The organism is Bartonella sp. AP20NXHL (genome assembly GCF_042196165.1).
Taxonomy (GTDB): domain Bacteria; phylum Pseudomonadota; class Alphaproteobacteria; order Rhizobiales; family Rhizobiaceae; genus Bartonella.
Map to the genome: position 1 here is coordinate 57,672 of NZ_JBHIPV010000007.1, position 56,425 is coordinate 114,096.

At 35.7% G+C, this 56,425-nt stretch carries 51 protein-coding genes, 2 tRNA genes and 3 pseudogenes (1 of these 56 running past the window's edge); 30 read left to right on the top strand and 26 right to left on the bottom strand.

Annotation, left to right across the window (positions count from 1 at the left end):
* The 3 genes in view from pcsA to ACFILL_RS05440 are tightly spaced (at most 26 nt apart) and all read left to right on the top strand, a layout consistent with a single transcriptional unit that may run on beyond the window.
* A protein-coding gene (gene pcsA / locus ACFILL_RS05430; RefSeq protein ID WP_375637627.1) for a phosphatidylcholine synthase crosses the window boundary here: on the top strand, positions 1–228 show its end. Its footprint begins 585 nt before the window's first position; 228 of the gene's 813 nt are visible here — the last part of the coding sequence; its start codon lies beyond the left edge, outside the window; it ends in the stop codon at positions 226–228.
* Positions 229–254: 26 nt separating this feature from the next.
* Positions 255–1,301 (top strand): enoyl-CoA hydratase/isomerase family protein, encoded by a 1,047-nt coding sequence (locus tag ACFILL_RS05435; protein ID WP_375643429.1) that lies wholly within the window; start codon positions 255–257, stop codon positions 1,299–1,301.
* Positions 1,298–1,711 (top strand): DUF6163 family protein, encoded by a 414-nt coding sequence (locus ACFILL_RS05440; protein ID WP_375631134.1) that lies wholly within the window; start codon positions 1,298–1,300, stop codon positions 1,709–1,711. The genes ACFILL_RS05435 and ACFILL_RS05440 overlap by 4 nt, the downstream gene beginning before the upstream one ends.
* A gap of 301 nt (positions 1,712–2,012) precedes the next feature.
* On the opposite strand, the gene ACFILL_RS05445 is transcribed toward ACFILL_RS05440, so the two are convergent.
* From ACFILL_RS05445 to ACFILL_RS05490, 10 genes and pseudogenes are all read right to left on the bottom strand, one after another.
* Positions 2,013–2,375, bottom strand: a complete 363-nt coding sequence (locus tag ACFILL_RS05445) for a hypothetical protein (RefSeq protein ID WP_375637625.1) — start codon at positions 2,373–2,375, stop codon at positions 2,013–2,015.
* Positions 2,376–2,458: 83 nt separating this feature from the next.
* Positions 2,459–2,755: pseudogene (locus ACFILL_RS05450) on the bottom strand (MBL fold metallo-hydrolase); the annotation flags it as partial.
* Positions 2,756–2,829: 74 nt separating this feature from the next.
* Entirely contained in the window at positions 2,830–3,189 is a 360-nt protein-coding gene (locus ACFILL_RS05455; protein WP_375613428.1) for a hypothetical protein, read from the bottom strand.
* 110 nt (positions 3,190–3,299) lie between these two features.
* Positions 3,300–4,109 (bottom strand): MBL fold metallo-hydrolase, encoded by an 810-nt coding sequence (locus ACFILL_RS05460; RefSeq protein ID WP_375631133.1) that lies wholly within the window; start codon positions 4,107–4,109, stop codon positions 3,300–3,302.
* Between the two features lie 10 nt (positions 4,110–4,119).
* Positions 4,120–4,893 (bottom strand): TatD family hydrolase, encoded by a 774-nt coding sequence (locus tag ACFILL_RS05465; protein WP_273791049.1) that lies wholly within the window; start codon positions 4,891–4,893, stop codon positions 4,120–4,122.
* Positions 4,883–6,442, bottom strand: a complete 1,560-nt coding sequence (gene metG / locus ACFILL_RS05470; protein WP_375637624.1) for a methionine--tRNA ligase — start codon at positions 6,440–6,442, stop codon at positions 4,883–4,885. The genes ACFILL_RS05465 and metG overlap by 11 nt, the downstream gene beginning before the upstream one ends.
* Positions 6,443–6,518: 76 nt before the next feature.
* Complete coding sequence (locus ACFILL_RS05475; RefSeq protein ID WP_375611915.1) at positions 6,519–7,562, bottom strand: DNA polymerase III subunit delta'; 1,044 nt, start codon at positions 7,560–7,562, stop codon at positions 6,519–6,521.
* Positions 7,559–8,203, bottom strand: a complete 645-nt coding sequence (gene tmk / locus ACFILL_RS05480; protein ID WP_375643427.1) for a dTMP kinase — start codon at positions 8,201–8,203, stop codon at positions 7,559–7,561. The genes ACFILL_RS05475 and tmk overlap by 4 nt, the downstream gene beginning before the upstream one ends.
* A 28-nt stretch (positions 8,204–8,231) precedes the next feature.
* On the bottom strand, positions 8,232–9,395 hold the full coding sequence (locus ACFILL_RS05485) for a D-alanyl-D-alanine carboxypeptidase family protein (protein ID WP_375643426.1): 1,164 nt from the start codon (positions 9,393–9,395) through the stop codon (positions 8,232–8,234).
* A gap of 1,094 nt (positions 9,396–10,489) precedes the next feature.
* The gene (locus tag ACFILL_RS05490; protein WP_375631127.1) at positions 10,490–11,389 is read right to left on the bottom strand and encodes a septal ring lytic transglycosylase RlpA family protein; all 900 of its coding nucleotides are present in this window, start codon (positions 11,387–11,389) and stop codon (positions 10,490–10,492) included.
* A gap of 277 nt (positions 11,390–11,666) precedes the next feature.
* Between ACFILL_RS05490 and ACFILL_RS05495 the strand changes: the two are divergent.
* A pseudogene (locus ACFILL_RS05495) lies at positions 11,667–11,853 on the top strand (hypothetical protein); the annotation flags it as partial.
* Between the two features lie 90 nt (positions 11,854–11,943).
* Here ACFILL_RS05495 and ACFILL_RS05500 read toward each other — a convergent pair.
* Positions 11,944–12,019 (bottom strand) — tRNA-Lys (locus ACFILL_RS05500).
* Positions 12,020–13,236: 1,217 nt separating this feature from the next.
* Between ACFILL_RS05500 and lexA the strand changes: the two genes are divergently transcribed.
* Complete coding sequence (gene lexA / locus ACFILL_RS05505; protein ID WP_273791042.1) at positions 13,237–13,941, top strand: transcriptional repressor LexA; 705 nt, start codon at positions 13,237–13,239, stop codon at positions 13,939–13,941.
* Between the two features lie 460 nt (positions 13,942–14,401).
* Entirely contained in the window at positions 14,402–15,715 is a 1,314-nt protein-coding gene (gene rimO, locus ACFILL_RS05510; protein WP_375643425.1) for a 30S ribosomal protein S12 methylthiotransferase RimO, read from the top strand.
* A gap of 532 nt (positions 15,716–16,247) precedes the next feature.
* Here the strand turns inward: rimO and ttcA are convergent.
* The 4 genes and pseudogenes from ttcA to ACFILL_RS05530 all read right to left on the bottom strand — a co-directional run bounded on the left by ttcA (position 16,248) and on the right by ACFILL_RS05530 (position 19,836).
* Positions 16,248–17,123: a tRNA 2-thiocytidine(32) synthetase TtcA gene (gene ttcA, locus ACFILL_RS05515; protein WP_273791040.1), complete on the bottom strand. Its 876-nt coding sequence runs from the start codon at positions 17,121–17,123 to the stop codon at positions 16,248–16,250.
* Positions 17,124–17,388: 265 nt separating this feature from the next.
* Positions 17,389–18,006: a 30S ribosomal protein S4 gene (gene rpsD / locus ACFILL_RS05520; protein WP_273722651.1), complete on the bottom strand. Its 618-nt coding sequence runs from the start codon at positions 18,004–18,006 to the stop codon at positions 17,389–17,391.
* A gap of 172 nt (positions 18,007–18,178) precedes the next feature.
* A complete protein-coding gene (gene murI / locus ACFILL_RS05525; protein ID WP_273791039.1) occupies positions 18,179–19,006 on the bottom strand; it encodes a glutamate racemase in 828 nt (275 codons plus the stop codon).
* A pseudogene (locus tag ACFILL_RS05530) lies at positions 18,999–19,836 on the bottom strand (RNA methyltransferase). The gene murI and the pseudogene ACFILL_RS05530 overlap by 8 nt, the downstream one beginning before the upstream one ends.
* A gap of 278 nt (positions 19,837–20,114) precedes the next feature.
* Here ACFILL_RS05530 and sfsA point away from each other — a divergent pair.
* The 3 genes from sfsA to radC are packed head-to-tail and all read left to right on the top strand — an operon-like array spanning position 20,115 to position 22,466.
* Positions 20,115–20,831, top strand: a complete 717-nt coding sequence (gene sfsA / locus ACFILL_RS05535; RefSeq protein ID WP_375643423.1) for a DNA/RNA nuclease SfsA — start codon at positions 20,115–20,117, stop codon at positions 20,829–20,831.
* The gene (gene map, locus ACFILL_RS05540) at positions 20,824–21,654 is read left to right on the top strand and encodes a type I methionyl aminopeptidase (RefSeq protein ID WP_375643422.1); all 831 of its coding nucleotides are present in this window, start codon (positions 20,824–20,826) and stop codon (positions 21,652–21,654) included. The genes sfsA and map overlap by 8 nt, the downstream gene beginning before the upstream one ends.
* A gap of 17 nt (positions 21,655–21,671) precedes the next feature.
* Complete coding sequence (radC, locus tag ACFILL_RS05545) at positions 21,672–22,466, top strand: DNA repair protein RadC (RefSeq protein WP_273791035.1); 795 nt, start codon at positions 21,672–21,674, stop codon at positions 22,464–22,466.
* Positions 22,467–22,510: 44 nt separating this feature from the next.
* Here radC and ACFILL_RS05550 read toward each other — a convergent pair whose 3' ends face one another.
* The 4 genes from ACFILL_RS05550 to ACFILL_RS05565 form a co-directional block, all read right to left on the bottom strand.
* Positions 22,511–22,723 carry a DUF3126 family protein gene (locus ACFILL_RS05550; protein ID WP_375643421.1) on the bottom strand — a complete coding sequence of 71 codons (213 nt, stop codon included), beginning with the start codon at positions 22,721–22,723 and terminating at the stop codon, positions 22,511–22,513.
* Between the two features lie 616 nt (positions 22,724–23,339).
* Complete coding sequence (locus ACFILL_RS05555; RefSeq protein WP_273791033.1) at positions 23,340–24,113, bottom strand: alpha/beta fold hydrolase; 774 nt, start codon at positions 24,111–24,113, stop codon at positions 23,340–23,342.
* Complete coding sequence (locus tag ACFILL_RS05560) at positions 24,110–24,622, bottom strand: DUF192 domain-containing protein (RefSeq protein ID WP_375643419.1); 513 nt, start codon at positions 24,620–24,622, stop codon at positions 24,110–24,112. Before ACFILL_RS05560 ends, ACFILL_RS05555 begins: the two co-directional genes overlap by 4 nt.
* Positions 24,623–24,873: 251 nt before the next feature.
* A complete protein-coding gene (locus ACFILL_RS05565) occupies positions 24,874–25,449 on the bottom strand; it encodes a cold-shock protein (protein WP_273791031.1) in 576 nt (191 codons plus the stop codon).
* 323 nt (positions 25,450–25,772) lie between these two features.
* Between ACFILL_RS05565 and ACFILL_RS05570 the strand changes: the two genes are divergently transcribed.
* From ACFILL_RS05570 to ACFILL_RS05590, 5 genes are all read left to right on the top strand, one after another.
* The gene (locus ACFILL_RS05570) at positions 25,773–26,906 is read left to right on the top strand and encodes an ABC transporter substrate-binding protein (protein ID WP_273791030.1); all 1,134 of its coding nucleotides are present in this window, start codon (positions 25,773–25,775) and stop codon (positions 26,904–26,906) included.
* A gap of 114 nt (positions 26,907–27,020) precedes the next feature.
* Positions 27,021–28,097, top strand: coding sequence for a branched-chain amino acid ABC transporter permease (locus tag ACFILL_RS05575; RefSeq protein WP_273791029.1), 1,077 nt, complete (start codon positions 27,021–27,023; stop codon positions 28,095–28,097).
* Positions 28,097–29,155 (top strand): branched-chain amino acid ABC transporter permease, encoded by a 1,059-nt coding sequence (locus ACFILL_RS05580; protein WP_375643418.1) that lies wholly within the window; start codon positions 28,097–28,099, stop codon positions 29,153–29,155. Before ACFILL_RS05575 ends, ACFILL_RS05580 begins: the two co-directional genes overlap by 1 nt.
* The gene (locus ACFILL_RS05585; RefSeq protein WP_375643417.1) at positions 29,152–29,934 is read left to right on the top strand and encodes an ABC transporter ATP-binding protein; all 783 of its coding nucleotides are present in this window, start codon (positions 29,152–29,154) and stop codon (positions 29,932–29,934) included. The genes ACFILL_RS05580 and ACFILL_RS05585 overlap by 4 nt, the downstream gene beginning before the upstream one ends.
* Entirely contained in the window at positions 29,921–30,631 is a 711-nt protein-coding gene (locus ACFILL_RS05590; protein WP_273791026.1) for an ABC transporter ATP-binding protein, read from the top strand. The genes ACFILL_RS05585 and ACFILL_RS05590 overlap by 14 nt, the downstream gene beginning before the upstream one ends.
* Positions 30,632–30,726: 95 nt before the next feature.
* On the opposite strand, the gene gatA is transcribed toward ACFILL_RS05590, so the two are convergent.
* Positions 30,727–32,211 carry an Asp-tRNA(Asn)/Glu-tRNA(Gln) amidotransferase subunit GatA gene (gene gatA, locus ACFILL_RS05595; RefSeq protein ID WP_375631121.1) on the bottom strand — a complete coding sequence of 495 codons (1,485 nt, stop codon included), beginning with the start codon at positions 32,209–32,211 and terminating at the stop codon, positions 30,727–30,729.
* Positions 32,212–32,242: 31 nt separating this feature from the next.
* Entirely contained in the window at positions 32,243–32,530 is a 288-nt protein-coding gene (gene gatC, locus ACFILL_RS05600) for an Asp-tRNA(Asn)/Glu-tRNA(Gln) amidotransferase subunit GatC (RefSeq protein ID WP_273791024.1), read from the bottom strand.
* A gap of 147 nt (positions 32,531–32,677) precedes the next feature.
* Here gatC and ruvX point away from each other — a divergent pair, with 147 nt between their 5' ends.
* Positions 32,678–33,157, top strand: a complete 480-nt coding sequence (gene ruvX, locus ACFILL_RS05605) for a Holliday junction resolvase RuvX (RefSeq protein ID WP_375625758.1) — start codon at positions 32,678–32,680, stop codon at positions 33,155–33,157.
* On the opposite strand, the gene ACFILL_RS05610 is transcribed toward ruvX, so the two are convergent.
* Complete coding sequence (locus ACFILL_RS05610; protein ID WP_273791022.1) at positions 33,142–34,761, bottom strand: acyl-CoA dehydrogenase family protein; 1,620 nt, start codon at positions 34,759–34,761, stop codon at positions 33,142–33,144. The two genes, ruvX and ACFILL_RS05610, sit on opposite strands and share 16 nt — an antisense overlap.
* A 125-nt stretch (positions 34,762–34,886) precedes the next feature.
* On the opposite strand from ACFILL_RS05610, the gene ACFILL_RS05615 reads away from it, so the two are divergent.
* The 4 genes from ACFILL_RS05615 to dprA are packed head-to-tail and all read left to right on the top strand — an operon-like array spanning position 34,887 to position 38,983.
* The gene (locus ACFILL_RS05615) at positions 34,887–35,852 is read left to right on the top strand and encodes an aspartate carbamoyltransferase catalytic subunit (protein WP_375631119.1); all 966 of its coding nucleotides are present in this window, start codon (positions 34,887–34,889) and stop codon (positions 35,850–35,852) included.
* The gene (locus tag ACFILL_RS05620) at positions 35,849–37,150 is read left to right on the top strand and encodes a dihydroorotase (protein ID WP_375643415.1); all 1,302 of its coding nucleotides are present in this window, start codon (positions 35,849–35,851) and stop codon (positions 37,148–37,150) included. The genes ACFILL_RS05615 and ACFILL_RS05620 overlap by 4 nt, the downstream gene beginning before the upstream one ends.
* An 11-nt stretch (positions 37,151–37,161) precedes the next feature.
* Positions 37,162–37,794: a glycerol-3-phosphate 1-O-acyltransferase PlsY gene (plsY, locus tag ACFILL_RS05625; protein ID WP_375643414.1), complete on the top strand. Its 633-nt coding sequence runs from the start codon at positions 37,162–37,164 to the stop codon at positions 37,792–37,794.
* Positions 37,751–38,983, top strand: a complete 1,233-nt coding sequence (gene dprA / locus ACFILL_RS05630; RefSeq protein ID WP_375643413.1) for a DNA-processing protein DprA — start codon at positions 37,751–37,753, stop codon at positions 38,981–38,983. The genes plsY and dprA overlap by 44 nt, the downstream gene beginning before the upstream one ends.
* Here the strand turns inward: dprA and ACFILL_RS05635 are convergent.
* Positions 38,913–39,119, bottom strand: coding sequence for a hypothetical protein (locus ACFILL_RS05635; protein ID WP_005773510.1), 207 nt, complete (start codon positions 39,117–39,119; stop codon positions 38,913–38,915). The genes dprA and ACFILL_RS05635 overlap by 71 nt on opposite strands.
* 261 nt (positions 39,120–39,380) lie before the next feature.
* On the opposite strand from ACFILL_RS05635, the gene topA reads away from it, so the two are divergent.
* The 7 genes from topA to ACFILL_RS05670 all read left to right on the top strand — a co-directional run bounded on the left by topA (position 39,381) and on the right by ACFILL_RS05670 (position 48,069).
* Positions 39,381–41,954: a type I DNA topoisomerase gene (topA, locus tag ACFILL_RS05640; RefSeq protein WP_273791017.1), complete on the top strand. Its 2,574-nt coding sequence runs from the start codon at positions 39,381–39,383 to the stop codon at positions 41,952–41,954.
* A gap of 3 nt (positions 41,955–41,957) precedes the next feature.
* Positions 41,958–44,234, top strand: a complete 2,277-nt coding sequence (gene rnr, locus ACFILL_RS05645; protein WP_375643411.1) for a ribonuclease R — start codon at positions 41,958–41,960, stop codon at positions 44,232–44,234.
* A 326-nt stretch (positions 44,235–44,560) separates the two neighbouring features.
* Entirely contained in the window at positions 44,561–45,733 is a 1,173-nt protein-coding gene (locus tag ACFILL_RS05650) for an MFS transporter (protein WP_273791015.1), read from the top strand.
* A gap of 102 nt (positions 45,734–45,835) precedes the next feature.
* Complete coding sequence (gene rpmG, locus ACFILL_RS05655) at positions 45,836–46,003, top strand: 50S ribosomal protein L33 (protein WP_004864083.1); 168 nt, start codon at positions 45,836–45,838, stop codon at positions 46,001–46,003.
* A 331-nt stretch (positions 46,004–46,334) separates the two neighbouring features.
* Entirely contained in the window at positions 46,335–46,898 is a 564-nt protein-coding gene (locus ACFILL_RS05660) for a thermonuclease family protein (RefSeq protein ID WP_375643410.1), read from the top strand.
* Positions 46,899–46,926: 28 nt separating this feature from the next.
* Positions 46,927–47,556, top strand: coding sequence for a uracil-DNA glycosylase family protein (locus tag ACFILL_RS05665; RefSeq protein WP_375637613.1), 630 nt, complete (start codon positions 46,927–46,929; stop codon positions 47,554–47,556).
* A gap of 21 nt (positions 47,557–47,577) precedes the next feature.
* Positions 47,578–48,069: an Lrp/AsnC family transcriptional regulator gene (locus tag ACFILL_RS05670; RefSeq protein ID WP_015856433.1), complete on the top strand. Its 492-nt coding sequence runs from the start codon at positions 47,578–47,580 to the stop codon at positions 48,067–48,069.
* Positions 48,070–48,095: 26 nt separating this feature from the next.
* Here ACFILL_RS05670 and cobT read toward each other — a convergent pair whose 3' ends face one another.
* From cobT to glpD, 3 genes are all read right to left on the bottom strand, one after another.
* Positions 48,096–49,103, bottom strand: a complete 1,008-nt coding sequence (gene cobT, locus ACFILL_RS05675; RefSeq protein ID WP_375637612.1) for a nicotinate-nucleotide--dimethylbenzimidazole phosphoribosyltransferase — start codon at positions 49,101–49,103, stop codon at positions 48,096–48,098.
* Between the two features lie 393 nt (positions 49,104–49,496).
* Positions 49,497–50,477, bottom strand: coding sequence for a tRNA dihydrouridine(20/20a) synthase DusA (gene dusA, locus ACFILL_RS05680; protein ID WP_375643409.1), 981 nt, complete (start codon positions 50,475–50,477; stop codon positions 49,497–49,499).
* A gap of 700 nt (positions 50,478–51,177) precedes the next feature.
* On the bottom strand, positions 51,178–52,707 hold the full coding sequence (glpD, locus tag ACFILL_RS05685; protein WP_375631110.1) for a glycerol-3-phosphate dehydrogenase: 1,530 nt from the start codon (positions 52,705–52,707) through the stop codon (positions 51,178–51,180).
* A gap of 344 nt (positions 52,708–53,051) precedes the next feature.
* Here glpD and ACFILL_RS05690 point away from each other — a divergent pair, with 344 nt between their 5' ends.
* The 4 genes from ACFILL_RS05690 to ACFILL_RS05705 all read left to right on the top strand — a co-directional run bounded on the left by ACFILL_RS05690 (position 53,052) and on the right by ACFILL_RS05705 (position 56,316).
* On the top strand, positions 53,052–53,924 hold the full coding sequence (locus ACFILL_RS05690) for a DsbA family protein (RefSeq protein ID WP_273791009.1): 873 nt from the start codon (positions 53,052–53,054) through the stop codon (positions 53,922–53,924).
* 242 nt (positions 53,925–54,166) lie between these two features.
* Entirely contained in the window at positions 54,167–54,664 is a 498-nt protein-coding gene (accB, locus tag ACFILL_RS05695) for an acetyl-CoA carboxylase biotin carboxyl carrier protein (protein WP_375643407.1), read from the top strand.
* 14 nt (positions 54,665–54,678) lie between these two features.
* On the top strand, positions 54,679–56,037 hold the full coding sequence (gene accC, locus ACFILL_RS05700) for an acetyl-CoA carboxylase biotin carboxylase subunit (protein ID WP_273791007.1): 1,359 nt from the start codon (positions 54,679–54,681) through the stop codon (positions 56,035–56,037).
* A gap of 203 nt (positions 56,038–56,240) precedes the next feature.
* A tRNA-Thr gene (locus tag ACFILL_RS05705) sits at positions 56,241–56,316 on the top strand.
* Positions 56,317–56,425 lie beyond the last annotated feature (109 nt).

Here is a 56,425-nt window from a genome sequence, read left to right on the forward strand (position 1 = left end):
TTGCCAATTTATTTTATTCATCCAGTAAGAGTCCTTCGTTTACGTAGGGTTAATTTTCCCATTTTTCTCTTATGGTGTTTTTTTGGTATTTCTGCCTTCTTTTATCAACTAGAGGCTCCCTATTGGGTTAAAATAGGAATTTCGGTAACAGGAATTTATATATATTGTATTGGTGCAATCATGCAAATATTTCCTCAACTTGGGGCAAAAAATATAAAAAAACAATGAAATAGTTGTTTTAAGAAGGGTGTGAGATGCAAATTAATTTTGGAGCAGATGATGATATTTCTTTTACGAAAGAAGGGCGGGCTGGTATTATAAAGCTCACACGTCCTTCAGCATTAAATGCTCTTAATCAACGAATGGTTTCAGCTTTAAAAAAAGCTCTCAGAACATGGGAAACAGATGATAATGTTTCTTGTGTCTTAATTGAAGGGGAGGGGCGTGCTTTTTGTGCTGGTGGAGATGTTGTAGAAATCTATCATATGGGGAAAAGTGTTGCTTCTTGTCAATACTTTAGGGATGAATATAGCTTAAATGCTTATATCAAACATTTTTCAAAGCCCTACATTGCTTTCTTAAACGGTATTTGGATGGGAGGAGGGGTCGGTATTTCTCTCTATGGTTCGCATCGAATTGTTACAGAAAATACAGTTTTTGCTATGCCAGAAGGTGCGATTGGATTTTTCCCAGATGTAGGTGCAAGTTTTTTCTTACCATCTCTTCCCAATCATTTTGGCATCTATCTTGCATTAACGGGCGCACGCATAAAGTGGGGAGATTGCTTAAATTTAGGATTAGCAACACACGCCGTTGCTGAAACTGAATTCGATATGATTAGAAAAGCTGTTATTGAGCAAGGAGATCCCACTTTAGCTTTAAACGAGCGAGCAATTACAAAAGACTATGAAACAAGTTATGAAATACGTTGTATTATTAACAGTTGTTTTAGTGCCCATAGCTTAGAAGAATGTCTTGAGTTACTACATAAAAAAAGCAATGAAGATGTTTTATTTGCTAAAGAATGTTATGATATTTTGCAGTCACGTTCTCCGACAAGTTTAAAAGTTATCTGGAAACAAATGAAACAAAATTCATCTCAAACGTTGGAAGATTGTATGAAAATTGAAAACCGCATAGCGCATCATATGATTCATTCACATGATTTTTATGAAGGTATACGTGCTATGTTAATCGATAAGGATAAAAGACCTCAATGGCAGCCAGATAAACTTTCAAATGTGACAGATGAAATGGTAGATTCTTACTTCCAACCTGTTGAACAAGAGTTATTATTGTGAAAAATAATTCTCACAAACAGATTTCAAAAATCAATTTAATCTATAACTGTTACTTACGGTTTTTGGCACTTATTTGCTTAGTTCTAGGTATTTGTTATTGGATACGCCTTGTTGGTGTTTTTCCAGGTATTCTATGGCGTTTTGATCTTATGCCTTGGCAGTGGCAATTTGCATCAGTTATATTGGCTATTCTCTATCCTATTGCCTTAGTTGGACTTTGGATGTATTCACTATGGGGCATCATTGTGTGGTGTATTGCAGCATTGATTGAAGCAATAACAATGTATTATTCCGATTTTATTTATCAGCCATTTGTACCATTATTTCATGGAATATTGTTTTTAGCTTTTATAGCACTACAAATTGTGATGATTTTTTTTAAAAGAGTAAAAAATAAAAAAACATTGTGATTGAAATTTTCGAGCCAGAATAACAGGCTCGATTTTCAATCTTAGCTAATTTAAGTAGCTCATTTTAAAGATTCATTCTTCAAAGCGCTGATGCTAGATATACTATTTCTATAAAGTTCCATAATATATATTATGCGATAACATGATACAGAAGATAAATCCTTTATCCCAAAAGAAAACCCTCCTTTAAAACATCATCATATTTATATCATACAATTTACTTTTAAAATAAAATTTGGTCTTTAAAGTACATTCCTTAAAGACCAAAAAATGAAATTACGTATAATAAAACTAAGAAAAATTATTGTGCTATTTGACAACGTTTCGTACGTGCAAGATCATTCAAAACAGCATTACGGTTATTTAAAGCTGAAATTTCATTACTTTCACTGGATTTAGGATCTATAAAAAACAAAGCAGGAAGAAATACAAGACTTGTTGCTGCTAAAGCCGCATTTTTATTTCTTGCTTTATAACGCTCTCTAATTGTAGCATCGATTTGGCGCTTATTAGCAAAAAATTCCCGTTGAATATCAGAACAACTCATTGTTCCATCATGTAATGTGGTAACTGGAATATTTTTTTCTAAACGCCCCCCACATGCTGTCAAAAAAAACGCTAAAACGACAATACATACACCCCATTTAAAATTTTCTTTATACATAAAAACCTCACTTTTAACACAAAATGTTTTTAATGAGATTTAAATAGAGCAAAAGTAAGATTAAAATTTTAACAAATATACTATCAACAAAAATATATTTCGTTAATAAGTTCACGCATCTGTTTAAAAAGTAAGACCTTGACTTGATATGCAGGTTTTACATAGGATGGGACGTAATTTGCGACCACATTGTAATCCAGCGATCTATCCATATGTGTGAGTATTGCTTGTTTTGGCTTTAAATATTCTATCCATTGTAATGCTTGATCAACAGAAAAATGACTTGGGTGAGATTTAAATTGAAGAGCTTCAATGATGAGAACATCCAAACCCATTAATTTGGATAACGTTTTTTCAGGAAACTCACTAACATCTGTGCAATTGGTCTTTAAAGTACATTCCTTAAAGACCAAAAATAGTGATAGTGAAATTACGTATAATAAAATAAGGAAAATTATTGCATTATTTTACAACGTTTCATACGTGCAAGATCACTCAAAACAGCATTACGATTGTTTAAAGCCGAAATTTCATTACTTTCACTGGATTTAGTATCCATAAAAAACAAAGCAGGTACAAATACAACACTTGCCGCTGCTAAAGCCACGTTTTTATTTCTTGCTTTAGAACGCTCTGCAATTGTATCATTAATCTGACGTTTATTAGCAAAAAACTCCCGTTGAATATCGGCACAACTCATTGATCCGTCATGTAATGTTGTCGTTGCAATATTTTTTTCTAAACGCCCCCCACATGCTGTTAAGGAAACCGCTAAAACCACAATACATACACCCCGCTTAAAATTCTTATACATAAAAGCCTCATTTTTGACATAAAAAAGTACTAAATATGTCAAAAATGAAATAAAATAAAGGATAAATTTAAAAGTATTTTATTTAACTTAAAATATTGCGCATAATAAGCTTATGCATCTGTTTCAAAAGTAAGACCTTGATATGCAGGTTTTACATAGGATGGAACGTAATTTATAACCTTATTGTAATCCAGCGATCTGTCCATATGTGTGAGTATTGCTTGTTTTGGCTTTAAATATTCTATCCACTGTAATGCTTGATCAACAGAAAAGTGACTCGGATGGGATTTAAATTGAAGAGCTTCAATGATGAGAACATCCAAATCCATTAATTTGGATAAAGTTTTTTCAGGAAATTTACTAACATCCGTACAATAGGCAACATTCCCAATCCGAAAACCTAAGGAATGAATGTTTCCGTGGTGTTGTAAATGTGTATTGACGCTTATTTCTCCGCCCTGCCCCTGAATAATAAATTGGCTATCTTCATTGATAAGATGCTCTTTTAAAATGGGAGAATAAGATGAATCTTTTGGAGTTTGAAAACAATATCCGAAAGCACTTTTGAGATGCTCTAGTGTAAATCTGTCGGCATAGATATCTATTAAACATTTTTGTGCAAGTGCATAGCTGCGTAAATCATCAATACCGTGGATATGGTCTGCATGAGAATGCGTGTAAAGAGCAGCATCAAGATGGCTTACACGCGCATCGATCATTTGTGAGCGAAAATCTGGACCTGTATCAATAACGATCGTTGTTTTGCCTCCTGAAGGTTTAATACGTTCAACTAATAAAGAACTTCTGTAGCGTTTATTTTTAGGGTTATTCGGATCACATGTTCCCCAATCACCATTAGGTCTTGGCACTCCTGGAGAAGGACCACAACCTAATATTGTAAATCGGTATTGATCACACATATCTTTTGCCTTATTTCATTTTGCTAAATAAACGAAAAGCATTACGCGTTGTTATTTGAGCTGTTTCTTCAATGCTTAAGCCAATTGTTTCAGCCAAAACAGCTGCTGTATAACATACAAAAGATGGTTCATTTGTTTTGCCCCGATGGGGACTAGGGGCTAAAAATGGAGCATCTGTTTCCACTAACAAATGCTCATGGGGCACAATTTTTGCTATTTCACGGATTTCAAATGCGTTTTTAAAAGTAAGAATACCTGAAAAAGAAATATAACCACCAAGTTCAATTCCAGCACGAGCAAGTTGCATTCCAGACGAATAACAATGAAGGATAAAGGGAAAAGCTCCTTCTTTTGTCTGTTCACGTAATATTTTCTCCATATCGATATCGGCATTGCGTGAATGTATAACAAGAGGAATCTGTGTTTCTCGAGAAGCAATGATATGTTCATGAAAAACTTTCTTTTGCTCTTCTGGAGTAGAATAATCATAATGATAATCAAGCCCCCCTTCCCCAAACGCAACAATTTTAGGGTGATTCGAGAGCTGTATAAGCTCTTCCGCTGTAATATTTTGTTCTTCATGCGCATGATTGGGGTGTGTTCCAACGGAACAAAAGACTTGATCATAGCTTTGCGCAATGGCTAACAGCTTATCTAACTTATAAACATGGGTTGAAATTGTTATCATACGTTTAACGTCAGCATCTAAAGCCCGTTGGATAACATTATCCAAATCTTGTGAAAAATCTTCAAAATCAAGATGACAATGTGTATCAATCAACATGATGAGTATCTTCTTTCTTCAAGATATAACGAGGAAAAATTGGTTCTGGTGGTGGAAGATCAAGCCCTTCTTGAATTTTTGAATGACTTATATGATACAATAACCGATCATCTTCAGCAACCGCAAGGCTATCAAGAAGTTTCGCTGCTGATTGGGGTATGAAAGGCAAAAGCATAATTCCTATTCTCCGCAAGATTTCTACAGTTATATAAAGAACTGTAGAAAATCGCTCTCGATCATTTTTACGTAAACTCCAAGGTTGTTCGTTGGCAAAATAGCGATTGGCATCTGCTACAATTGAAAAAATAGCTGAAAGTGCTAAATGCATACTATAAGAAGACATAGCTTGGTGTACAGTTTCAAGTACTTGAAGAGATTGTTCTAAAAGCTGTTTATCTTGAGCTGAAAATGAAGCTGGTTTCGGGACTTGTGCATTACAATTTTTGGCAATCATAGACAAACAGCGCTGTGCTAAATTACCAAGATCATTAGCAAGATCAGCATTAATACGGTTCACAAGGCTTTCATGACTATAACTACCATCTTGTCCGAATGGCACTTCACGGAGAAGGAAATAACGGACCTGATCAAGACCATAGTGTTCAACCATTTCAAAAGGATCAACGACATTTCCAATAGATTTTGACATTTTTGCACCACGATTAAGTAAAAAACCATGTGCAAAAATATTTTTAGGCAATTCAATTCCAGCAGACATTAAAAATGCCGGCCAATAGACTGCATGAAAACGAATAATATCCTTACCAATAATATGCGTATTTGCAGGCCAAAAATCACGTTTTTTTGAATTTTCATTGAAAAAACCTATTGCTGATAGATAATTTGTAAGCGCATCAACCCAGACATACATCACGTGCTTTGGATTCTCAGGAACAGCAATTCCCCAGTTAAAACTTGCACGTGAAATAGAGATATCTTTTAAACCTGATTTGATAAAACTTATAATTTCATTACGCCGCTCAAATGGAGCAATAAAATCAGGATGTTTTTCATAATATTCAAGAAGAGCCTTTTCATAATGAGAAAGTCTAAAAAAATAACTTTCTTCTTCATTCCATTCAACTGGAGAGCCTAATTCCTTCTCACGACGGATGTTGTCTGGTCCAACTTCCGTATCTTTTTCTTCATAATAGGCTTCTTGGCGAACCGAATACCACCCCGTATAACGACCGAGATAAATATCGCCATTTGCTTCCATCTTTTTCCAAATTTCTTGACAAGCTTGATAATGGCGTTCTTCTGTCGTACGGATAAAATCATCGTTAGAACAATTTAATACTGCAAGCATTTTTTGAAACACCGCACTATTACGATCTGCAAGCTGCTGAGGTGTCATGCCTAATGCAGCTGCGGTTTGTTGCATCTTGAGACCATGCTCATCTGTACCAGAAAGAAAAAATACATTTTTTCCGTTTAACCGTTGAAAGCGGGCTAAAACATCGCTTGCAATTGCACTATAAGCATGTCCAATATGTGGAGCACCATTAGGATAAAAAATGGGAGTTGTTATGTAATATGTGTCACGCATGTCATACTCGTTGTAAAACGCTATAAATAAAAGATATTATGACATAACGTTTGTTTATCGCATTGTCACGGAAAAACTAATCCTCATGAATGATCTTATGAACTTTAAAAAGCAAGTTAATAACAAACTGCTTTTTATCGAGATTAAACAGTTGTATTTCCTCTATTTCTTGATGAATCTCCCGCCATTTTTCCGCATATTTTTTTGAGAGAAATAAGTCTCCCTTTTCAACGAGCATGATAGCTTTTTTTTGAATTTTATTAAGAATTTCATCACAAAATTGTTGAAATTGGAATGTAGAAGAAACAGATGAAAATGTTTGTGCAAGAGTATGTACAATCATTGCGTTACAAACAGGTTTCTCTAGGAGAGCATCAATTGTTTTAATAATTTCAAAACCGCCATGGCAAACAAGTAAAGCAGCTTTTCGAGGACTTCCTTTAGATTTTTCAATAATCATTTCAATTGTTTTCTCATCAGGTAAATCCTGATTGGCGAAAATATGTGTAATGACTTTTTTCATTTCATCGTTATTCAAGGGACGAAAAGAGATTTTTTGACACCGTGAATGGATTGTTGGAAGCAATTTGCCAGAAGAATGCGCGATAATAACAAATAACGTTTTTGTAGGTGGTTCTTCAAGTATTTTAAGAATTGCATTTGCTGCATTTCTATTCATATCATCTGCAGAATCAACAATAACTATACGCCATCCATTTTCTTGTGATGTTCGGCTTAAAAAATGCATAATATCACGGATATCATCAACGAGTATTCCTGTTTTAAACTTTTGCGTTTTCACATCAAATCGACGTGAAATATACAAAAGACCAGGGTGACTTCCTTGTGTAATTTGGCGCCATGGGGTAGAATAAGGATCGGGTTTCAAGAAAGCACTCTGTTGAAAACTTAAAATGTTCCAAGCAAGATGAAAGGCTAATGTAGCCTTTCCAATCCCATATTCTCCTTCAAATAATAATGCATGATGTAAACGCTCTTCTTTAAGCATTTGTGTCAAAAAATGACGCACATCCTCATGACCAAAGATAACATTGTTCTGGGATGGTGATAAAATTGTATCAATATCATCATATTGGCGTAAGGTATTTACATTACTCATGAAAGCTGATCCAACAATACCTGATGACAAATATTTTTTATTTGATGAGCAATGGCTTCCACTGAGCCAGTGGCATCAATAACTCGAAATCTATGGGGTTCCTGTTTGGCCAATTGAAGAAAAGCCTGACGCCTTTGTTCTTGAATTTCCAACAGATCTTTTTCAAAATAATCAATTTCTTCTGTTTTTTTTCTTCGCAAATTTGCACGCTTCATACCACACATTGCAGGCATATCTAATAAAAATGTTAAATGAGGCAAAATACCATTGAGCGCAATACACTCTAAAACAGAAAGAAGAGAAGAACTGACGGTATCATTGAGTCCTTGATAAACGCGTGTAGAATCAATAAAGCGGTCACATAAAACGATTTTATCTTTTTGCAAAGAAGGTGCGATAACCTCAGTAACATGGTCGACACGTGCAGCTGTAAACAAAACAGCTTCAATCAACGGTCCATACTGTCGCGCCTGCCCCGACAACAAAATATGCCGGATTGCTTCTGCTCCTGGTGTTCCTCCTGGTTCTCGTGTTGTGACAACATCATAACCTTGGTGTGAGAGAGACTCAGCAAGTAAAGAAATCTGCACCGTTTTCCCTACCCCGTCCCCTCCTTCAAATGTAATAAAATAACCTGACACGTATGATCTTAACCTTATTAGCGCGTAACTACAAATATTTTCGTAACCATCCAATTGTTATTTCATAGAATGCATTTTTTACTTTTGCAAAGAAACTTCCTTCCTGAACATTCATTCCGGCAAAAACTGGTTTTTCCAGAAGAACCTTTTTATCTTCTAAAATTTGAATAACGCCAACTGATTGCCCAGAAACGATGGGAGCTTTCAATGGACCATGATATTTAATTTTTGCTTTAACATTTACTTTTTTTTCATTCGAAAGCATAAAACTTATTGGTGTTTTAACAATGAGTGGAACAAAATTTTGTTTACCACCATAAACAGAAGCACGACCAACCGTTTCTTCTTTTGTAAAAATCGTTTTGAGATCAAAAGCCGTCATTCCCCATTGAAGAATGCGTTCTATTTCTTTTGTATATTTTTTACCATCTTGCAAACCATTGATTGCTAAAAAAAGACGTCGATGATTTTTAGAAATGGTGGCAACCATTGAAAAACCTTCTTTTTCACTGTAGCCAAAACCAAATCCTTCTACACCAATTTCCTTAGAAATAAGAGGATTTTTATTACGTTGAAAAATATTATTCCATGTAAAATGAGGCTCACAATAAAGTGCATAATAGTCCGGATATTCCTGAACAATATGACGTGCTAATATAATCATATCACGCACAGTTACAAATTGTCCCTCTTCGGGTAACCCTGTTGCATTAACAAAATGACTCTGAGATAATCCGATTATTTTTGCGCGCTGATTCATCAACTTTGTGAAATGAGCTTCATCTCCCGATATTCCTTCAGCAAGAATAATAGCAGCATCATTTCCATTCACAATAATTAAACCACGCAACAGATCAGAAACACTGATTTCTGTTTTTATCTTTGCAAACATAGTGGTTGTACCGGAAGGTGCTCCACCCTTGCGCCAAGCATTTTCACTGACCTTGAATTTCTGCGTACTCTTTAACAGTCCCTCCTTTAAGTGATGAAATACGACTTCCACTGTCATCAATTTTGCTAATGAAGCAGGAAAAAAAGGAATATCACTTTGTTTTTCATAAAGTATTGTCTCTGTATCATCATCGAGTAATAACAATTGTGAAGCAGAAATTTGAAAATCTTCTGCTTTCCCCCACGTGACAAATACCAATACCCCCCATAAGGTCAATAAGATCCTTAATATTGTGTACATAGCTGCTCCTCCCATCCCAAAGATCAACATAAAGAATCTTATATAGGAAAAAACTTTTTTATTTCCGCAAATTGAGGAATTATTGATGCCTCAAGAAAAGATTTTATTTTTATTCAGCGTTATTAAAAGTAAAATGATGCACTTCTTATCTTCCACCTAGATTCAATTTTATGTTTTAAAGCATGAGAGACAAAAAATTTTTTTTATTTGTTGTTTTATATTGATAGTATATTGATTTATTATGATAAATTATAATCTTTTAACGTGGATCTGATTCAAAATACTGTAAGATTCTTTCGTTATATTTCCTCTCATATTGAATTCAATAAAATCGCTTGCTTACGCATCATAAGTAGGGTTCGTATATAGATAAAAATTATTAAAAAAGAGAGTAAAAATACTTCTTATCAACCTCTCAAGTGTTAAGAATTATCGCATAAAACATTGGGGCTTGCAAAGTGTATGACGGTGTCGGTTTATATCTTCATAAGTGTGAAGATGGTGATATCTAAAGGCGTTACAGTTATGCCATTCACAGGCGCTGTCGTAAAATAGACCTGTAGCGTGTTGAAGTATGTCTCTTTTAAATAAGTCCGTGAATTGGCAATGTAAGCGTATTTTGTTTGAGACGCTCTGTTTTTCGTGAGGGAACTTACTCCATTAAAGAACATGATAAACAAAAGCATGAGGTAATATATAATCTCTTCATAAGATATTACCGTGGATACTTTGGAAAGATGCAAGGCCGAATCAAAATAAAATATTTTTTTACTTGTTAAGCTTTTTGTTCCTCTCAAATTGATTGTACAGTTGTTTTGGAGATTACACAAACAGACTGATACAATAATCTACCTTCGTCTAGCAAAAGCTATTACAGTAAGAAAAGTACGCGCTTTATTAAGCAAGCAATATCATAAAACGACGAATAGACCAGCAATGGAGTAGAAAGGCCGTACTGAATTTATAATAATAGCACCCCACCACGCTTTTTGAAAAGGACAACGCGCTTTAAGATGAAAATCTTACACTAAATCCGTAAGTTCTTACCTTTTTTACTAGAAAATTATATAGATAAAAAATCAATGCATTTTTTCTTAAAACAGTTGTAGCCAATTGACCTTTGTTTTTTTGTTTAGCTTATTTATAGAAGCAACTTGATCAAATGGTATCGGCTTATCAACCATGATAGGACCAATTTCTGGCAATTTAACTGCAACAGTTTTATTACGTTGTTCTTGTTCAACAGCAGCTGCTTTAGCTAATTCTTTTTTGTTTCCTGTATTGCGCTGCTCTTTTAACAAAACAGTTTCTCTTTTTTTCGCAATATTTTCCGACGCTAATGAATATGGGGCAGCATTTCCAGGAGTATAAGAGGACATTAAATATGCACCATCATAATAGCCAACAGGTGCTTCAGCAATATATTCTACTTTAACATCTGCAACCCCCCTATCTACATACCCCAGTATTGTCGCAGCTTGCCTTGATAAATCAATGATTCTGTCTTTCATAAAAGGTCCGCGATCATTCACTCTAACAACGATTGAAGATCCATTTTTCAAATTAGTAACACGAGCATAGCTAGGTAAAGGCATTGTAGGATGAGCAGCAGTCAAAAGATTCATGTCATAAATTTCACCGTTGGCAGTTAAACGTCCATGAAAATCTGAACCATACCATGATGCTTCGCCAACACGTTTATAAGTTGGATCACTTTGAGGATAATACCACTTTCCTTTTATTTGATAAGGTTTACCAACAATCGCTCGTCCACGCTTTTTTTCTTCCGATTGATTCTTCTTATTAGATACTTGTTGAGGTAGTACAGAAGTGTTTACGTTAATTGGTTTATTATGATAGGAATCTTTTATTGAAAAATTCATAGTTTGGCTTGCGCAACAAGATACCAGTGACTGAGAAATGACGATCATAGAAAACAATTGAAGTGTTGGTTTAATCATAAAAGTAAATTTCTTTTTTCTATTTGAAGGCATCTATTCAGTCCACTTATTTCTGTTAAGTACTACTGTAAAAACCACGTCACGCTTTTTGTACGCAACGGAAGAATTTACGTTTTTAAATGATTCCCCTCGCGCATATACCACTCTTGAATTGGCCCCTTCTATCAAGAAATTAACGTATTGTTAACCTTTTTATGATCTTCATAAGAAATAAATGTACTATAGTAGATGTTAAAAAGAGTAAAAATTAAATAAATCAACATCTTATAGAAAAGTCATTTCATAATATAAAGTGTGAATAAGTGGTGATTTTAGCAACTTGTTTTGCGAATCATGTAATGCAGTGGGTATTAAAAAATCAACCTATAGATTGAGAAAATTAGAAACCACATGTGCTGCCAACGCAGGTACAATCCTATCGTAATCTTAAAGCTCTTTTTTGTTGGACAGGAGACAGCATAGCATCGCTCTATTTCAAAACAGCTGATAGAAAATGACAGGTTATAGAATCAACAAAAAACTTCAAAAAGAATAAAAACAAGAAAGATTCTTAAATTTTTTATAGCCTATTGATATTAATTTAAATTTGGTGAGCGCGCAGGGATTCGAACCCTGGACCTACTGATTAAAAGTCAGTTGCTCTACCAGCTGAGCTACGCGCTCTCATACAAGCTATCTAGTTTGCACACTATCTAATTTGTAGAAAGTGAAGGGAACATACGGTTGACTTTCCATTTGGTCAACACCTTTTGGAGAAAAATATTATTATTTTCTTCAATTATCAATAATTTTTCGTTTTCACCCCTTTACTTCATCATTGTATAAGTACTCTTTAATCTTATTTTTGAAGTTTCAATAAAGGAAAAATTTCACTGCAAAATATTGCATAGATTCGAAGCGTTAAAATTATGAGAAATGACCCCCTTCCCCTCACATGGGTTGTTGAGCATAATGGGTAGAGAAGAAAAAATACCTTTTATTATAATATTATTTTTTATATCTTAGTGTTTAATATTTCAAATATAAATACAGATTTATAAGATAATATATTGATTTATAATAATTTATCATTTTTATCACTTGAGTGATAAGTCTCAAATACTGTAAGCTTATCTCATTTCAAATCTTTTTTATATTGAAACAATAAAAAGCATTTTCTTGACCAATATAAGTGAGAGAATAAAACTATAAAAAAGAAATGAAAATACCTTTTATGCCTCCTTTCAATAATCAAAATTTATCGCAACATTAGGGTTCATGAAAATAGTATATAGCAGTTGACACGTTAGACCTGAAAATGGAACAATGAGCAACAATGGCATTTTGAGAGTATAATTTTATTTATGCTTAATGAATATATAACGAAAGCCAGTTTATCCTATAGAATAAAGTAGATATGAAGCAAAATTTAGTCTCATTGAAAATATCTCGAATGACTATAAATTGTGTTCACTATTAGAGCTGTAGATAATTTTACTAAGAATAAAAAAGCAGAAATAATATGCAGTATGTAAAATGATTTTAAATACCCATAGAGAGTTCTAAATATATAGAATGCCTTCTATTTAACTTTTTTATATCAGAAATTACAAAACATGTAGATATATTTTTAGAAGAAAAGGATAATACTGGTCATAAAATTTGGTGTTAGATAATTCAGTCAGAACTATAAAGTATTTTATACATTATTTAATATTAATGTAGCTATATAGTATATAAATAATAATTTAAATATATCTATAAATAAACATATTTCTTTATTAAACGATAATATCAAAAACAAAGAAAATAATTTTGATTTGGCGATAAAAATTGTAAAAATGTTATATATACATGTATTTTTACTTTACTAATTTTTATTATTTTGATTGGAATATTGAATGCTAACATGTAAACAGTATGAGCTACTCTTGTTTATTCATAACCATATAAAAGAAACTGGTGTTCCTCCTTCTTTTGAAGAAATGAAAAATGCATTAGAACTTTCTTCAAAGTCTGGTATTCATAAGCTCATTATAGCCTTAGAACAAAGAGGTTTTATACGTCGTTTGCCTAATCGTGCTCGTGCTGTGGAGGTAATTCGACTTCCTGAGAAAATAACATTTAACCTTTCTTTAGCACGTAAAATTTCTCCCAGTATAATAGAAAGAAATAAAAGGGAAATATCAAAAAGCTTGAGTCCCTTTGATGAAGAAGAAAAAAAAAATATCACCATTCCTATTATGGGACGTATTTCTGCAAGCGTACCCGCCTCTGCTATACTGCAGCAAATAAACAGCCTTTCTCTTCCACTCGATATGGTCAATACAGGCGAGCACTACGCTTTAGAAGTTAAAGATGATTCTATGATGGAGGCTGGTATCTTTGATAAAGATACGATCATTGTGAAACGTCAAAATACAGCAATAACAGGTGAAATTATTGTTGCGTTTATTGATAAAAAAGAAGCAACATTAAAACGTTATCGACGCAAAGGAGCTTCTATTGCATTAGAAGCTGCAAATCCTCATTATGAAGTACGGACATACGAATCCGAGCGTGTAGAAATACAAGGCAAACTTACCGGACTTATTCGCAAATATTAAAAAATAAACCTTATAGTACGCGATATATATCGCAATAAGAAGCTGTTGAGTATTTTTTTATTGTGCCACACGCAATTGACTTCTTCTCCACAGCCAAAGGATGCCCCCAATTCGGTTTATAAACAATCCAGATCCTTATCGAGCGGATTTCACTTTCCCTTCCCTCCATTGTTCTTCACTTATGCAAGGCTTGGCAAGTAAGCTTTAAAATATTCACCACGTACTTTGAAAAGAACTTGAATGCTTTTAAGAAAGCAGCCTTATATCCTCGTCCTCAATGATGGAATTTTACGATATAATAAGACAAAATTGTATGCATGCATAAAAACACATAAAATTTTGTAGAAAAAAATCAAATAACTTTGTAACAGACTGTATTGCATAGGTATAAAAATAAAGAACATTATTTTTAAGTTAATAAAAACGTAACTGAATCATTCATAGTAATTGTAGGATCATCATGGTAGCACCTCGTATTAGTTTTGTCTCCCTCGGATGCCCAAAAGCACTCGTAGATTCTGAGCGAATTATTACACGCCTTCGCTCCGAAGGGTATGAGATTTCACGTCAACATCAAGGAGCTGATGTCGTTATTGTGAATACCTGTGGTTTTCTTGACTCGGCAAGGAAAGAATCATTAGCCAATATTGATGAAGCTCTTAAAAAAAATGGAAAAGTTATTGTAACAGGGTGTCTTGGTGCTGATCCTGATGCTATTCGCCAAACATATCCTAATGTATTGGCTATTACAAAACCGCAAGCTTATGAAAGCGTTATAGAAGCTGTTCATACAGCAATTCCTCCAATTCATGATCCTTTTCTTGATTTAGTTCCTCCCCAAGGTATTCGTTTAACACCTCGCCATTACGCCTACTTAAAGATTTCTGAAGGATGCTCTAACCAGTGTAGTTTTTGTATCATCCCTACTCTGCGTGGTAATCTCACTTCACGTCCCATCAGCGATGTTCTTCGTGAAGCTGAAAAACTCGTGCAAGCGGGTGTAAAAGAACTTTTGGTTATTTCACAAGATACGAGTGCTTATGGTGTTGATCTTAAATATCTCGAAAATTCTTGGAAAGATCGTACAATCAAAACGAAATTCTTTGATCTTTGTCGCGAACTAGGCGATATGGGTATTTGGGTACGTATGCATTACGTTTATCCTTATCCCCATGTTGATGAAGTTATCGAACTTATGGCTGCAAAAAAAATTCTTCCTTATCTGGATATTCCTTTTCAGCATGCATCACCGGCTGTTTTGCGTCACATGAAGCGTCCCGCACTTATGGAAAAAACAAACCGTAGAATTGAAAAATGGCGGAAAATCTGTCCAAATCTTACTTTGCGATCAACATTTATTGTTGGTTTTCCTGGTGAAACGAATGAAGATTTTAATATACTTCTAGAATGGCTAGAAGAAGCAAAAATTGAACGCGCTGGGTGCTTTAAATATGAAGAAGTAAAAGGAGCTGCCGCAAATGATTTGGGATTAGAAAATATTCCTGAAGAGGTGAAAGAAAACCGCTGGCATCGTTTTATGGCAAAACAACAACAAATTTCTACATATCTTTTAAAGAAAAAAATTGGAAAAAGACTCCAAGTTCTTATTGATGAAAGTCAAGGAAAAGTTGCCAAAGGACGTAGTCAGTACGATGCGCCAGAAATAGATGGTGTTGTCCATATATCATCACGACGCCCACTGCGTGTTGGTGAATTTGTCACCGTTAAAATCGAACAATCGGATGCCTATGACCTTTATGGTATAGCCGTTTAAAAATTTAACTCCTTCTCTGTCCTCAATGATGAAGATTTCTATCAGCATTGGTTTATAAAAGGTCGGCTACTCACAATCGAACTTGATCACTTATGTAACTCACTTCATGAGAATTTACGAGCAATTCTTGCCCTGAGTGTTGCTATACACTCCCAAAATATCAAGCAGTTATATATTCTCTTAATTTAATGCCTTAAATGACGGTGACGGCGGCGCAACAGAATAAAATAAAATCCACAAGGTTCACCATTTTTAATTAACAAAAGAGAAAATCAACAACCGTACTATTTTCCTATTTTTGATATTGCGACAGTCATTGGTTAGTGAAAGGAAAATTTTTTCAAGAGAGTTTGATGCACACGAGAATTTCCTTTGTGATATGCAGGCAGATGTTTTTTATAGATGCAATATAAGAGAATTTGAAACAAAACAATCTGACGTATCTAAATTAAAAAAACAATAAATTATCATTATAAATAAGTATCTTATCTTAAACTCTTTGAACGTATTTTTTTTAAATATCTAATTATTATTAACACGTTTTAAAATCAAAGAACTTCTTATCAAGCAAATGACTTGGGCGTACATTTGTTAAAGCGCGAATCATCGTATCTTTACGTCCTGGCATTTGTCTTTCTATATTTTTCAGCATTTCTTTCATGGCATTACGTTGCAAACCATCTTGACTACCGCAAAGATTACAAGGAATAATCGGAAATTGCATTGCTTGAGAAAATTTTTCCATATCTTCCTCAGCAGCATAAACAAGAGGACGTAACACAAAAAGATCTCCTTCATCATTTTTAAGTTTTCCAGGCATGGCAGCTAATCGGCCACCGTGAAACAAATTCATAAAAAATGTTTCTAAAACATCATCACGATGATGACCTAAAACTAATGCAGAACATCCCTCTTCACGTGCAATACGATAGAGATTACCACGTCGTAATCGAGAACAAAGTGAACAATATGTCTGCGACTCTGCCAATTTATCTGTAACAATGGAATAAGTATCCTGATATTCAATACGATATGGAATTTTATAAGAACTTAAAAAGTCTGGAAGAATATGCTTAGGGAATCCTGGTTGCCCTTGATCAAGATTACAGGCAAGAATTTCAACGGATAAAAGACCTCGCCACTTTAAGTCTAAAAGAAGCGCTAATAAACCATAAGAGTCTTTTCCACCCGATAAAGCAACAAGCCATTTTTCTCCTGTAGAGAGCATAGAAAAATCATCCAAAGCTTGTCGCATATGACGTAAAAGTCGTTTGCGTAATTTATTAAATTCTACGCTTGAAGGAGCAACACGAAACATTGGATGACAATTATCTGCTTCGCTTATTAAAGGATCATCTCTCCCTTCGTTTTCTTCTATTACTTGATATTCAACTGGAACATCATTCATAATACCATATCCTGCACAATAAACAGCTCGTTTTGCAAAGATAAAAAAATATTAAAGCAAGCTTACATTTATGTTTTTTGAATTTATAAATTAGATACACAAAAAAGAAATGGAACTATACAAATTTATGACTATAAAACATAGCAATAAACTTAATATAGAACCATTTACAAAAAGAACTTATTAACTTCAAATATTGTAAGAATAACACAATATTTTGAAGTTATCATACTAGAAGAGAGAAACAATTTCTCTTACAGAAAAATTATCGAGAATAAAATTCAACAACCAAATTAGGTTCCATTTGCACAGCATAAGGAACATCTGCAAAAGCAGGAATACGCGTAAAGGTTGCTTTCATCTGTTTATGATCTGCTTCAATATAATCAGGGACATCACGTTCTGCCAATTGCACTGATTCTAACACTAAAACAAGTTGTTTCGATTTTTCCCGAACCTCAATAACATCACCTGGTTTACAACGATAAGATTGAATGTTTGTGCGCCGCCCATTGACATTAACATGACCGTGATTGATAAATTGGCGAGAAGCAAAAATCGTAGGTACGAATTTTGCACGATAAACAACAGCATCCAAACGTGATTCTAACAGACCGATAAGATTTTCGCCAGTATCGCCCCGTCGACGAGCTGCCTCTTCATAGGTTTTATGAAATTGTTTTTCTGAAATATCTCCATAAAACCCTTTCAATTTCTGTTTAGCGCGCAACTGCACCCCATAGTCAGAAAGTTTTCCTTTACGACGCTGTCCATGCTGACCTGGACCATAATCACGACGATTGACAGGAGATTTTGGACGCCCCCAAATATTTTCTCCCATACGACGGTCAATTTTATACTTTGTTGTTTCGCGTTTACTCATCGCATTTCCTTATAAAATAAAACACGAGATCTTAAGACCCCAAGGAAACGCGCCCTCCTCTGCCTTTAAATACTATAAAGACTGACAGAATACCTTAACATATCAATATGCAAAGTTATCCACGGGACACGTCAATTAATGCTATTTTCTTGAAAAAATAGCTAGATCATCATTATTGGTCTCGTAACCCAAAGTCAACTCCTTTCATGAGTTTTAAGCCAAATCCTTTAAACAAATTCTCCGTTAAAGAAGTGATATTTTTCGATGTCAACAACGCAAAATCTTGATATTTCTTTATATATTGATGGTGTATTTCTCCCGACAATGGTAATAAAGATCTGATATGTTTGGCGATCGCTTTCGCCGGATCAATCCACTCAACGGACCATAAAGCATGTTCACGAAAGAAATTAATCAAAAAAGGATAATGTGTGCAGGCTAAAACAATAACATCCGTATATTGTCCATTTTTTTCCACAAAACATGGCAGGATTTCTTTTCTTAACTCTTCTGAATCGATAGATTTTCCCCGTAAATAATCTTCAGCAAGTCCAGCCAGCTTTTTACTTCCCACAAGCTGAACATGACACTGTCCAGCAAAAGAGTTAATTAATTCATTTGTATAAGCACGTTTAACTGTTCCAGGAGTCGCTAATACGGAAATAAAACCAGATTTTGTTTGTTCTGCAGCTGATTTAATTGCAGGAACCGTTCCTACAAAAGGGACATGAGGAAAATTCTGTCGTAAATCTGCTATCATCAGTGTAGAAACAGTGTTGCAAGCAATCACACATAAAGCTGGATTGTAGCGTGTTAAAAGATTTGTAAAAATCTTCAAAATACGCTCTTTCAAAATATTTTCTTTCCAATTTCCATAAGGAAATCCTGCATCATCAGCAACATAGATAAATTGCATTTCAGGAATAAGAATACGCGCTTCCCTAAACACTGTTAAACCACCAATACCGCTATCAAAAAAAAGAACAGGTCGTTCATCCATTAGTTTTCACACTTATTTTTAATTTTTTTACGATCACGTTCTTCAGGTGCTCTACTCCCTCGTGGATATTGTGGCGAAAAATGATCCAAAGAAGATATAATGCCTCGCAATAAACGAACCTCAGGTTCACTAAAGTTAGCGCGCGTAAAAACAGAGCGCAAATTTGCAATCATTACTTCTTTGCGTTCTGGGGGTCTAAAATACCCACGGATATTCAAAGCCTCTTCTAACTGAGATAAAAAACCATGAAATATTGTTTTATTTGCAGGTTCCATCTCTGCGGCACGAAATGCCGTATCGCTGACATTCTCTAAACCAGTTTTCATCCATTCGTAAGACATTAAAAGAACCGCTTGCGCAATATTAAGTGACGCAAAAGCAGGATTAACTGGAAAAGTAATAATTTCATCAACAAGGCTGATTTCATCATTTTCTAGTCCCCATCTCTCTCTTCCAAAGACAATACCTGTCTTATGTCCGATACTTTCACGCTGACGTAATACGCTTGCTGCTTCGACAGCACTTTTTACAGTTTTAAATCCACATCTTTCACGTGCTGTTGTGGCAAAAACATAGTGTAAATCTGCAATTGAATCACGCAATGTGTTAAAAATCACAGCATTGTTAATGACATGATCAGCTTTACTTGCAGCAGCTCTAGCTTTTTCATTTGGAAACATTTCTCGAGGATTGACTAATCGAAGCTTAGAAAGCCCAAAATTTGCCATTGCCCTTGCGACCATACCAATGTTTTCAGGAAGCTGCGGTTCAACTAAAATAATAATGGGACCATTTGTTAAATTTTCACGATTCTTATTCGTTCCTGCCATCAATCTTACCTAGTTTCACTTAAACTATCTCCCTCTCCACTATTTTTTACGAAACCTTTTTCACAATACTCTAATGCTGTTTAATAATAAATTATAGACAATGTTATCTTTTCATTCAAAGATAATAGTTTCTAAACCTAATAATAAATTTTAAAAGCCATTAAAGTGAACGATATCGTAGCGTTTTTTACATCAATTTTATCTACTTTTAATAGGAAACAGCCCCTGCAAATCATAATCTCAGTTGAATTATGAAATCATAAATCCTAAAAAGGGATATGCACTTTATTCCCAAACTTTTTCCTGCAAAGCTTATCCGTCGTTATAAACGTTTCCTTGCAGATGTTCAACAAGATGATCAGCATGTCCTCACCGTGTCTGTACCTAATACAGGATCAATGCTTGGATTAACAGCTTTCAACTCCAATATTTGGCTTTCTTATCATAACGACATCAAACGAAAATATGCCTATCAATTAGAAATTATTGAAGCCGATAATACTTTGGTTGGCATTAATACTTCTTTACCCAATAAGCTTGCGTTAGAGGCAATTCAAAACGGATTACTACCAGAATTAAGTGGATATAAAACAATTTTAAAAGAACAACGCTATGGGACACAATCACGAATTGACTTTCTTTTACAAGATGACATTCTTCCTGATTGTTACCTAGAAGTCAAAAATGTTCATTTTATTCGTCAGAAAGGATTAGCAGAATTTCCTGATAGCGAAACAAAACGTGGTGCACGTCACCTTGATGAGCTCATAGAAGTTGTACAACAAGGAAAACGAGCTGCTATGCTTTATATTATTCAACGAGAAGATTGCACAGCTTTTACAATTTGTCATGATCTTGATCCACTCTATGGACGTAAGTTTGATTTAGCATTAAAATCAGGGGTAGAATGTTATGCTGTAAAGTGTCATGTAAGTGTAGAAGGCATTTTTCCGATTCAGAGAGTAAAAATAGAAAATAGAAGAAACAATGACTGAGTATATCGAATATAATAAAATCCCTTTAAAATTTAATGGAAAAATCCGCATTTTCGATGATTATGCTTTTGCTAAAATGCGTGAAGTTGGTCGTATTGCTGCAGAATGCCTTGATGCGCTTACGGATATTATTAAGCCGGGCATTACTACGCAAGAAATTGATGATTTTGTATTCGTTTTTGGAGCTAAGCGAGGAGCACTTCCTGCTGATCTAAATTATCATGGATACAGCCATTCATGCTGTACATCTATCAATCACGTTGTCTGCCATGGCATTCCCAATAAAAGACCTTTGCAAGAAGGTGATATTGTAAATGTTGATGTAACCTTTATCCTTGATGGTTGGCATGGGGATTCAAGCCGAATGTATCCTGTTGGAAAAATTAGGCGTGCAGCAGAACGCTTGCTAAAAATAACCTATGAAAGTCTTATGAGAGGAATCGCTGTCGTTAAGCCTGGAGCAACGACAGGTGATATCGGGGCAGCCATTCAACAGTATGCAGAATCCGAACGCTGTTCAATTGTGAGAGACTTTTGCGGACATGGTATCGGCCAGCTTTTTCATGATGCTCCCAATATCCTCCATTATGGAAACCCTGGAGAAGGAGTCGAATTAAAACAAGGTATGATGTTTACAATTGAGCCTATGATTAACCTTGGTAAACCACAAGTTAAGATTTTATCTGACGGTTGGACTGCTGTTACCCGTGACCGTTCTCTGACAGCACAATATGAACATACAATTGGTGTGACAAATGAAGGATATGAAATATTTACGCAATCTCCTAAAAATATTTTTTATATTCCAAATTCGCATACCTAACGCAACGTAGAGATGTTATGGCTAAAAAATTAAATCAAAAGGAAGGTACTCAAAGTAATCACTTTGCATTAACATCGAGTTCTCCACTCACCCCAGTATCAGAAAGAAAAAGTGAAGAGCCTCAGAAAAACGCACAGCTTCATAAACATTATCAAGGACATCGTGAACGTCTTCGGAAGCGCTATTTAAAGTCAAAAGGAAATGCAATTGAAGATTATGAGTATCTTGAATTATTGCTTTTTCGTACAATACCCCGTGCAAACACAAAACCCATAGCTAAAAATTTGATAGCGCGTTTTGGTTCATTAGCTGATGTGTTGGGAGCGGATATTCACCGACTTCAAGAAATTCCAGGATGTGGTCCCGCCACTGCAATTGATTTAAAAATTATTTCAGATGTTGCTGGACGTCTTGCTCGTGCGCAATTGTTTAAACGCGATATTTTTTCATCATGGGATAAAGTTTTAGCTTATTGTAAAGCTGTTATGGCTCACGAAACACGTGAACAATTTCGTATTTTGTTTCTTGATAAGAAAAACGGCTTGCTTGCTGATGAGGTGCAACAAACTGGAACCATTGATCATACCCCTGTTTATCCTCGTGAAGTTATTTCTCGCGCTTTAGAGTTATCCGCCTCAGGACTTATCTTAGTCCACAATCACCCTTCTGGCGATTCGACCCCCTCTGATGCAGATATAACAATGACATATAGATTAAAAGATGCAGCAAATGCATTAGGCATTATTATCCATGACCATCTTATTATTGCACGAAATAACCATACGAGCTTTAAAGCGTTAAAACTTATATAAATCTTATGGGATAAAAAAGACTTCATTCAACTATGAATAACGAATCAATTTTCTAAATCAATATCTAATATAGCCATTGAGAAATTATAGGAGAGCTCTTCTTCATCTTCATCTCGATAGATAATGCCTAAAAACTCATCTCCCATATAAACCTCACAAGAATCACTCTTTTTAGGCCGTGCTCTGACTTGCAATGCTGAGTTTTGGAATATATTTTTAAAATAATTATCAAGTTTTTTTATTTCATCAGCATTCACTATGCTCTCCTGTTTTTTGAAACGATTAAAATAATTGCGTGTCGCGCAAATAAGACACTCTTATGATTCTGTAAAGTCAGTAAAAAAGCATAATCTGAATATTTACTTAATGTTACATATATTTACAACGTTCTTTATAAATTCATAAAGAACGTTTACAAAAAGAGTCTATCATTATTAAATATACCCGTATAGATTAAAAAATGGCAAAAAAACTGTATATTTTTAATAATTTTACTTTATCTCCAATTTTAGCATCTGTATTTAGAATGCATATTCGTAAGAATAAATTGATCAATAATTTATAATTTTGTTCCTTTTATAAAAAATATAAATAACAATATTTTTTTATTTAAAACTACATTTTTTAGCAAAAAATATTTATTACATCATTCAAAAATAATTCTTTTTAATAACTTTTAAAGTATAATTATCTAATCTTAGAAGAGTTACATCTCTGAAAAATATACAAAATAAGCTAATAAGAGTTTATTTTTCTTTTCATTCTTTATAAAAACTTATGTCACAAAAGAAAGATTTTTAAATAAGCTTTTTTAATTTATACGAGATAAAAATATTGGGTATTTCTGTAAATTCTAAAAGCTATGAAGAATTCTTATTTTATAGGATAACGAGAAAGAAAATCGATAACACCTTTTTTATAAACTTTATCGCCTACAGCAAGCATATGATCTCGATCAGGAATTGATATAGCTTCACCACAAGGCAACAAGGCTGCCAATGGCTCTGCAGCACCGCCAATTTCATCTAATGAACCAACAGCAACAAGTGCTGGTTGTTTGATTTTGTAAACTTCAGACGCCGTTAACTCCTGTTTTGATGTAATGATACAAGCAGCAAGAGCACGTCTATCGCTTTTCGTTTGATCTGCAAATTTACGGAACATTAAACCGCGTGCATTGGTAATGGTGGAAATATCTTCTGCTAAAAGGGCCTCAGCAACGGGCTCCCAATTTCCTGCTCCCGTCACCATACCAATACCTAAACCACCAAAAATAACACTGTGTACATATGTTGGATGCAAAAGAGCCATAAAAGCACTAATACGAGCCCCCATAGAATATCCCATAACATGAGCTTTAGATAACTCTAAATGCTGTAGTAACTTTACAGCGTCGCCAGCCATAGCTTGAGGTGTATAAAAGACAGGATCATAACTTTTAACTGAATCTCCGTGACCGCGATTATCAAGAGCAATAACACGATATCCTGCTTCAGTGAGAATACGGAACCAACCCGTTGCATACCAATTCACCCGTGCAGAAGATCCAAAACCATGGATCAACAAAATAGGCGCGCCCTGCCCTTCTTCTCGATAAGCAAATCGCAAACCATTATATTCAAAAAAACGAATATCTTCAGCGGTCATTTTTTATTGCACTTTCCACAAAGTACAGGATGAATAACACGTTGCCCTTTTTGTATCTTTTTTTCAGAAACTTCACCAGCGTTAATCTCAAGTGCAAAAGCTGCAGGAACTTCTGATGAAATGGTCTTTGTTGAAAATGGAGAAGTATTTTCAACAATCGATACAATAATTCCCTCAGAGTTTAAAAAAATCATATCTAAAGGTAAAGGGGTATTTGCCATCCACATAAAAATTTTCTGCTCATCTCCCGATTGAGAACTTTTTAGCTGCTTAAAGAGCATTGCACGATCGCGTGGAAAATCAGTTCGATACATTAAACCAGCTGCTGCTTGAGATGGCGTAAAAGCAATCTCTACCTTATAAAAAACCGGACCTTGCTTTGTATGTATTTCTAAAGGAATCGGATGCACAGGAATCTCTATGGGCTCCTTTGCTACAACAACACGCATATCTAGCATAAAAAGCATCACCAATAAAACAACATGCCCCTTTTTAAAAGGCCTTAACATTCTTGTCTCCACCACAGAAAAATTTTAAATTTTGTTTATAAAATAAAAAGTACCAGAGTTTAAAAGTCAAAAAACAAGAGAATTGCTTCCTTGTTATTTTCTAGTTTCTTTCAACGTAATATGCACAATTTCCTTCATTTGGTTTATAGATTCACGAGAGCTATATTTTCTTTAAAAATCTACTTCTATAGCAATTTATGAAACAATCACCTTTAAAAATACAGAAAACATACTGATTTCACTCGTGAAATTTAATGCGTAGCTAAAGGAATGCCTATATCCGGATAAATCTCTGCTGTCATTAAACCTTTTTCTCCTTTACCAAAACGTACAAGAACAACTTGACCGGAACGAAGCTCTGCTAAACCAAAACGGCGCAATGTTTCCATATGAATAAAAATATCTTCCGTTCCTTGCCCACGGCTAAGAAAACCGTATCCTTTGTCACGATTAAACCATTTAACAATTGCTCGTTCTAGTCCACTTTCTGGAGTAACAACAACATGGGTACGGGCTGGAACTTCTGATGGATGAATTGCTGAAGAACAATCTATGGATTTCACCTGAACGCACTTTAATCCTCGTTCAGTTTTTTCCACAGCACAAATGACTTTAGCTCCCTCCAAAGCTGTTTGAAAACCATCCCTTCGCATTACTGTAACATGCAATAATATATCGGGGAAATGAGGTAAATCAGGTACAATAAATCCATACCCCTTACTACCATCAAACCACTTAATGACACCACTGATTTCGATAATCTCCCCACAAGCACCTATACTATCCTCAGATGGGGAACAATCCTTTAATGCATCCTTACTCGTCATAATAACGTGATCCTGTAGCTTATAAATTGTACGATATTGATTCTCTAGATTTAAGTAAACATTGCTCTTGTATCAACACGCAAGCCCCAAGATAAGATTTCCCCACATTGTCGTATCTTCTATGTTCATGTCAGAGAATATCAACATGAATATTTATAAAACTATTTGATTGTACACTTTACATACCTTACAAGAAGTGCCCTACAAAAGAGGTCATATAAAAGTTTTTTTACATAATGATATTTTGATTAATGTGTAACTTGCATGATGAAGAAGTTCAATATAAGGTGAAAAAACGACAATTCAATTAAGGAAAATGCGCAATGCAATTGAAGAAAATCCTTACGATAATCGCAGCATTTATGGCATTTACAGCAAATGTTTATGCGAGTGAACCTATTAAGATTGGTGTTTATCTTCCATTAAGTGGTCAAAATGCATTTGGAGGTCAGCTTGAAATTAGAGGTATAGAATTAGCCCATAAAAAAGTTCCAGAAATTTTAGGACGTAAAGTAGAACTTGTTATTATTGATAATAAGTCTGATAAAGTAGAAGCGGCTAATGCTGTTATGCGTTTAACAGCAAGTGAAAAAGTGAGTGGAATCATTGGTAGCTATGGTTCTTCGCTCTCGTTAGCAGGTGGTGAAATATCTGAAAAGGCAAAGACTCCAACCATTGCAACGTCCTCAACAAGTCCCCTTGTTACACAGGGTAAAAAATATTACTTTCGTGCTTGCTTTATTGATTCCTATCAAGGAGTAGGAATCGCAACTTATGTAAGCCAAACTTTACACGCAAAAAAAGCTGCTATCCTTAAAGATATTTCAAGCGATTATGCTATTGGTCTTGCAAGTTATTTTACGCGTGCTTTCAAAAAATTAGGTGGTGAAGTTATCTCAAATTTAAATTATAATTCTGGAGATCAGGACTTTTCAGCTGTTCTCACGCAAATTATCGCCCAGAAACCTGATATCTTATTCATTCCATCTTACTTTTCTGAAGGTGCTATCATCATGAAACAAGCACGAGAATTAGGGGCTAAGTTTCAAATTATGGGTGGAGATGCTATGGATAATCCAGAAACCATTACGATTGCAGGAAAAGCTGCAGAAGGTTTCTTACATACGACACTTCCCTATAGTGAGGATATGCCAAATATGTCAGTAGCTGCGCAAGAATTCACAAAAGAATGGAAAAAAGCTTACCCTGACAAAGAACCAAATATCAATTCTGTTTTGGGATACACGAGTTATATGATGTTCATGAAGGCTATTGAAAATGCTGGTAGCACTGATCGTGAAAAAATTACTATCGCACTTAGCCAATTAAAAGATTTTCCTACCCCCTTTGGGGATATGTCAATGGATGAAAATCATAATCCTAAAATTCCTATTGGTATCATTAAAATACAGGATGGAAAACGTGTTTATTTAGAAGAAGTTAAACCTGCTTTTTAATTAAAAAGTTGTACTTATTAAAATGCAAGAATTGGTTGAGGATCTTTTTCTCAACCAAAAACTTAGAAATTTCTTATTGTCCTATGTAAATTAACAAATGTGGAAGGATGAGAGATGAGCACTGAAATGTTCATCCAGTACTTTTTTAATGCACTGGCATTGGGATCTCTTTATGGGCTTATTGCTATTGGCTACACCATGGTCTACGGTATACTGAGACTCATTAATTTTGCTCACGGTGATATCTTTATGCTGGGAGCATATTTTGTTTTCTTTTCCACAATTGGCTTTATGCCTGCTTGGGCAGCTTTTCTTCTTTTGTTCCTTGCTGCTCTTGTTTATTATTCGGTCTTTATAGGCTTTAAAAGGCGTCCTCCAATTTATTGGATTGCTACTTTTTTAATTCTTGCGCTAGGATTTGTTTATTATTTTAAAATTTCCCCACAAGATTTTACACCGATTTGGGTTTTAGCTCTTTGTTTTTCCATTTTTATTACAAGTGCTGTGGGTGTTGCTGTTGATCAATTTGCTTATAAACCTCTACGCCATGCTCCGCGCATTTCGGCACTTATCGGTGCAATCGGTGTTTCTTTTTTTATTGAAAATCTTGCTACTGTACTCTTTAGTGGTGTTCCGAAAGGTGTACAACAGCCAGATTTTCTTGTAACACCATTTTTATGGCATCTAGGATCAGGAGCAGATGGTATCATCAGAATTGCTCCCATGTCTTTGATCGTTCCCTTTGTGTCATTAATTCTTATTTTATTACTATTATGGATTATCCATAAAACAAAACCGGGTCTTGCTATGCGCGCAATCTCCCATGATATTGAAACAACACGTTTGATGGGTGTATCTGTCAATAAAGTTATTGCGTTTACATTTGGAATAGGCTCAGCTCTTGCCGCCATAGCAGGCATTATGTGGTCTTTACGTTATCCTCAAATTCAGCCTTATATGGGTGTTCTTCCTGGTCTCAAAGCATTTATCGCTGCTGTTATCGGAGGTATTGGTTCGATACCAGGTGCAATGTTGGGAGGATTGTTATTAGGGTTTATTGAAATTATGATTATCGCATTTTTTCCCGCGCTATCTGGATATCGAGATGCCTTCGCTTTCATTTTATTGATTCTGATTTTATTGATATTGCCCACAGGATTAATGGGTAAAAGAAGTCAGGAGAAAATCTAATGGCGAAGTCAGCGACAACTGTTTTATCGTGTATAAGTATTTTCGTTTTTATAGGTTTTTTATTTTATGCTGATAGCCATTTTAATGACTATACGCTTCGTATCATAAATCTGATTGCTATTAATGCGATATTGGCAATTTCGCTTAATTTGATTTACGGTTTCACAGGTATGTTTTCTCTTGGACATGCTGGATTTATGGCTATTGGTGCTTATGTTTGCGCAATTTTACTTCTTTCCCCTGAACAAAAAGAAATGATGTGGATTCTTGATCCTATTGCTGAACCATTATACCATTTACAGTTACCTTTTTTTATCGCTGTTGTTGTAAGTGGTTTGTGTGCTGCAGTTGTAGGTTTATTGATTGCTTTACCAATATTGCGTCTTGGTGGTGATTATCTTGGAATTGCAACATTAGGTTTTGCAGAAATTATTCGCATTGTCATTACGAACGCAACATCGCTCACAAATGGCTCTTTGGGAATCAAAGGAATACCTCAAAATGCAACATTATGGTGGAACTACGGTTGGCTAGCATTTACTGTTCTCTTTATTTTCCTCTTACTGCAAAGCAATACTGGTAACGTATTACGTGCTATCCGTGATGATGAAATAGCTGCGAAAACTATGGGAATTAACGCTTTTTTCTACCGTAGTTTTTCTTTTACTGTTGGAGCGTTTTTTGCAGGTATAGGTGGCGCATTAATGGCGGCTCTTATTTCAACCATTGATCCAAAAATGTTTAATTTTCTTTTGACTTTTAATATTTTGATGATTGTTGTTGCTGGTGGTCTCGGTTCAATTACAGGGAGCATTATTGGCAGCATTATTATTACAGTAATGCTTGAATGGCTTCGTATTATTGAAAGTCCATTTGACTTAGGTTTTATACATATTCCAGAAACCCCAGGACTTCGTATGGTTGTTTTTTCTCTTTTATTGCTGGTAATTATCTTGTTTTGGAGAAAAGGGTTAATGGGACAACGAGAATTCTCATGGAATGGAATTTATAGCTTTTTGACACGCAAAAAGCTTTCTAATACTGAGGGAAAGCTATGAACGACAACATCCTTTCACTCAATAATATTGTAATGCGTTTTGGCGGATTAGTTGCTGTAAATAATGTTAATATGGCAATTAAACGAGGAAGTATTACTGGGTTAATTGGTCCCAATGGTGCTGGAAAAACAACAGTTTTCAATATGATTTCTGGATTTTATGCTCCTACAAGCGGCATCATTCTTTTTGATGAGAAAAAAATTTCTGGAGCGTCTCCTTATATTATCTGTAGAAGCCATATTGCCAGAACATTTCAAAATATTCGTCTTTTTTCAGGGTTAACGGTTTTGCAGAATGTTATGGTAGGAGCGCATGTTCGACAAAAATATCCTTGGTTTTCTTCAGCTCTATTTTTTTCAAAAGCAATGAAAGAAAAGAAGGAAGTTTATAAAAATTCCTTGGAGCTCCTTGAACAGCTACAACTTGATCACCTTGCCAATCAATCGGCAACAGCTTTACCTTATGGTGTGCAACGACGTCTAGAAATTGCACGCGCGTTAGCCACAAAGCCCAAATTGCTTCTTCTTGATGAACCTGTTGCTGGCATGAACCCACAAGAAAGTGAAGATCTTAGAAAATTCATCGCAAAAGTGCAAAAAGACTTTGATCTTACAATTCTTCTTATTGAGCACGATATGAAAGTGGTTATGGGGCTTTGCCAACATATTTGGGTTATGGAATATGGCTGTTGCATTGCCAATGGTACACCAGATGAAATTCGTAATAACCCTAAAGTTATTGAAGCTTATCTTGGCGGAGATGTTTATGGATATTCTTAAAATAAAAAATCTTTACGTTCATTATGGCGCCATTAAAGCTGTCCAAAATCTTTCTATGTCCATAAAGCGGGGCAGTATTGTCACTTTAATTGGAGCCAATGGTGCAGGAAAAAGCAGTATTGTACGTTCTATTACAGGACTTAATCGCTCTGTTTATGGAGAAATTACCTATAATGGCAAATCTATTATTAAAAAATCACCAGAAGAGATTTTGCGATTAGGGATTGCTCTAAGTCCTGAAGGACGACGTATCATGCCCCATCTCACTGTTTTAGAGAATCTTCATCTAGGTGCTTATATTCGTCACGATAAGCAGGGAATTTCCCGTGATATTGAATGGATATTTGACCTTTTTCCGCGCCTACGTGAAAGAGCAAAACAGTTGGGAGGAACAATGTCAGGTGGTGAACAACAGATGGTTGCTGTGGGCCGTGCACTCATGAGCAATCCTGATATGGTCATATTAGATGAACCCTCGTTGGGGTTAGCGCCACTTCTCGTTCGAGAAATTTTTTCTATTATTCGAAAAATTAATGATATGGGAAAAACTGTTCTTCTTATTGAACAAAATGCATTTGCTGCACTTTCCATAGCTGACTATGCTTATATTTTAGAGGTAGGACATATTTTATTTCACGGTGAAGGAAAAACTATGCTCTCTGATTCGCGTGTTAAAGAAGCCTATCTTGGTGGATAAAGACTACGAATTAAGGAAATAGAGCTCATTCCCTCCACCTTTAAAAAAGCATTTCTCATTAAGGATGAGAAATGCTCCTTTGTGAATTTTGACTATTACATCCACCATTTTTCTGCACTGAATATTCCTGCTTCTTGTTCAATAATATGCGCTATCTGAAAAATGACTTCTTCAGAAAAAGGTTTACCAATCAATTGCAATCCTAGAGGTAAACCATTTGATGACAGACCAGCAGGAACAGAAATTCCTGGTAAACCAGCCATATTGACTGGTACAGTAAAAATATCATTAAGATACATTGCTACAGCATCAGTTTTTATTTTTTCATCAGCAATACCAAAAGCAGGTGTTGGTGTTGCTGGTGTCAAAATAGCATCAATGCCCGAAGCAAAACATTGATCAAAATCACGTTTTACGAGTGTTCTTACTTTTTGAGCTCTTAGATAACAGGCATCATAATAACCAGATGAAAGGACATAAGTCCCAACCAAAATACGCCGCTTAACTTCATTACCAAAACCAACAGAACGTGTATTTTCATACATCTCAATGATGTCTTTTCCAGGCATGCGCAAACCAAAACGCACACCATCATAACGCGCTAAATTAGAAGAAGCTTCTGCAGGAGCTATAATGTAATAAGAAGGTAGAGCATATTTTGTATGAGGCAAAGAAATATCCTTAATCTCAGCACCTGCTTCTTTTAACCAATTTATTCCTTTTTGCCAAAGCTCAATAATTTCTGGAGACATTCCATCCACATGATATTCTTTTGGAATACCTATTTTCATTCCTTTGATTGATTGACCAAGATAACTTTCATAATCAGGAACTGGTAAATTGACGGAAGTAGAATCTTTTTCATCAAAAGAGGCCATTGATCTGAGTAAGATAGCACAATCACGAACATCTCTGGCAACAGGTCCAGCTTGATCAAGAGATGAAGCAAACGCGACAACGCCCCATCGCGAACAACGTCCATAAGTTGGCTTTATTCCTACAGTTCCAGTAAAAGCTGCTGGTTGACGTATTGAGCCACCTGTATCTGTTGCTGTTGCCCCAGCACAAATTTGTGCAGCAACAGCGGCAGAAGATCCTCCCGATGAACCACCGGGTACGAGTTTTTCATTCGAGCCTTTTTTTCTCCATGGACTAATAACGGGGCCATAATATGATGTTTCGTTGGATGAGCCCATAGCAAACTCATCCATATTAAGTTTTCCTAACATCACAGCACCGTCTTGCCATAAATTAGCTGTGACAGTTGATTCATAGTGCGGTTTAAAACCATCAAGGATATGTGAACAGGCTTGAGTATGAACACCATAGGTTGCAAAAAGATCTTTAATCCCCAAGGGGATTCCTTCTAAAAGCCCTCCCTGCCCTTTCGCTAAGCGACTGTCTGATTCAGCAGCCATTTTCATTGCCTGTTCTGCTGTTATTGTTACATAAGCATTCAAAATTGGATTAGCTAATTCTATTGCTTGTAAATAAGCTTCCGTTAATTCTGTTGCTTTGAGATTTTTCTTTGTTAAAGCATCACGAGCTTGCGCAATTGTGAGGGTTGTTAAATCAGTCATATTGGTTCTCAAATTTCAAAAATATAAAAAATTACTCAACAATTTTTGAGACAAGAAAAAAATTTTCTTCTGTAACAGGAGCATTGGCTACAATATCTGCTGCTTTATCACCATCTGTAACACTATCTTCACGCATTCGTAGAGTCATTGGCATCACAGATGTTAATGGCTCAATTCCACTGACATCAACTTCATTCAATTGTTCTACAAAACCTAAAATAGCATTGAATTTTTTTGTCACAGGTTCTATCTCATCATCGTGGAGGGCAATCCTTGCTAAATGTGCTATCCGCTTGACTGTCTCTTGATCAACAGACATACTCTTTACGCCTTTCTGCTTTTTTGTTTATTTATTGATCTTTATTCTGGCTATACAAGGCTGCACTTGTAAGTGCAAGAATATTAGATAACATGAATAAAGAATATAACTATAGATCTGAAACATTAAAAAACGTATTATCCCCTTATGACTGTTATTAATATAGATGAAGTTATAACACATCTTTTGCCTAAACAAACAATAGCAGGCTTAGATTTAGGGACAAAAACTATCGGAATTGCCATTTCTGATATGGGGCTGACTGTCTCAAATCCACGTCCTGTACTACAGCGAAAAAAATTTACAGAAGATGCTTACACACTTATTAAAATTTTTGACCGTGAAAATGTAGGCGTTATTATCATTGGCTTACCTCTTAACATGAATGGAAGCAGTGGCTCTCGTGTTCAAGCAACCAGAGCTTTTGTGAGCAATATGAAAGCTTATACAAAAATTCCATTTGTTTTTTGGGACGAACGTTTATCAACAATTGCTGCGGAACGGTCTCTTTTAGAAATGAATGTATCGCGCGCTAAAAGAGCAAGCCGTATTGATTCGGCAGCCGCCGCTTTTATATTGCAAGGTGCTCTCAATAGAATTCAACACTTTCATCATATGGAAGGATAGAGGACATTGAGCAAATGCCCTGCATTATATCGTGCAATGAGCATCCCGTAAGAAGATCTCCATTGTCCCCCAAGGCGGCTTTCCATATAGGCATTTGCAACATGTTCTATGTCTGTAGAACGTAATGCTGCTGCTGCTGCTGCATAAGCTACCTGTTCAACAAAAAACCTTCCTGCACCTTCATTTGCCGATGCCATATCACCTGCTGACTTAATGATTTCAATTGCTCGGGGTCCCGCTGGCCCAATATCAAGAGCAATTTTTTCCAACAATTTCTGAAACAATCCCGGTGCTTTTTCAGCAATAAGAATGGCATCCTTTACCAATTGATTAGCAGAACTATTTCTCACAATTCGCGCAGGCCCATTATGCAACATTTGTGATAATGGATTATTCTCTATAAAACTTTCAATACCAAGTTGTGCAATAATTTCACCAATAATAGGCACAACCAATTGACTTACATGATAAGCAATAATAGGTGTCATAATACGGGCAAAAGCGGCTTCAGAACGGTCATTTGCTGCATTGTCAAATGCTCTCGCTAAACGCAAAACCAATGCTTGTGAGGCAGCTATATCTAATGCAATATCTGCAAAAATACGTTCTGTCAGTGGAGGTAAAGGCTGATTGGGCATTTTTTTCCGGAAAAAATCTATACCAAATTGAAGAGCCGCTCGTAAAACACCTGCCGATATGACAGATTGATCGAAACGCATCATCGTCTCGATATCTTTAATAACTTTAAGCCCTTCTCCAGCATTTCCCAAAAGCCAGCCATAACTGCCTTGGAAATCGACAACCCCCTCTGGTGTTAAAAGTTCTCCAGAACGCTGAATTAAATGACGAATCGATATAGATCCATTTAATGCGCCATTTTCTTGTATGCGTGGAATAAAAAAACAACTTAAATGACCATTTAAATCTGCACTAACAAGATATCCGTCAGCGGTAGGATTAATAACATTGGTTTTTACAACATTTAAACGATATAGATCACGTTCCATACTTTCATCGAAAGAAATTTTCTTAACACTTGGAAAATTGAAAGCGTATTTTTCAATATCGTCAAATGCACAAGTTAGAGAAGCAGCCTTTTTATGATGAATAGGCTTTGATGAAGAATCATATTGGCGTGATAAAAGTACATTTTGCCATTTTTTGAAGAGCTCAATATCACTAATTAAAACAGCAATAGCTGCACTCGTTATGATAACTTCATTCAAATGTCCTGTTTCTAAACCAGCAGATAAAGCTAAACGAATCGCACGCGCTTGATAGCGTACTCCATTTTCTGAACTCGCATTTTCCCAAAGTGAGGTAACCAAACCTGCTTGTCTAGAATATTGTTGAAGAGCTTGATAGGAAGAATGGATCTCTAATTTTTCCGTTGGTTGCCCCCATTCATCATTATAGCATAATAAAGGCTTATAATGATTCGCTAAGCAAGAAAGTTTCCATGCTTCTCGACTCGCGGCAAAATCCCCTATTTCTTCAAAACTTGCTAACAAAAACTTAGGCAAAGTAGAAGCAATACGAAACATAAGCGTATCACTAAGAAATGTATTTTTTCGACGAGTATTTTGCGCAGATACAGCACTCATAGGTATATTCCTACATTCAAATCATTCATATCATAGACTATTTGTCTTTTTAGAGTTAAGAAACATTTATCATATTCAAACAAATGCTTGTTTAACCTGTTTAGAGAGAGATAAAGAAGAATGCTATGATTCAAGATAATTTTTTTCCACTTTTCCCTCATCAACATCTTTTAGCTATTAAAGATCTGAGTGTACAAGATCTTAATACATTGCTTGATCGTGCAGAAGCAAATGTTATCCTTTCTAACAAAATTGATAAAATAAAATCTACTTTGCATGGACGGACTCAAATTAATCTCTTTTTTGAAGCCTCTACGCGAACACAATCTTCTTTTGAATTAGCGGGTAAAAGGCTAGGTGCACATGTGATGAGTCTTGCGATCGGCAACTCATCTGTAAAAAAGGGAGAAACATTACTTGATACAGCTACAACTCTCAATGCAATGAAGCCAGATATACTGGTTTTTCGCCATAACAGTGCAGGAGCGGCAGCTTTATTAGCGCAAAAAGTTGATTGTTGTGTTATTAATGCAGGTGATGGTGCTCATGAACATCCAACCCAAGCTTTATTAGATGCTCTAACCATTAAAAGGGCAAAAGGTCGTATTGAAGGATTAACTGTTGCGATTTGCGGAGATATCTTACACTCACGTGTTGCCCGTTCCAATATCTTGTGTCTTAATGCTTTGGGTGCTCGTGTTCGTGCTGTTGCTCCCTCAACACTCTTACCCGCAGAAATCGCTCATATGAGTGTTGAGGTTTTTAACACGATGAAAGAAGGTCTTAAAAATGCTGACGTTATCATGATGTTGCGCTTACAGCATGAACGGATGACAGGCTCTTTTATTCCCTCTACGCGTGAATATTTCCATTATTTTGGCTTACATAAAGAAAATTTAGCCTATGCCAAAAATGATTCTATTATTCTGCATCCTGGCCCATTAAACCGTGGTGTAGAGATTGCATCCGACATAGCAGATGGACCACAAAGTATGATTCATACACAAGTAGAAATGGGAATTGCAGTGCGTATGGCTGTCATGGAGGCTTTATTAGATTCACGCGCAAAGATCAGTGGAGAAAAAAAATGATAAAACCAATTGTTTTTCAAAATGCTCGTATTATTGATCCTTCGCGCACAATCGATGAAATTGGTACAGTTATTGTTGAAAATGGACGAATTATAGCCGCTGGAAAAGAAGCTCTGAATCAGGGATTCCCTGAAGAAGCAGAAGTTATTAACGCACAAAACAAAGCAATTCTCCCTGGACTCGTTGATGCGCGCGTTTTTGTTGGAGAATTAGGGAATGAGCATTGTGAAACAATTGCATCAGCAAGTCAAGCGGCCGCAGCAGGTGGTATTACTTCCTTTCTTATGATGCCAAACACGCATCCAGTTATTGATAATATTGCTCTGATTAAATTTATTACGCATACAGCACAGGAAATCTCATTGGTCAATATTTATCCCGTTGCTTCAATCACACAAGGTTTCAACGGACAAGAAATAACCGAATTTGGTTTGCTCAAAGATGCAGGAGCCGTTGCTTTTAGTGAAGGCAAAAAAACACTTCAAAATTCATCTGTTATGCGGCGTGCAATGACTTATGCACGCGATTTTGATGTTCCATTGATGCATGAAACGCAAGATAAAGATCTTACAGGGCAAGGTGTGATGAATGAAGGACTGCTTGCCAGTTGGCTTGGTCTTTCTGGCATCCCTCGCGAAGCAGAAGTTATTCCACTTGAAAGAGATCTGCGATTAGCAGTATTAACGCAAACACGCTATCATGCCGCTCAAATATCGACAGCACTCTCTGCTGATGCACTTCGTTTAGGTAAAAAACGCAGTGAGAAAATTTCAGCGGGTGTATCTATTAATCATTTATCTTTCAATGAAAATGACATTGGTGAATATCGCACCTCTTTTCGCTTAATGCCCCCATTGCGTACAGAAGAAGACCGTATAGCAATGATTGAAGCAATAAAGGATGGGACTGTAGATGTTATTGTCTCTTCTCATGATCCTCAGAGTATCGACAAAAAACATTTACCATTTAATGACGCGGCAGTTGGCGCTATTGGTATGGAGACCTTATTGAGCGCAGCCTTACGCCTTTATCATGATGATAGCCTATCTCTTCTACGGATAACGGAACTTTTGTCAACGGCGCCTGCAAAGCTCTTTGGACTCAATGCAGGAACACTCAAAAAAGGTACTCATGCAGACTTTATTGTGGTTGATCTTGAAGAACCATGGGTTGTTTCGAAAGAGAAGCTCTATTCACGTTCAAAAAATACCCCTTTTGATAATGCACGTTTTCAAGGACGTGTGCTCCAGACCTTTGTGAAAGGGAAATCCGTTTTTAAACTTGATCAACAAACTTAATGAGATTCTTAATGAATGAAGCAGAAATATTTTTTCAGTCCACTCCATGGTTTATTTTCCTCATATCTTATCTCATTGGCTCGATTCCATTTGGTCTTCTTTTTACGAGATTCTTCAAAATTGGTGATATAAGAACAATCGGTTCCGGCAATATTGGAGCAACAAATGTTTTACGAACAGGAAATAAAAAGCTTGCTGCTCTAACACTTCTTTGTGATATGTTAAAAGGAACTATCGTTGTTTTGATTATAAAGTTTTTTAGTAATCCGCTAGACAAGAGTATACTTGTTTCTCTAGCGGGTTTTTTTACTTTCTTAGGACATCTTTTCCCCGTATGGCTTAAATTTAAAGGTGGCAAAGGTGTTGCTACCTATCTAGGGGTCTGTTTAGGAATCTATTGGCCCGCAGCAATTATTTTTATTATTGTATGGATAACGATTTTTCTTCTCATGCGTTATTCTTCATTATCTGCGCTTATTGCTGTTACGATCACACCGATATTTGTTTTTTATTTTTCCGCTTCTTATTTCTATTGTATGCTGATTGTGATGAGCGTATTTGTGTTTATAAAACATTCTGCAAATATCAGTAGATTATTAATTGGGGAAGAAAGTAAGATTGGTACGCAACACGGAGATAAATAAAGGAATCCTGCTTACTGATCGTCAACGTCTAAGTTGGTTACGGTTATTGCGCAGTGAAAATATTGGAGCTGTTAGTTTTCGCAATCTCATTGATCATTATAAAACAGCAGAAAATGCTCTGGCAGCGCTGCCAGAGCTTAGTAGAAAAGGTGGTGGTTCTGTATCTATAAAAATAGCAAGCTTAGAAGATGCAGAAAAAGAAATGCAAGAAGCTGAAAGATTAGATATTCGGTTCATCGGTGTGGGCGAACCAGACTATCCAGCTTTTCTTAAGGTTACAGAAGCCCCTCCGCCGCTTATTGCTATCAAAGGTAATATTTCAATTTTTCAAAAAACTTCTATTGGAATTATAGGTTCTCGAAATGCTTCAGCTGCTGGGAAAAAGCTTACGGCTCAATTTGCGCATTTTCTCGGAGAAGCAGACTTTGTAACAATTTCTGGTCTCGCTCGTGGAATTGATAGCGTTGCGCATCAAGCAAGTTTAAAAACAGGAACTGTTGCAGTCATGGCTGGAGGAATTGATCATATCTATCCTCCTGAAAATAAAAAGTTGCACGAAGATATTATCGCCAACGGTGGGGCCATCATCAGCGAAATGCCCATTTCTTGGAAGCCGCGTGCTATCGATTTTCCAAGAAGAAACCGTATTATTGCAGCTCTATCACTTGGTCTCTTGGTTGTAGAGGCAGCCCTGCGCTCAGGGTCCTTAATTACCGCACGTCAAGCAGCTGAAATGGGACGGTTAATTTTTGCCATTCCCGGTTCTCCACTTGATCCAAGATCTGTTGGTACAAACAATCTTATCAAAGACGGTGCTCTACTCACCACACATCCTTCTGACATTATAGAAACACTTACGCCATTAATTTCACCGCTTCCAAATTCGCAACTCAATTTTTTTGAGGAACCATCCTCTTTACAACTTGAAAAGGAGAATTTTAATTTAGCAGATGAAAAAAACAGCGGTCTCTCTTCAGCAGATGACAATGCAGCACGTGCAGCAGTTCTCTCCGCTCTTTCAACAACGCCAATCGATTTAGACACACTTAGTATCCACTCAGGTGTTTCACTCCCAGCTCTCTACCTCTTGTTGGTAGAACTCGACCTTGCTGGAAAGCTTATTCGACACTCTGGTGGTTGTGTGTCATTGTCGAATCTTGATCTTCCCCAAGAGCCTCAGCACTATTAATAATGCTTTGCCCTTCTTTGGCAACCATATCCAAAAGCAATGCTAAAAGCGGACTATGCGCCTGACGCGCCATCTGATTCATTTGCTTTGACATGTCTGTAATATATTGGATAACTTTTAAATGATTTATAAACATAATCCTCTATCCTTGAGCATTTCCCCTCCTACCTCTCAATAGACGTCTTAGTATTTCGCCGTATGTTTTTGTAATAACAGTGGAAAATAAATCGTGTAATTCTATATAGGGTGTATTCTAATAATGACAATCATAAGTTGTACAATATTCATGTTTTTTATATGGCTAATATTTTTTTATGTGCTCTTAAGCAATTGGCATTAGCTATTCGCGTAAAAGGCGTTTATAAAAAAATTTTTATTTCAATATTTGGGTAAAATTATGAATATCGTTATCGTTGAATCTCCAGCAAAAGCAAAAACAATTAATAAATATCTTGGATCTCAATACAAAGTTGTCGCATCATTTGGACATGTTCGTGATTTGCCTGCAAAAGATGGTTCTGTTTTACCGGATCAAGATTTTTCTATGAAATGGGATATAGATTCTGCTGCCGCTAAACGTTTAAATGAAATAGCAAAAGCCGTTAAAGAAGCCGATAGCCTTATATTAGCAACAGACCCTGATCGTGAAGGGGAAGCTATTTCATGGCATATTCTGGATGTTCTCCGTCAAAAAAAAGTTTTAAAAGATAAACCTATTAAAAGAGTTGTCTTCAATGCCATCACCAAAAAGTCTGTGCTTGATGCTATGAACAATCCACGTGATATTGATACATCACTTGTAGATGCTTATCTTGCACGTCGCGCTCTTGATTATCTCGTTGGTTTTACACTTTCACCTGTTTTATGGCGGAAACTTCCTGGTGCCCGTTCAGCAGGACGCGTTCAATCGGTTGCTTTGCGTATTATTTGTGATCGTGAATCAGAAATAGAACATTTTATCAAAGAAGATTATTGGTCCATTACAACACAGTTAAAAACCATCCGAAATGATAGTTTCCAAGCAAGATTGACAATGTTTAATCAAAGAAAAATAGGCAAGCTTGATATTCAATCTCAAGAACAAGCAGACCAAATTCGCCTTATGTTGGAGCAAGCCCAATATCATACACTCAGTGTTGAAGCAAAACCTACAAAGAGAAATCCTTTTCCTCCATTTACAACCTCCACACTACAACAAGCAGCTTCTTCAAAATTAGGATTTTCAGCTTCTCGCACTATGCAAATTGCCCAAAAGCTTTATGAAGGCATTGAAATTAATGGTGAAACGGCAGGGCTGATTACTTATATGCGTACCGATGGTGTGCAAATAGCACCAGAAGCTATTGATTCAGCACGAAAAGTTATTCATGAAACTTTCGGTAAAGACTATATTCCTGAAAAACCACGTTTTTATTCAACAAAGGCAAAAAATGCACAAGAAGCACACGAAGCGATCCGTCCAACAGATTTTCAACGCAATCCTAGTCAAGTCCGTAATTTTCTCGATAGCGATCAAGCAAAGCTCTATGAGCTGATATGGAAGCGTGCTATTGCCAGCCAAATGCGTTCTGCTGACATTGAACGTACAACCGTTGAAATTGAAGCACAGCAAGGAGAAAACCGTGCAAATCTACGAGCAACAGGATCTGTTATTCGCTTTGATGGCTTTATTTCCGTCTACACGGATCAACGAGACGAAGAAAATAATGAAGAAAATGAAACAACACGTTTACCACAAATAAACACTGGTGAAGCACTTACAAAAGAAAAAGTTGAATCCGTACAACATACCACAGAGCCCCCTTCTCGTTATTCTGAAGCTTCATTAATTAAAAAGCTTGAGGAGTTAGGAATTGGTCGTCCTTCTACTTATGCCTCCACATTGGCGACATTGTGTGACCGTGGATATATTGTCATTGATAAACGAAAGCTTATTCCCGATGCTAAGGGACGTATTGTTACGGCCTTTCTTGAAAATTTCTTTAATCGCTATGTAGAATATGGTTTCACAGCAGATCTTGAAGAAAAGCTGGATCTTATATCTGACGGCAAACTTTCTTGGAAAGACGTCTTAAGGGATTTTTGGGATGGATTTAATGCATCTATTAGCAATATCCAAGAACTCCGTATAACCAATGTCCTTGATGTTTTAAATGTAACATTAGCACCTCTCGCCTTTCCTGAACGCGAAGATGGAAGTGATGTGCGTTCCTGTCCTCTTTGTAAAAATGGTCAATTATCATTAAAACTCGGTCGTTATGGTGCTTTTGTTGGCTGTTCCAATTATCCCGAATGTAAATACACACGCCAACTTGGTACAGATACTGGAGAAGATAATGAAGCTGTACGCAATGATGAACCTGTTATACTTGGTATTGACCCTGAAACAGGAAAAGATATCTCTCTTCGCAATGGCCGGTTTGGACCCTATATTCAACTTGGTGAAAGCAAAGAAGTTAAGCGTGCAGGACTACCAAAAGAGTGGCAGGCAGAAAATGTAACCCTTGATAAAGCCTTGGCTTTACTATCCCTTCCCCGTGAAATTGGCATTCATCCTGAAACTGGAAAAATAATCACGGCTACGATTGGACGATATGGTCCCTACCTTAGCCATAACGGAAAATCTGCGCGCCTTCTTCATGCAGATGAAGTTTTTGATATTGGTATCAATCGCGCTGTTACAGTATTGGCAGAACAACAAGAAAACAAAACCAAGCAAAGCAGAACAACACCTGAAGCATTGGCAACATTAGGAGAGCATCCAGAAGGAGGAACCATTACCGTGCGCAACGGGCGTTATGGTCCTTATGTCAATTGGGGTAAAATTAATGCAACATTGCCAAAAGATAAAGATCCCATTAGTGTAACACTTCCAGAGGCACTAGAACTTATATCGGCTAAAGCATCGAGTAAAAAAACAACTTCAAAAAGAGCTTCTTCTAAAACAAAAGCAAAAATAAAAGAGACATAAATTTTGGCTAAAGGTGAAAAAAACATAAAATATCTCTCTTCATTCAAGGGGAAAACTTTTCCCAATAAGGAAGCAATCCTTTCCTTTATAATTGAGAATCCTAACCACTCAAGTAAACGAGAAATCGCTAAAGCTTTTAACTTAAAAGGCGATTCTCGTATCTGGCTTAGAGATATGTTACGTGAGTTAAAGGATCAAAATCTCATATCTAAACACCACAAAAGAGCAATTAACAAAGGAAAATTACCCCCTGTTTCTTTAGTAAAAATTAGCGGACGTGATAAAGATGGAAGTTTTATTGCACAACCTCTTGAATGGGAAGATTCTCCAAAGCCCAATATTGAAATACACTCTTTTCATCACATAACAGGAAGTAATATTGGTGTTGGAGATCATATTCTTGTAAAAGTTTTTCGAAATAAAAATTCTGAAAGCTCAAGCTATCCTTATACGGGACGAATTATTCGTAAAATTGATGTATCTCCCAAAAGCGCATTTGCTATTGTACGAAAATTGGAAAATAATCAATGGCGCCTTGATCCTATAGACCGCAAAACCAATGAACTCATTGTTGAAATGTCTCCAGAAATGAAGATTCAAATTGGTGATCTCGTTGAAGTCGAAATAAAAAAAAATACTGGTTACGGATTAAAGAGCGCAAAAATAAAGAATGTTTTAGGGCACATTAAGAGTGAGAAAACACTCTCAATGATAGCGCTTCTTTCGAAAGGAATTCCTTATATTTTTCCTGAAAGTGTTCTTGAGCAAGCCAAACATATCAAAGCTGCCAATATGGATAATCGTGAAGATTGGCGACAATTACCCTTTATTACAATTGATCCACCAGATGCAAAAGACCATGATGATGCAGTTTATGCAACCAAGGATAAAGACCCAGCAAATAATGATGGTTGGATTATTATTGTGGCCATTGCAGATGTTTCTTACTATATCAAAACAGGAAGCGCTTTAGATAAAGAAGCATTGAAACGTGGAAATTCTGTTTATTTTCCCGATACCGTTGTGCCAATGTTACCTGAACGCCTTTCTCATGATTTATGTTCTCTTCGTGAAGGAAAAGAAAGACCAGCTTTAGCCGTTCGTATGATTTTTGATGCAAACGGTAATAAACGAAAACATAGTTTTCATCGTACTATGATTCGTGTAAGAGCCAAACTTTCTTATCAAGAAGTACAATTGGCAATTGAAGGTAATATAAATGAAAAAATAACCCCTCTTTTTGAGAGCATTTTGCACCCCTTATGGGAAGCCTATGCATGCCTTAAAGCTGCGAGAAATCGTCGCCAACCACTAGAATTAGAAATTGCAGAAAAAAAGATTATTCTTGATCAAAATGGATGCATAAAAGATGTTGTGAGTGAAACACAATTAGAAGCGCATCGTTTAATTGAAGAGTTTATGATACAAGCTAATATTGCAGCTTCTGAAACATTAAAACAACATCACCAGCCGCTCATTTATCGTATTCATGAAAAACCTTCTCTTGCTAAGCAAGAAATACTTCGGAGCTTTCTTCAAAGTTTGGGGATACCACTCTCCCGCGGAAGCGAACTTACCTCAGCGCGCCTTAATAGAATTTTAGAAAAGGTCGCTCATACTCAACAACAAGAACTAGTCAATCAAGTTATTTTGCGTTCACAATCACAAGCAGAGTACAACCCTAAAAATAGTGGCCATTTTGGTTTGAATTTGCAGAACTATACACATTTTACATCACCAATCCGTCGTTATGCTGATCTCATTATTCATCGAGCACTCATTAAAGCTCTCAAATTAGGAAATGATCAATTAACAGATACACAAGAACAAAATCTTGCAGAAATTGCTACGCAAGTTTCTTTATACGAACGCCGTGCAATGATGGCTGAAAGAGAAACGATTGATCGGCTTGTTGCTCACTATTTAACGAATAAAATCGGTCGTATTTTTACAGGCCGCATTTCCGGAGTTATAAAAGCAGGTCTTTTTATCTCACTTGATAAACTCAATACAGATGGTTTTGTCCATATTTCTACACTTAAAAATGATTATTATCATTTTGATGAAGCACAACATGTTCTTGTAGGACAGCGTAGCCATAAAGGCTATCAGCTCAGTGATGTTGTAGAAGTAAAACTTATAACGGTACAACCTTTTGCTGGCGCTTTATGCTTTGAACTGTTAACAAAACCTCGTCCAATAAAATTTTTACCGACATCCTACCATAAAAACAAATTAAAAAAACAAAAGTATACTTTTTATGGGAAAAGAAAAAATTAAGCTTCTTGCCCTCCATTGAATATAATATGAATAATAAATTCAATTTAAGAAATGACTTATATTATATAATATTTATATGTACAATCTTCTTTCTTTAGTATACAAGAGGATAAATTTTATTATTAAGTCTATAATAACCATATAAAAATCTTGCAGTTTTTTATACTTAGAAAATGAGAGAAACTGCAAAGGATAGTTTTGGCTCCCTTTCATTTCAGCTCATCTTTTCATTGTTTAAATAAACAAGAGTACCTTAAGCCATGTTTAAATAAACAAGAGTACCTTAAGCCATGTTTAAATAAACAAGAGTACCTTAAGCCATTCTCATGAAAAAAAAACCTTTTGACTCTCAAAATAATTCTTTGCGTGCAATTATTGCCGCTATTGCAACCATTGGCACTGTTGGAACAGCATTGGCAATGGGAACACAACTTGTCTCTCTTCTTATGGCAGAGAAAGGACTTTCCAACAGTACAATCGGCTATAGTGGAACAGTTGGTGGAATCGCCACAATTATTGCAGCTATTTTTACGTCTCGAATTGCCTTATGCTTAGGAATCGCTCAAACAATATTGCTTATGATGGCGATAGGATCTTTAAGTTTTTTAGGATTCTATTTTTTTGATCCCATATGGATTTGGTTTATTTTAAAGTTTATATTACATTTCAGCATGACAGTTATGTTTATCCTATCAGAGTTTTGGATCAACAGTTATGCTCCCCCCAAAAAACGCGGTTTGATCCTTTCTATTTATGCTATTGTCTTAGGATTAGGGTTTATAATAGGTCTAACGCTGCTAGCAAAAGTGGGAACACAAGGATTTATTCCTTTTGCTGTTGGATATAGCCTTATTATACTTGCTACTATACCAATTCTTACCGCTTGGAAATTAAGTCCAGAATTTCAAAAAAATCAATATATGCCATTTTTTCGTTATCTTTTTCACGTTCCAAGTGCAATGATGGCGGTCCTTGTTTACGGGGCCATTCAAATGGGCGTATTAACTCTTATAATACCCTTTAGTTTATCCATTGGTTATAATGAGAATGAAGCAGCACATTTTATGGCAACCCTTGCACTTGGGAATATTTTCCTCTTAATTCCTATCAGCATTATAAGCGACTACGCCAAAGATCGACGCTACCCGCTGATGAGTTGCGCTATTTTAGGTTTTATAGGAACTTTTATAGTACCATGGATTCTTCAATATCCATGGATTCTGATGCTTGATTTGTTTTTTCTGGGTGGTGTATCAGCGAGCCTTTATACAATTAGTCTTGCACATTTAGGAGCCCGTCTCAAGGGGCAAGAGCTTGCTGCTGCTAATTCTGCTTTTATTTTTTGTTATGGAATTGGTATGCTCATCGGACCGACCTTTATCGGAAAATCCATGGATATCTTTAAACCCTTTGGTTTTTCAATAGCCATGGCTGTTTTTTTCGGTTTATATGTCATTTTGGTGTTTGTCCAACTTATGAGAAAATTAATCAGCTCTTGACTTTTTTGAGAACATCCGTAGTGTTGCCGGAAAATCTGATGATGTCGGAAATAAGTTTTGACAGAAATAATATTTTTTCAGTATAAATAGGGTATTTACATTATGGCTAAAGCAGCAACCATTAAGATCAAGCTTTTATCAACTGCAGATACTGGTTTTTTCTATGTAACAAAGAAAAACAGCCGTACAATGACAGATAAAATGAGCAAGCGTAAATATGATCCAGTTGTAAAAAAGCACGTTGAATTTAAAGAAACAAAAATTAAATAAATAAAATTATTATTAAATTGATAGATTTTATACTCCAAAAGAAATGTTGGAGTATTGCTCTTCAAAGTTATTTTTTGAGGGGTGTTTTTTTATTTCCTTAAGTTTAAAAAGTTTACTTTAAACTTTGTATGTTTTGTACGGATTTGGATAAGTTGATTTATTATTTAAGTTGCTTACATATATTCTGTATGAGTATTTGATTATTGTGATATCTAATGAAAATTTTGTCATTAAAACGAAACACTGTTTCGTCATATGAATAAAGTTTCTCGGGTCAATTATAAACAATACTAAAATAGAGTTATAATAATGTTAGCAGTTTCTTTATTTCATGAAAAAATCTTTTTCTCATTTTAATCTAAGAAGCTTTAATCTAAAAGTTATCGGTTTCAGTATTTTTGTCGCTGCTAGCATTCTTATCATTATGTCAACTTATTTTAAGAAAACTCAGCTGTTGCCTCAAAAAGAAAAATTTTCTTCTCAAAACACTGTTGAAGGAAATGCATTAATCATTGATGGCGATACCATTATGATTTCTTCAATTAAGATTCGACTAGCTGGAATTGATGCTCCTGAACTCCACCAATTTTGTGGAAAAAAAGAAACGCGCTACCCTTGTGGGCTTGAGGCAAAAAAATATTTAGAAAAACTATTAAAAAATCAAACTGTTACATGTCACTGGCAAAAAACAGATAAATATCGCCGTATTCTTGCAACATGTAAAACAAAACAAGTTAGCAATATCAACGCAACACTTGTACATAATGGTTGGGCTGTAAATTATTATGAATATCCTAAAGAAGAGCAAGAAGCTAGAAAGAAAAAGAAAGGAATATGGGCATCAAGTTTTCAACGACCAAAAGAATGGCGCAAAGCAAATCCTCGCACAGAATAAGAAAAATATTTTTTAATTTTATTTACCAATGAAACAATGTAGCCAAATTATCAAACTTGAAAAAGAGATCTATTCCTGTCGTGTTTGCGTCCAACAACCCCATTATTTTCCTCCTCTTCCTCATGAACCAAACCCTGTCGTTTATTTATCCGATACCGCTTCGATTGCAATTGCAGGCCAAGCACCAGGGTTGCGTGTCCATGAAACTTCTATCCCTTTTAATGATCGTTCTGGCGAAAAATTGCGTAATTGGCTGGGTGTCACGAAAGAAGAATTTTATAATAGATCTCTTTTTGCTATTGTTCCTATGGGATTTTGTTTTCCAGGCTATGACAAAAATAAAGCTGATTTACCACCAAGACGTGAATGTCGAGAAATATGGCATGAAAAGATATTTCAAGCGATGCCTCAAATAAAGCTTGTTCTTGCTATTGGCAGTTATGCGCAAAAGTGGCACATTACAGAATTAAAATATAAAACCGTTTCTGCAACTGTTGGTGATTGGAGAAATATTCTTTCCATTCCCCAACCTCGAGGCTATAATGTTATGCCTTTGCCTCATCCATCATGGCGAAATACTTCTTGGTTACAGAAAAATCCATGGTTTAATGATGAGCTTATTGTATATCTGCGTTGTTTAGTGCGTAAATTTTTATAAATTAAAATATTGAGAATAAATATGGATCGTCTTGACCGAAAAATTTTACATCTTTTGCAAGAAAATGCGACACTTTCTGTTGCTGATATTGCTAAAAAAGTGGGACTTTCGACCACTCCTTGCTGGCGTAGAATTCAAAAACTTGAAGAAGATGGCGTCATTCAGCGTCGTGTTGCTGTTCTTTCTCCTGAAAAAGTAAACGCACACGTCACTGTTTTTGTGTCTATTCGCACAAACACACATAGTCATGAATGGTTTAAGCGTTTTTCAAAAATTGTGCAAGAATTCCGTGAAGTCATTGAATTTTATCGAATGAGTGGAGATATTGACTATTTATTGCGTGTTGTTGTGCCCAACATTGAGGCTTATGATCTTTTTTATAAAAAATTAATTTCTAAAATTGATATCCGTGATGTCTCATCTTCTTTCGCAATGGAACAGATTAAATATACAACGGAACTTCCACTTAATTATATTAAATTACACGACAAGACGCATGAACAAAACTCTTAAGATTTTTATATCCGTCTCATGATCTTTTAGGCATTCAAACTTTCTTGTTGAAAAACGACCATTTGTGCATGTGTTAAAACAGCAGCTTTGACAATACCAGCTGCCATAGCTGCTCCTGTCCCTTCACCAAGACGCATCCCCAAATCTAGAAGTGGTTCTTTGCCAATTTTTTTTAAAAGTTTACGATGAGCTGTCTCAGAAGAAACATGTCCAACAAGGGTATGATCAAGAGCTTTTGGATGCATTTTATAAAGGACCGCTGCAGCTGCTGTTGCCACAAAACCATCTAAAATAACGGGTATTTTTTCTATTCTTGCTGCTAAAATAGCACCAACCATAGCAGCAATTTCACGTCCTCCTAAGCGACGCATTATCTCAAAAGGATCATTGAAATAATCCTTGTGCAAAGAAATAGCTGTCTTAACCGCTGCAATTTTACGCTGATAAAAATCACCTTCTGATTCCATAGCATTTCCTGTCCATTCTTCCACTTCCCCTCCAAACAATGCTAAGCATAAAGCTGAAGCTATTGCTGTGTTTCCAATTCCCATTTCTCCAATACATAAAAGATCTGTTCCACCCGCAATGGATTCCATTCCAAATGCCATTGTAGCAGCCGCACTCCGCTCATCCATTGCGGCATCCTTCGTAATATTCATTGTTGGATATTCTAATGCTAAATCAAATATTTTTAATCCAAGATCATAAGCAATACAAATTTGATTGATAGCAGCTCCACCAGAGGCAAAATTTTCTACCATTTTTTGTGTCATAGATTGTGGAAATGGTGTAATATTCTCCTCTACAATACCATGATTTCCAGAAAAAATAGCGACCAAAGGTCTCGTTACGATAGGTTTTTCTGTACCCCTCCACCCCGCATACCAAACAGCAATATCTCCTAGTTTTCCTAATGTTCCTTGCTCTTTTGTTAAGTCTTTTTGCCGTTTTTTTGCCAAAATTATAGAAAACTCATCAGCAACAGGTAAATTTGTAAGCAAAGCACGAAAATCATCAAATGGACTAGCGGTCATAAGGATACCTTTTAAAATCTACAATGTTTATGAAAATCCCGTCATATATACAGGATATGAATAATTTATTGTTTTTTTAACAGTGCTTTAAAAATGTTAAATACTATGAAAGCAATAATTTCTACATTCTATTTTCAACCCTAATAACAAACGTGTAAGATTCAAAATGTTATTAATATCTTATGATTACCTTTACAGTGATACCCTTAACCTATTTTTATTTAATAGGCATAATCAGCATGCCGTTTAATATATACATTCCAACAATTCTTATGCATAATAAAAGTTATAAACTTTCAAAAACTTATAAAATTGAAGAGATCAAAATTATCGCAAAGACATCCAAACGCAAAGGATCTCAACTTTAATATATTGTTAATTATTAGGCTATTATTAAATGAGAGCATAAAAAGCTTCTTTTAAAATACATATATCTGCATTTGGTTTTGTCGCATCATTTGATAATATTTGCCTCCATCGACGTGCCCCACCCCGCCCATGAAATAAACCAATCATGTGACGTGTCACATGAGAAAGCCGCCCCCCCGATACAATATGTCGAGCTGCATAATCACACATAACCTCAATAAGATCACTCTCACTCAGATTATTTTGCGTCTCACCATAGAGTTCAAAATCAATATGTTTTAACAAAGCTGGATTATGATAAACTTGGCGACCAACCATGACAGCATCACAGAAAGTTAAGTGTTCTTTGATCTCATCAATCGATTTAATTCCACCATTTATCCCAATGAATTTATGAGGATATTTACGTTTTAATTTGTAAACTCTTTCATAATTAAGGGGCGGAATATTACGGTTTTCTTTCGGACTCAATCCTTGCAACCATGCCTTGCGTGCATGTATCCAGAGCGCATCACATCCAGCATTCCAAACCTGATTAGCCAAAAGATCTAACGCTAACTCTTCATCTTGTTCGTCCACTCCAATCCGACATTTGACAGTTACAGGTATAGTAACCTCTCGTTTCATCGCTTCCACGGCATTTGCCACAATGTCTGGATGTAACATCAAACAAGCCCCAAAGACACCTGCTTGAACACGATTTGATGGGCACCCGACATTAAGATTTATTTCGTTGTAGCCAAAATCCTCAGCAATTCGTGCAGCTTCTGCTAACTTTTTCGGATCAGCCCCCCCTAGTTGTAATGCAACTGGACATTCTTTATCGCTAAAAGCCAACAATTGTTCGCGAACACCATGAATGACAGCATCTGCTACCATCATTTCCGTATAAAGGAGAGCTTTTTTCGTTAAAAGACGATAAAAAAACCTGCAATGTCGGTCTGTCCAGTCCAACATTGGTGCTACTGCAAATTTTATAGTCGATGGAAGGTTGTAAAATATCATGAGGGTATTACTCTCATGTCCCTATAGCTCTCTCTTTATACATAGAAAAATACTTACTTTTAGTTTACGGAAAATTTTATTCTCTTATACTATCATGAGTATAATAACAGTTCATTATTTTCAATTGATATCAAGGTTTACTACAATCAATCATGATAAAACACAATTTTGCATTTCTCATAGATTAGTGTTCAGGTATATAAACATGAAAAAAGAAGATTTTCACCATAATATAAAAAACTCATTTACAAGTTCTTCTTACGCTCATCAAGCCTCCATCCTTACATGATTTAGCACAGCATTTAAGATAATAAATGCTAAACTAACACATTATACAATTTTTTATAATAGATTTAATTTTCTTTAGATTTTTTTTAACTTATTGTGCAAATAAATGCTACAGAAAGTATCTTTATCTTCTCCTAAAGAAAGAATAAAAATCCTTATTTCACATGAATCTAATTATAAATCATTTTTTTTCAATGAGTTATTCTTGGTAACATTCTTGAATTTCACTTTATAAGATAGACAAATTTCATCCTAAATATTCTATCTAATTTTGCCATTTTATGATTCTTGCAAAAAAACTAAAATCAGGGTATAGACAGCCATTGCCTTTTTAATATCTATGACTGATATCAGTATCTCTTTAAGGAAAATATTTTACAATATTGCAGATAAAATCTGTAAAATGAAATGATCATAAAAGTTGTTCAATCTCTTGTTGGCTTTGCATATAGGAAGAAAGAGTACCAACCTCTTGTTCATTAAATAGGAGACCCAGTTTTGAACGACGCCATAACACATCTTCACATACTTTAGCCCATTCTTTTTCCATCAACCATTTTACTTCTACTTCATAAAGCCCATGTCCAAAATTTTTTCCTTTATTTGCCTTACCATGTGCAAAGATCACCAATGCTTCCGTACCGTAGGAGCGTGCAAGCCTGCGATGTGTAAAAGCATCTAAATCTGGCATCAAAAGAGCAATCCTATTTTCGATTGTATCTAATTTGTTATAGGGAAAATCACCCCCAGGAAGCACTGCCTTAGCCGTCCATGATGCTCCCTTTTTACCAAGCTCTTTTTCAACAAATTTCATCGCATCTTCAGCCAACTTACGATAAGTTGTAATCTTTCCACCATAAAGATTAAGAATCTTTGGTGTTGTTCCTGTTCCCATTTCTTTTAAAACATAATCGCGCGTAATTTCTTGTGCTTTTGAAGCTCCATCATCATAGAGTGGACGAACTCCAGAGTAAGACCAGACAATCGTTTCAGGCAACACTGGTTGTATGAAATATTCACTGGCTGCTGCACAAATATAATCAATTTCTGTCTCAGTAATATGAACGTCAGCCGGATCTCCTTGATAATTACAATCTGTTGTTCCAAGCAAGGTAAACTCTTCTTGATACGGAATAGCAAATATAATACGCCCATCACCATTTTGAAAAATATAAGCACGATCATGAGTATAAAGCTTGGGAACCAAAATATGAGAACCTCTAACAAGCCGTACTGGTGGATGTTCTTTACAATCTAATATGCTTGCCAAAACATGATCAATCCAAGGTCCTGTCATATTCGCGACATAAGAAGCTGTGACACTATATTCTTTGCTACTTAACTTGTCTTGAAGAAAGATACGCCATTTATTGTCTTCTTTTTTTAAAGAGAGAACTTCTGTTCGTACTTTTATATCAGCTCCCCTCTTTTCTGCATCACGCGCATTGCCAATAACTAAACGCGCATCATCTACTCTTGCATCAGAATATTCAAAACCTCTCTGATATTCTTTCTTCAGTGTAGAGCAAAATTTTTGTGAAAAATTAATCGTTTTACTGCGCCACAATTTCTGATTCCAATTCCCTAAATAATCATAAATAAAAAGTCCAAAACGCAACATCCAAGCAGGGCGCAATTCTTTATGATAAGGAAGGAGAAAACGCAAAGGACGCACAATATGTGGAGCCATGCGTAAAATGATCTCGCGTTCTTTCAATGCTTCACGAACAAGTTTGAACTCATAGTGTTCAAGATAACGAAGCCCACCATGAATAAGCTTTGTTGACGCACTTGAGGTCCCAGATGCAAGATCGTTCATTTCAGCCAATCCCACTTTAAAACCGCGTCCTGCTGCATCTCTTGCCAATCCACACCCGTTTATCCCTCCCCCAATGATAAACAGCTCATAATGTGTTGTGGTTTTCATAATTTCACTTTTCATTATTTAATTTTTTTCTCAGTACTCAATAAAGCAACAGGAAAAAAATAATACAAGTGTTCTTCATTGTATTATCAACGTACTTTTTCCTAAAATAAACACGCACAAAAAGCTTTTGATATCCTTATACATCAAAACAACATTTGACAAATTAAAGAGATTTTTTTTATCTTTTACAAAACATAATCCTTGCCAAACCAAGGTTCATCATATGAAATCTTTTTAGAGAAAAATTGATGTTTTTTCTCATTCTTAAAGACACACTATAGCTAAATGCTTATTGCACATAGAGAGCGCTTTTCATATAGTTCACTCAATGACACCCTAGAAAATGTGAAGGTATACAGATGAATTATCACTCTCAAAACTCGAAAATAACACTTCTTTCAAAAATTTTAGTCCCAGTTATGTCGAGTATTTTAATCTTTTTACCTTCTTTATCAAACGCAACATCACACTCAAAAACAGCAAATAATTTAAGCTTAGAAAAGCTTAAAACACAACTTTTGGAAGATTCTAGCTTTTTATCTAAGCTTAAAGAAAAAATGATACCACATACTGATTCTCATCATATTCAACAAATTGTCAGAGAGTACCTTCTTACTCATCCAGAAATTATGATTGAAATGCAGCTTATTCTTCAAGATAAGCTGGAAAAACAGAATGAATACGAAAACCAAAAACAAACTTCTGTCATTCATTTGTTAGAAAAAGAAATTTTTCATTCTCCTCATGACGCTGTTTTGGGAAACCCAAATGGTAAAAGAGTGCTTGTCAATTTTTTTGATTACAACTGTGGATATTGTAAAATTTCCTATTCAAATATAGAAGACTTGATAAAAGAATACCCAGATTTAAAGGTTATTATCAAGGATTTACCAATTTTAAGCTCTGATTCTATGGCAGCCCATACTGTTGCCTACGCATTTCGAAAACAATTTCCAGAGAAATATCCTCAGTTTCACAAAACGCTTTTAATGTATCAGGGTCGTGCAAATGAAGCTAAAGCTATTAAAGTAGCTGTTTCATTAGGAGCAGATGAAAAAAAACTACGTAATGCAATAAAAGATCCCACTCTGCAAAACGCTTTTAAAGAAAATATTCAAATTGCCTCTACACTTCATATTACGGGAACACCTTCTTACATCATTGGTAATAAAATATTCATTGGCGCAGCCAAACAAGATATTCTAAAACAAGCGATAGACAATACACAGTGAATTCCTGATCCGTTTTAGAAAGAATACTGTAAATGAGGTAATTTTATGCTTTCTCTTTTTTGACAACAGGCTTATAAGTGCAATTTTGCGTAAAGCAGATACGAGTTTTAAATTGCAAAGTATAATAATTTAAAGGAAATAAAAATCTTTAAAGCCTCAAAAGATGTCATCCCTAATCTAGAGATATTCGGTCATAAAATGAGATAATGACGATCTTCATTGATCAAGGAGTTAGAAATAAAATGACAACAAAAAAAATGGATTCGGCAAAAACCGCAATTGATACGAAAATTATTCGTGATCTTGCTGAAATTTTGAATGATACAAATTTAACGAACATTGAAGTTGAACAAGGGGAGCTTCGTATTTGTGTCTCACGCCAAAATACCTTAATTTCTTCTGAGCAAGCAATCTATGCTCCTGTTTCTACTCCTACTTTTTCTGTAACATCTTCTCCAGTTCCAACAGCTGAAGCTCCTATACAATCTATCCAAGAAGATAAATCAAAAAACACAATAACCTCTCCCATGGTTGGAACAGCTTATCTTGCACCTTCACCAGGCGCGCAACCTTTTGTAGAAGTAGGACAAAATGTTTCTGAAGGGGAGACATTACTTATTATTGAAGCCATGAAAACAATGAATCAAATTTCATCACCACGCTCAGGCACAGTAACCACTGTTCTTGTCAAAGATGGTCAACCTGTTGAATTTGGTGAACCACTTATTATTGTTGAATAAAGCGAGGGGCAACCATGATTCGAAAAATCCTCATTGCTAATCGGGGAGAAATTGCTCTTCGCGTTTTACGTGCATGTAAAGAACTTGGCATAAAAACCGTGGCTGTTCACTCTACCGCTGATGCAGATGCAATGCATGTTCGTCTTGCTGACGAAAGTGTTTGTATTGGACCTCCTCCCGCTCGCGATTCTTATTTGAGTATTCAGCAAATTATTGCTGCTTGTGAAATTACAGGAGCTGATGCTGTTCATCCAGGTTATGGCTTTCTTTCTGAAAATGCAAAATTTGCGGATGTTCTAGAAGCCCATGATATTACATTCATCGGTCCAACAGCTACTCATATCCGAATCATGGGAGATAAAATCGAAGCAAAGAAAACCGCCCAAAAACTTGGTATTCCTGTAGTTCCCGGTTCAGATGGGGCCGTCACTGAAGAATCAGATGCTTTACGCACTGCTCGTGAAATTGGTTATCCAGTTATTATCAAAGCTTCTGCCGGTGGTGGTGGACGTGGTATGAAGGTTGTTCATTCTGAACAAGAATTTTCTATAGCTCTCAAAACAACACGTTCAGAAGCGAAAGCTGCTTTTGGTGATGACGCTGTTTACATAGAAAAATATTTAGAAAAACCCCGTCATATTGAAATTCAAGTCATAGGTGATGGTGCGGGAAATGCTATTCATTTAGGAGAACGCGATTGTTCACTTCAACGACGGCATCAAAAAGTATGGGAAGAAGCTACATCACCTGCACTTAATGAAACAGAACGGAAAAAAATTGGAAGTATTGTTGCAAATGCCTGTGCCAAACTTGGATATCGTGGAGCTGGTACTATTGAATTTCTTTATGAAAATGGCGAATTTTATTTTATTGAAATGAATACACGTTTACAAGTAGAACATCCTGTAACTGAAGCAATTACAGGTATAGATTTAGTCCATGAACAAATCCATATTGCATCAGGCTGTAAGCTTTCAGTGACACAAGATGAAGTCTGTTTTTCTGGTCATGCCATTGAATGCCGTATTAATGCAGAAGATCCTATTAACTTTACGCCATCACCTGGAACCATTACACATTTTCATACACCTGGAGGTTTAGGGATTCGTGTTGATTCAGGCGCTTATTCAGGTTATCGTATCCCTCCTTACTATGATAGCATGATTGGAAAGCTGATTGTTCATGGACGTACCCGTTTAGAATGTATGATGCGTTTACGGCGTGCTTTAGATGAATTTGTCGTCGATGGGATAAAAACTACACTACCTCTTTTTCGCGATCTTATTAATAATCAAGATGTTGCTGATGGTAATTATAATATTCACTGGCTTGAAAAATACCTTTCTCATCAATCAAAGTCTTCAGATTCGTAATTTGATAGCAAAATAGTGCATTCTTATAAAAGATTCTATAAGATATCAACATAAGGATAGTGCCAACCTTGCTGTAAAAAGTGGTAAAAGAGGAAATAAGTTAGTTATTTTTATTTATTATATAGTTTTCACTTAATATGCACAAAATTTGATAATTTTCTGTTTTCCTTTTTGTGAGTTTGTGCTAATCCCTACATGGTTACGCCCTTATAGCTCAGTTGGTAGAGCACCTGATTTGTAATCAGGGGGTCGGGAGTTCGAGTCTCTCTGGGGGCACCATTTTATTTCTTAAACATATTGAAATATATAGTTTTTTTCTTTAAATAGCTATTTTCAGACCACCTTTTAGACCACCTTCTACAGTTTATATAATTTTACCTAATTTGTT

Excerpts from the sequence above, each read along its gene's own strand:
- gatA (WP_375631121.1), bottom strand. The coding sequence starts at position 32,211 with ATGACTGATTTAACAACCCTCACAATTGCGCAAGCTCGTGATGCTTTA.
- accC (WP_273791007.1), top strand. The coding sequence starts at position 54,679 with ATGATTCGAAAAATCCTCATTGCTAATCGGGGAGAAATTGCTCTTCGC.
- metG (WP_375637624.1), bottom strand. The coding sequence starts at position 6,442 with ATGCGTGACACATATTACATAACAACTCCCATTTTTTATCCTAATGGT.
- ACFILL_RS05485 (WP_375643426.1), bottom strand. The coding sequence starts at position 9,395 with ATGTACACAATATTAAGGATCTTATTGACCTTATGGGGGGTATTGGTA.
- ACFILL_RS05620 (WP_375643415.1), top strand. The coding sequence starts at position 35,849 with ATGATAAAACCAATTGTTTTTCAAAATGCTCGTATTATTGATCCTTCG.
- ACFILL_RS05570 (WP_273791030.1), top strand. The coding sequence starts at position 25,773 with ATGCAATTGAAGAAAATCCTTACGATAATCGCAGCATTTATGGCATTT.
- ACFILL_RS05555 (WP_273791033.1), bottom strand. The coding sequence starts at position 24,113 with ATGACCGCTGAAGATATTCGTTTTTTTGAATATAATGGTTTGCGATTT.
- ACFILL_RS05650 (WP_273791015.1), top strand. The coding sequence starts at position 44,561 with ATGAAAAAAAAACCTTTTGACTCTCAAAATAATTCTTTGCGTGCAATT.
- murI (WP_273791039.1), bottom strand. The coding sequence starts at position 19,006 with ATGGATGAACGACCTGTTCTTTTTTTTGATAGCGGTATTGGTGGTTTA.
- cobT (WP_375637612.1), bottom strand. The coding sequence starts at position 49,103 with ATGACCGCTAGTCCATTTGATGATTTTCGTGCTTTGCTTACAAATTTA.
- ACFILL_RS05660 (WP_375643410.1), top strand. The coding sequence starts at position 46,335 with ATGAAAAAATCTTTTTCTCATTTTAATCTAAGAAGCTTTAATCTAAAA.
- rimO (WP_375643425.1), top strand. The coding sequence starts at position 14,402 with ATGGTAGCACCTCGTATTAGTTTTGTCTCCCTCGGATGCCCAAAAGCA.
- ttcA (WP_273791040.1), bottom strand. The coding sequence starts at position 17,123 with ATGAATGATGTTCCAGTTGAATATCAAGTAATAGAAGAAAACGAAGGG.
- map (WP_375643422.1), top strand. The coding sequence starts at position 20,824 with ATGACTGAGTATATCGAATATAATAAAATCCCTTTAAAATTTAATGGA.
- ACFILL_RS05565 (WP_273791031.1), bottom strand. The coding sequence starts at position 25,449 with ATGACGAGTAAGGATGCATTAAAGGATTGTTCCCCATCTGAGGATAGT.
- rpmG (WP_004864083.1), top strand. The coding sequence starts at position 45,836 with ATGGCTAAAGCAGCAACCATTAAGATCAAGCTTTTATCAACTGCAGAT.
- ACFILL_RS05610 (WP_273791022.1), bottom strand. The coding sequence starts at position 34,761 with ATGAGTGCTGTATCTGCGCAAAATACTCGTCGAAAAAATACATTTCTT.
- radC (WP_273791035.1), top strand. The coding sequence starts at position 21,672 with ATGGCTAAAAAATTAAATCAAAAGGAAGGTACTCAAAGTAATCACTTT.
- accB (WP_375643407.1), top strand. The coding sequence starts at position 54,167 with ATGACAACAAAAAAAATGGATTCGGCAAAAACCGCAATTGATACGAAA.
- glpD (WP_375631110.1), bottom strand. The coding sequence starts at position 52,707 with ATGAAAAGTGAAATTATGAAAACCACAACACATTATGAGCTGTTTATC.
- ACFILL_RS05445 (WP_375637625.1), bottom strand. The coding sequence starts at position 2,375 with ATGTATAAAGAAAATTTTAAATGGGGTGTATGTATTGTCGTTTTAGCG.
- ACFILL_RS05455 (WP_375613428.1), bottom strand. The coding sequence starts at position 3,189 with ATGTATAAGAATTTTAAGCGGGGTGTATGTATTGTGGTTTTAGCGGTT.
- dusA (WP_375643409.1), bottom strand. The coding sequence starts at position 50,477 with ATGATATTTTACAACCTTCCATCGACTATAAAATTTGCAGTAGCACCA.
- ACFILL_RS05615 (WP_375631119.1), top strand. The coding sequence starts at position 34,887 with ATGATTCAAGATAATTTTTTTCCACTTTTCCCTCATCAACATCTTTTA.
- plsY (WP_375643414.1), top strand. The coding sequence starts at position 37,162 with ATGAATGAAGCAGAAATATTTTTTCAGTCCACTCCATGGTTTATTTTC.
- ACFILL_RS05690 (WP_273791009.1), top strand. The coding sequence starts at position 53,052 with ATGAATTATCACTCTCAAAACTCGAAAATAACACTTCTTTCAAAAATT.
- ACFILL_RS05590 (WP_273791026.1), top strand. The coding sequence starts at position 29,921 with ATGGATATTCTTAAAATAAAAAATCTTTACGTTCATTATGGCGCCATT.
- ACFILL_RS05490 (WP_375631127.1), bottom strand. The coding sequence starts at position 11,389 with ATGCCTTCAAATAGAAAAAAGAAATTTACTTTTATGATTAAACCAACA.
- ACFILL_RS05575 (WP_273791029.1), top strand. The coding sequence starts at position 27,021 with ATGAGCACTGAAATGTTCATCCAGTACTTTTTTAATGCACTGGCATTG.
- lexA (WP_273791042.1), top strand. The coding sequence starts at position 13,237 with ATGCTAACATGTAAACAGTATGAGCTACTCTTGTTTATTCATAACCAT.
- ACFILL_RS05435 (WP_375643429.1), top strand. The coding sequence starts at position 255 with ATGCAAATTAATTTTGGAGCAGATGATGATATTTCTTTTACGAAAGAA.
- ACFILL_RS05665 (WP_375637613.1), top strand. The coding sequence starts at position 46,927 with ATGAAACAATGTAGCCAAATTATCAAACTTGAAAAAGAGATCTATTCC.
- ACFILL_RS05670 (WP_015856433.1), top strand. The coding sequence starts at position 47,578 with ATGGATCGTCTTGACCGAAAAATTTTACATCTTTTGCAAGAAAATGCG.
- ACFILL_RS05475 (WP_375611915.1), bottom strand. The coding sequence starts at position 7,562 with ATGAGTAATGTAAATACCTTACGCCAATATGATGATATTGATACAATT.
- ACFILL_RS05460 (WP_375631133.1), bottom strand. The coding sequence starts at position 4,109 with ATGTGTGATCAATACCGATTTACAATATTAGGTTGTGGTCCTTCTCCA.
- gatC (WP_273791024.1), bottom strand. The coding sequence starts at position 32,530 with ATGTCTGTTGATCAAGAGACAGTCAAGCGGATAGCACATTTAGCAAGG.
- ACFILL_RS05585 (WP_375643417.1), top strand. The coding sequence starts at position 29,152 with ATGAACGACAACATCCTTTCACTCAATAATATTGTAATGCGTTTTGGC.
- ACFILL_RS05560 (WP_375643419.1), bottom strand. The coding sequence starts at position 24,622 with ATGTTAAGGCCTTTTAAAAAGGGGCATGTTGTTTTATTGGTGATGCTT.
- sfsA (WP_375643423.1), top strand. The coding sequence starts at position 20,115 with ATGCACTTTATTCCCAAACTTTTTCCTGCAAAGCTTATCCGTCGTTAT.
- rpsD (WP_273722651.1), bottom strand. The coding sequence starts at position 18,006 with ATGAGTAAACGCGAAACAACAAAGTATAAAATTGACCGTCGTATGGGA.
- ACFILL_RS05465 (WP_273791049.1), bottom strand. The coding sequence starts at position 4,893 with ATGTTGATTGATACACATTGTCATCTTGATTTTGAAGATTTTTCACAA.
- topA (WP_273791017.1), top strand. The coding sequence starts at position 39,381 with ATGAATATCGTTATCGTTGAATCTCCAGCAAAAGCAAAAACAATTAAT.
- ACFILL_RS05580 (WP_375643418.1), top strand. The coding sequence starts at position 28,097 with ATGGCGAAGTCAGCGACAACTGTTTTATCGTGTATAAGTATTTTCGTT.
- ACFILL_RS05635 (WP_005773510.1), bottom strand. The coding sequence starts at position 39,119 with ATGTTTATAAATCATTTAAAAGTTATCCAATATATTACAGACATGTCA.
- ruvX (WP_375625758.1), top strand. The coding sequence starts at position 32,678 with ATGACTGTTATTAATATAGATGAAGTTATAACACATCTTTTGCCTAAA.